General features: G+C 71.9%; 56 protein-coding genes and 2 rRNA genes (1 of these 58 only partly in view). 16 read left to right on the top strand and 42 right to left on the bottom strand.

From position 1 onward, the window contains the following. The 5 genes from folK to HS99_RS17630 form a co-directional block, all read right to left on the bottom strand. Window positions 1-34 carry the 5' portion of a 2-amino-4-hydroxy-6-hydroxymethyldihydropteridine diphosphokinase gene (folK, locus tag HS99_RS17650; protein ID WP_030555374.1) on the bottom strand. 566 nt of this gene lie to the left of the window's left edge, so only the first 34 of its 600 coding nucleotides appear in the window; it begins with the start codon at window positions 32-34; its stop codon lies off the left edge, out of view. Window positions 35-77: 43 nt separating this feature from the next. Next, on the bottom strand, window positions 78-437 hold the full coding sequence (gene folB, locus HS99_RS17645) for a dihydroneopterin aldolase (protein ID WP_030288941.1): 360 nt from the start codon (window positions 435-437) through the stop codon (window positions 78-80). Window positions 438-685: 248 nt separating this feature from the next. Next, window positions 686-1,183 (bottom strand): nuclear transport factor 2 family protein, encoded by a 498-nt coding sequence (locus HS99_RS17640; protein ID WP_223886001.1) that lies wholly within the window; start codon window positions 1,181-1,183, stop codon window positions 686-688. A gap of 10 nt (window positions 1,184-1,193) precedes the next feature. After that, window positions 1,194-2,066, bottom strand: coding sequence for a dihydropteroate synthase (folP, locus tag HS99_RS17635; RefSeq protein WP_030288945.1), 873 nt, complete (start codon window positions 2,064-2,066; stop codon window positions 1,194-1,196). Between the two features lie 68 nt (window positions 2,067-2,134). Further along, window positions 2,135-3,976 (bottom strand): phosphatidylglycerol lysyltransferase domain-containing protein, encoded by a 1,842-nt coding sequence (locus HS99_RS17630; RefSeq protein ID WP_078657066.1) that lies wholly within the window; start codon window positions 3,974-3,976, stop codon window positions 2,135-2,137. Between the two features lie 378 nt (window positions 3,977-4,354). Here HS99_RS17630 and HS99_RS17625 point away from each other — a divergent pair, with 378 nt between their 5' ends. Further along, complete coding sequence (locus tag HS99_RS17625) at window positions 4,355-5,509, top strand: alpha/beta hydrolase (RefSeq protein WP_030288948.1); 1,155 nt, start codon at window positions 4,355-4,357, stop codon at window positions 5,507-5,509. Window positions 5,510-5,641: 132 nt separating this feature from the next. Further along, on the top strand, window positions 5,642-6,430 hold the full coding sequence (locus HS99_RS17620) for a ferritin-like domain-containing protein (protein ID WP_030555375.1): 789 nt from the start codon (window positions 5,642-5,644) through the stop codon (window positions 6,428-6,430). Between the two features lie 25 nt (window positions 6,431-6,455). Here HS99_RS17620 and folE read toward each other — a convergent pair whose 3' ends face one another. The 6 genes from folE to dacB form a co-directional block, all read right to left on the bottom strand. Then, window positions 6,456-7,061, bottom strand: a complete 606-nt coding sequence (gene folE, locus HS99_RS17615; RefSeq protein ID WP_030288954.1) for a GTP cyclohydrolase I FolE — start codon at window positions 7,059-7,061, stop codon at window positions 6,456-6,458. Window positions 7,062-7,180: 119 nt separating this feature from the next. Next, window positions 7,181-9,232: an ATP-dependent zinc metalloprotease FtsH gene (gene ftsH, locus HS99_RS17610; RefSeq protein ID WP_030288956.1), complete on the bottom strand. Its 2,052-nt coding sequence runs from the start codon at window positions 9,230-9,232 to the stop codon at window positions 7,181-7,183. Between the two features lie 226 nt (window positions 9,233-9,458). Then, a complete protein-coding gene (gene hpt, locus HS99_RS17605) occupies window positions 9,459-10,013 on the bottom strand; it encodes a hypoxanthine phosphoribosyltransferase (protein WP_030059589.1) in 555 nt (184 codons plus the stop codon). 70 nt (window positions 10,014-10,083) lie between these two features. After that, entirely contained in the window at window positions 10,084-11,211 is a 1,128-nt protein-coding gene (gene tilS / locus HS99_RS17600; protein WP_030288958.1) for a tRNA lysidine(34) synthetase TilS, read from the bottom strand. Window positions 11,212-11,521: 310 nt separating this feature from the next. Then, complete coding sequence (locus HS99_RS17595) at window positions 11,522-12,706, bottom strand: Rv3626c family coenzyme F420 biosynthesis-associated protein (RefSeq protein WP_030288960.1); 1,185 nt, start codon at window positions 12,704-12,706, stop codon at window positions 11,522-11,524. 430 nt (window positions 12,707-13,136) lie between these two features. Next, the gene (gene dacB, locus HS99_RS17590) at window positions 13,137-14,567 is read right to left on the bottom strand and encodes a D-alanyl-D-alanine carboxypeptidase/D-alanyl-D-alanine endopeptidase (RefSeq protein ID WP_030598468.1); all 1,431 of its coding nucleotides are present in this window, start codon (window positions 14,565-14,567) and stop codon (window positions 13,137-13,139) included. 97 nt (window positions 14,568-14,664) lie between these two features. Between dacB and HS99_RS17585 the strand changes: the two genes are divergently transcribed. Next, the gene (locus tag HS99_RS17585; protein ID WP_030059594.1) at window positions 14,665-15,156 is read left to right on the top strand and encodes an inorganic diphosphatase; all 492 of its coding nucleotides are present in this window, start codon (window positions 14,665-14,667) and stop codon (window positions 15,154-15,156) included. 130 nt (window positions 15,157-15,286) lie between these two features. Here HS99_RS17585 and HS99_RS17580 read toward each other — a convergent pair whose 3' ends face one another. From HS99_RS17580 to HS99_RS17570, 3 genes are all read right to left on the bottom strand, one after another. After that, window positions 15,287-15,496, bottom strand: a complete 210-nt coding sequence (locus tag HS99_RS17580; RefSeq protein WP_030288965.1) for a dodecin — start codon at window positions 15,494-15,496, stop codon at window positions 15,287-15,289. Between the two features lie 107 nt (window positions 15,497-15,603). Further along, on the bottom strand, window positions 15,604-16,563 hold the full coding sequence (locus HS99_RS17575; protein ID WP_030555379.1) for an asparaginase: 960 nt from the start codon (window positions 16,561-16,563) through the stop codon (window positions 15,604-15,606). A gap of 71 nt (window positions 16,564-16,634) precedes the next feature. Next, on the bottom strand, window positions 16,635-17,279 hold the full coding sequence (locus tag HS99_RS17570; protein ID WP_232543139.1) for an RsiG family protein: 645 nt from the start codon (window positions 17,277-17,279) through the stop codon (window positions 16,635-16,637). A gap of 569 nt (window positions 17,280-17,848) precedes the next feature. Between HS99_RS17570 and dtd the strand changes: the two genes are divergently transcribed. Further along, window positions 17,849-18,289, top strand: a complete 441-nt coding sequence (gene dtd, locus HS99_RS17565) for a D-aminoacyl-tRNA deacylase (protein ID WP_030288976.1) — start codon at window positions 17,849-17,851, stop codon at window positions 18,287-18,289. Window positions 18,290-18,315: 26 nt separating this feature from the next. On the opposite strand, the gene ygfZ is transcribed toward dtd, so the two are convergent. From ygfZ to HS99_RS17550, 3 genes are all read right to left on the bottom strand, one after another. Next, entirely contained in the window at window positions 18,316-19,278 is a 963-nt protein-coding gene (ygfZ, locus tag HS99_RS17560) for a CAF17-like 4Fe-4S cluster assembly/insertion protein YgfZ (RefSeq protein ID WP_030288979.1), read from the bottom strand. Between the two features lie 19 nt (window positions 19,279-19,297). Next, window positions 19,298-19,762 carry a Fur family transcriptional regulator gene (locus HS99_RS17555; RefSeq protein WP_030288982.1) on the bottom strand — a complete coding sequence of 155 codons (465 nt, stop codon included), beginning with the start codon at window positions 19,760-19,762 and terminating at the stop codon, window positions 19,298-19,300. Window positions 19,763-19,876: 114 nt separating this feature from the next. Further along, entirely contained in the window at window positions 19,877-20,461 is a 585-nt protein-coding gene (locus tag HS99_RS17550; protein WP_030288985.1) for a heme-binding beta-barrel domain-containing protein, read from the bottom strand. A gap of 349 nt (window positions 20,462-20,810) precedes the next feature. On the opposite strand from HS99_RS17550, the gene HS99_RS17545 reads away from it, so the two are divergent. Continuing rightward, a complete protein-coding gene (locus tag HS99_RS17545; protein ID WP_030288986.1) occupies window positions 20,811-21,173 on the top strand; it encodes a DsrE family protein in 363 nt (120 codons plus the stop codon). Window positions 21,174-21,222: 49 nt separating this feature from the next. Here HS99_RS17545 and HS99_RS17540 read toward each other — a convergent pair whose 3' ends face one another. The 7 genes from HS99_RS17540 to HS99_RS17515 form a co-directional block, all read right to left on the bottom strand. Beyond that, complete coding sequence (locus HS99_RS17540; protein WP_072654816.1) at window positions 21,223-21,504, bottom strand: DUF3099 domain-containing protein; 282 nt, start codon at window positions 21,502-21,504, stop codon at window positions 21,223-21,225. A 65-nt stretch (window positions 21,505-21,569) separates the two neighbouring features. Beyond that, on the bottom strand, window positions 21,570-21,860 hold the full coding sequence (locus HS99_RS17535; protein WP_030288989.1) for a DUF1416 domain-containing protein: 291 nt from the start codon (window positions 21,858-21,860) through the stop codon (window positions 21,570-21,572). Between the two features lie 40 nt (window positions 21,861-21,900). After that, window positions 21,901-22,734, bottom strand: a complete 834-nt coding sequence (locus HS99_RS17530) for a sulfurtransferase (RefSeq protein WP_030288992.1) — start codon at window positions 22,732-22,734, stop codon at window positions 21,901-21,903. A gap of 242 nt (window positions 22,735-22,976) precedes the next feature. After that, entirely contained in the window at window positions 22,977-23,057 is an 81-nt protein-coding gene (locus HS99_RS48425; protein WP_350517234.1) for an Ms5788A family Cys-rich leader peptide, read from the bottom strand. Window positions 23,058-23,314: 257 nt separating this feature from the next. Further along, the gene (locus HS99_RS17525) at window positions 23,315-24,037 is read right to left on the bottom strand and encodes an LmeA family phospholipid-binding protein (protein ID WP_030555384.1); all 723 of its coding nucleotides are present in this window, start codon (window positions 24,035-24,037) and stop codon (window positions 23,315-23,317) included. A 136-nt stretch (window positions 24,038-24,173) separates the two neighbouring features. Beyond that, window positions 24,174-25,517 (bottom strand): hypothetical protein, encoded by a 1,344-nt coding sequence (locus tag HS99_RS17520; protein ID WP_052405416.1) that lies wholly within the window; start codon window positions 25,515-25,517, stop codon window positions 24,174-24,176. 14 nt (window positions 25,518-25,531) lie between these two features. Further along, the gene (locus HS99_RS17515; protein ID WP_046387136.1) at window positions 25,532-25,825 is read right to left on the bottom strand and encodes a MoaD/ThiS family protein; all 294 of its coding nucleotides are present in this window, start codon (window positions 25,823-25,825) and stop codon (window positions 25,532-25,534) included. Window positions 25,826-26,478: 653 nt separating this feature from the next. On the opposite strand from HS99_RS17515, the gene HS99_RS17510 reads away from it, so the two are divergent. From HS99_RS17510 to HS99_RS17490, 5 genes are all read left to right on the top strand, one after another. Next, on the top strand, window positions 26,479-27,210 hold the full coding sequence (locus HS99_RS17510; protein ID WP_030288998.1) for a response regulator transcription factor: 732 nt from the start codon (window positions 26,479-26,481) through the stop codon (window positions 27,208-27,210). A 120-nt stretch (window positions 27,211-27,330) separates the two neighbouring features. After that, a complete protein-coding gene (locus tag HS99_RS17505; protein ID WP_030289000.1) occupies window positions 27,331-28,389 on the top strand; it encodes a LacI family DNA-binding transcriptional regulator in 1,059 nt (352 codons plus the stop codon). A gap of 154 nt (window positions 28,390-28,543) precedes the next feature. After that, window positions 28,544-29,701, top strand: a complete 1,158-nt coding sequence (locus tag HS99_RS17500) for a S1C family serine protease (RefSeq protein WP_030555388.1) — start codon at window positions 28,544-28,546, stop codon at window positions 29,699-29,701. A gap of 88 nt (window positions 29,702-29,789) precedes the next feature. Next, on the top strand, window positions 29,790-30,560 hold the full coding sequence (locus HS99_RS17495; protein ID WP_030289005.1) for a response regulator transcription factor: 771 nt from the start codon (window positions 29,790-29,792) through the stop codon (window positions 30,558-30,560). Then, a complete protein-coding gene (locus HS99_RS17490) occupies window positions 30,557-32,044 on the top strand; it encodes a HAMP domain-containing sensor histidine kinase (RefSeq protein WP_223886003.1) in 1,488 nt (495 codons plus the stop codon). Before HS99_RS17495 ends, HS99_RS17490 begins: the two co-directional genes overlap by 4 nt. Window positions 32,045-32,125: 81 nt before the next feature. Here the strand turns inward: HS99_RS17490 and HS99_RS17485 are convergent, their stop codons facing one another. From HS99_RS17485 to HS99_RS17460, 6 genes are all read right to left on the bottom strand, one after another. Further along, complete coding sequence (locus tag HS99_RS17485) at window positions 32,126-33,925, bottom strand: bifunctional metallophosphatase/5'-nucleotidase (RefSeq protein WP_046386507.1); 1,800 nt, start codon at window positions 33,923-33,925, stop codon at window positions 32,126-32,128. Window positions 33,926-34,130: 205 nt separating this feature from the next. Further along, window positions 34,131-35,480, bottom strand: coding sequence for an ATP-binding protein (locus HS99_RS17480; RefSeq protein ID WP_030555394.1), 1,350 nt, complete (start codon window positions 35,478-35,480; stop codon window positions 34,131-34,133). Between the two features lie 63 nt (window positions 35,481-35,543). Next, entirely contained in the window at window positions 35,544-37,133 is a 1,590-nt protein-coding gene (locus tag HS99_RS17475) for an SCO6880 family protein (protein ID WP_046386508.1), read from the bottom strand. 7 nt (window positions 37,134-37,140) lie between these two features. Then, window positions 37,141-38,415 carry a hypothetical protein gene (locus HS99_RS17470; protein ID WP_030555396.1) on the bottom strand — a complete coding sequence of 425 codons (1,275 nt, stop codon included), beginning with the start codon at window positions 38,413-38,415 and terminating at the stop codon, window positions 37,141-37,143. Next, window positions 38,405-39,217, bottom strand: a complete 813-nt coding sequence (locus tag HS99_RS17465; protein WP_030555398.1) for a hypothetical protein — start codon at window positions 39,215-39,217, stop codon at window positions 38,405-38,407. Before HS99_RS17465 ends, HS99_RS17470 begins: the two co-directional genes overlap by 11 nt. Before the next feature lie 167 nt (window positions 39,218-39,384). Beyond that, window positions 39,385-39,735, bottom strand: coding sequence for a DUF8827 family protein (locus tag HS99_RS17460; RefSeq protein WP_046386924.1), 351 nt, complete (start codon window positions 39,733-39,735; stop codon window positions 39,385-39,387). A 248-nt stretch (window positions 39,736-39,983) separates the two neighbouring features. On the opposite strand from HS99_RS17460, the gene HS99_RS17455 reads away from it, so the two are divergent. Then, window positions 39,984-41,108 (top strand): C40 family peptidase, encoded by a 1,125-nt coding sequence (locus tag HS99_RS17455; protein WP_078657072.1) that lies wholly within the window; start codon window positions 39,984-39,986, stop codon window positions 41,106-41,108. A gap of 228 nt (window positions 41,109-41,336) precedes the next feature. Further along, window positions 41,337-42,056 carry a phosphatase PAP2 family protein gene (locus HS99_RS17450; RefSeq protein WP_030289022.1) on the top strand — a complete coding sequence of 240 codons (720 nt, stop codon included), beginning with the start codon at window positions 41,337-41,339 and terminating at the stop codon, window positions 42,054-42,056. A 30-nt stretch (window positions 42,057-42,086) separates the two neighbouring features. On the opposite strand, the gene HS99_RS17445 is transcribed toward HS99_RS17450, so the two are convergent. After that, complete coding sequence (locus HS99_RS17445) at window positions 42,087-42,281, bottom strand: hypothetical protein (RefSeq protein ID WP_051747187.1); 195 nt, start codon at window positions 42,279-42,281, stop codon at window positions 42,087-42,089. Between the two features lie 161 nt (window positions 42,282-42,442). On the opposite strand from HS99_RS17445, the gene HS99_RS17440 reads away from it, so the two are divergent. Then, a complete protein-coding gene (locus tag HS99_RS17440; protein WP_046386925.1) occupies window positions 42,443-43,342 on the top strand; it encodes an SCO4651 family lipoprotein in 900 nt (299 codons plus the stop codon). Window positions 43,343-43,498: 156 nt separating this feature from the next. Beyond that, on the top strand, window positions 43,499-43,687 hold the full coding sequence (locus HS99_RS17435; protein ID WP_107050795.1) for a hypothetical protein: 189 nt from the start codon (window positions 43,499-43,501) through the stop codon (window positions 43,685-43,687). A gap of 35 nt (window positions 43,688-43,722) precedes the next feature. On the opposite strand, the gene HS99_RS17430 is transcribed toward HS99_RS17435, so the two are convergent. Next, on the bottom strand, window positions 43,723-44,106 hold the full coding sequence (locus tag HS99_RS17430; protein ID WP_030289033.1) for a metal-sensitive transcriptional regulator: 384 nt from the start codon (window positions 44,104-44,106) through the stop codon (window positions 43,723-43,725). 360 nt (window positions 44,107-44,466) lie between these two features. Here HS99_RS17430 and HS99_RS17425 point away from each other — a divergent pair, with 360 nt between their 5' ends. Then, window positions 44,467-45,087, top strand: a complete 621-nt coding sequence (locus tag HS99_RS17425; RefSeq protein ID WP_030059626.1) for a DUF47 domain-containing protein — start codon at window positions 44,467-44,469, stop codon at window positions 45,085-45,087. Between the two features lie 5 nt (window positions 45,088-45,092). Beyond that, window positions 45,093-46,088 carry an inorganic phosphate transporter gene (locus HS99_RS17420; RefSeq protein WP_030289034.1) on the top strand — a complete coding sequence of 332 codons (996 nt, stop codon included), beginning with the start codon at window positions 45,093-45,095 and terminating at the stop codon, window positions 46,086-46,088. 183 nt (window positions 46,089-46,271) lie between these two features. Here the strand turns inward: HS99_RS17420 and pstB are convergent, their stop codons facing one another. From pstB to HS99_RS17370, 10 genes are all read right to left on the bottom strand, one after another. Continuing rightward, window positions 46,272-47,048: a phosphate ABC transporter ATP-binding protein PstB gene (gene pstB, locus HS99_RS17415; RefSeq protein ID WP_030289035.1), complete on the bottom strand. Its 777-nt coding sequence runs from the start codon at window positions 47,046-47,048 to the stop codon at window positions 46,272-46,274. Between the two features lie 43 nt (window positions 47,049-47,091). Further along, a complete protein-coding gene (gene pstA / locus HS99_RS17410) occupies window positions 47,092-48,159 on the bottom strand; it encodes a phosphate ABC transporter permease PstA (RefSeq protein WP_043389102.1) in 1,068 nt (355 codons plus the stop codon). Window positions 48,160-48,164: 5 nt separating this feature from the next. Continuing rightward, window positions 48,165-49,142, bottom strand: coding sequence for a phosphate ABC transporter permease subunit PstC (pstC, locus tag HS99_RS17405; protein WP_030555405.1), 978 nt, complete (start codon window positions 49,140-49,142; stop codon window positions 48,165-48,167). Between the two features lie 150 nt (window positions 49,143-49,292). Continuing rightward, window positions 49,293-50,426: a phosphate ABC transporter substrate-binding protein PstS gene (gene pstS, locus HS99_RS17400; protein WP_030289041.1), complete on the bottom strand. Its 1,134-nt coding sequence runs from the start codon at window positions 50,424-50,426 to the stop codon at window positions 49,293-49,295. Window positions 50,427-50,653: 227 nt separating this feature from the next. Continuing rightward, window positions 50,654-51,151 carry an NUDIX hydrolase gene (locus HS99_RS17395; RefSeq protein WP_046386929.1) on the bottom strand — a complete coding sequence of 166 codons (498 nt, stop codon included), beginning with the start codon at window positions 51,149-51,151 and terminating at the stop codon, window positions 50,654-50,656. Between the two features lie 73 nt (window positions 51,152-51,224). Further along, a complete protein-coding gene (locus tag HS99_RS17390; protein WP_050366643.1) occupies window positions 51,225-52,349 on the bottom strand; it encodes a CHAD domain-containing protein in 1,125 nt (374 codons plus the stop codon). Between the two features lie 121 nt (window positions 52,350-52,470). Next, window positions 52,471-54,648 (bottom strand): RNA degradosome polyphosphate kinase, encoded by a 2,178-nt coding sequence (locus HS99_RS17385; RefSeq protein WP_046386926.1) that lies wholly within the window; start codon window positions 54,646-54,648, stop codon window positions 52,471-52,473. A 387-nt stretch (window positions 54,649-55,035) separates the two neighbouring features. Then, window positions 55,036-56,010 carry a mycothiol synthase gene (mshD, locus tag HS99_RS17380; protein WP_046387133.1) on the bottom strand — a complete coding sequence of 325 codons (975 nt, stop codon included), beginning with the start codon at window positions 56,008-56,010 and terminating at the stop codon, window positions 55,036-55,038. A 71-nt stretch (window positions 56,011-56,081) separates the two neighbouring features. Further along, a 5S ribosomal RNA gene (rrf, locus tag HS99_RS17375) occupies window positions 56,082-56,198 on the bottom strand. 86 nt (window positions 56,199-56,284) lie between these two features. Beyond that, a 23S ribosomal RNA gene (locus HS99_RS17370) occupies window positions 56,285-56,409 on the bottom strand; the annotation flags it as partial.

Raw genomic sequence — 56,409 nt, 5'->3', positions numbered from 1 at the left:
CGTTCGGCTCGGCGATCGGGTCACTGCTGTTCATCGAAGAAGTCCCTCTGCATCGGAAACCAGGCGCGCGGTGGGGGTCATGCGCGGCCCCGGTGGATGGTCACGGTCACGTCATCGAACGGCACGGTGATCGGGGCGTCCGGCTTGTGCACGGTGACCTCGACCTCCTCGACCGCGTCGTGCTTGAGGCACTGGTCGGCGATCCGCTGCGCCAGGGTCTCGATCAGGTCGACCGGTTCCCCGGCGATGATCGCGGTGACCTCCTCGGCCACGATGCCGTAGTGCGCCGTGCGGGTGAGGTCGTCTCCGGACGCGGCGGGGCGGGTGTCCAGGTACAGCACGAGATCGACCACGAAGGTCTGGCCCTCGACGCGCTCGCGCTCGAAGACGCCGTGGTGACCCCGGGCTCGCAGCCCCCGCAGGGTGACGCGGTCCAGCAAACGAATCACTGCTCCCAGTCGGACGGGCCCCGCCCGGAGGAAGAACACGGACGGACAGGGCGAAGGCGGGCAGCACGCCCGCCACTCCGTTTCGAATCTACCTGTGAGCGCGGACAACGCCTGACCGTCCTACCCGGCACGAACCGTCGCCACGCGCGCCGGAATGGCGATTGACGTGAACGTTCGGTGACCACTCGGAAATTCCCCGGCGACCCTCCGGCAGACATTTCCCGCAGCCCCCGGAATCAGTCCTCGTCGTCCTCGTCGCCGCTGGTCAGAACAGGTGAACCGTGGTGCGACCAGAGCTTCCACCCGGCCGGGGTACGACGGAACAGATTGCTCGACACGACCTTTCCGCCGACCAGCGGTCCGAGTTCCCCCTCCTCCTCCGCCTCTCCGCCGGAGAGGATGTTCTCGGTGCACGTGACAAGGGCCACATCGCCGTGGACCTCGGCCTCGACATCGGTCAGGAAGAACTGGATGTACTCCGTGTTCATCATGATCAGCATGTACGAGCGGGTCACCTGTGCCCGCCCGCGCAGCACCGGCCAGCCGGGGTGCACACAGACCACGCCGCCCTTGTCGTCGGCGTGGTCGGGCCCCAGCCAGGCCTCCTCGACGGCCTCGACGTCCCCCCGCTCCAGCGCTTCGTAGAACGCCCGGTTCGCCGCGAGCACCGCCTCCAGGTCCGCCTCCCGGGCCCTTCCGGCCGTCCCGCCGCTCAACCTGCCGTCACCCGTCACAGACCCTCCCTCATCCCAGCCGCGCCGCGCGCTGCCAGGCCGCGACCACTCGGACGGCGTCCGCCGTACCGGACACGTCGTGCACCCGTACCGCCCAGGCTCCGGCCTGGGCCGAGAGCACCGAGACCGCGGCGGTCGCGTCGTCCCGCCGGCGGGCCGGGCGCAGTTCCCCGGTTTCCGGGTCGGCGAGCAGCGTACCCAGGAACCGCTTGCGCGAAGCCGCGACGAGGACGGGACGGCCGAGCGCGGTGAGCGCGTCCAGCCGGCCGAGCAGCGCCCAGTTGTGCTCGGCGGTCTTGGCGAAGCCGAGCCCCGGGTCGAGGACCAGCTGGTCCTCCTTGACCCCGGCGGCGAGCAGCGCCTCCATCCGCCCGGTCAGCTCGGCGACCACGTCCCGTACGACGTCCTGGTAGACGGCCAGCCTGTCCATGTCGGCGGACTGCCCGCGCCAGTGCATGACCACGAACGGCGCACCGGTCTCGGCGACCACCCGGGCCATCGCCGGGTCGGCGAGGCCGCCGGAGACGTCGTTGACGATCGCGGCGCCGGCCTCGACGGCCCGCTCGGCGACCGAGGCCCGCATGGTGTCGACGGACACCACCACCCCGGCGGCGGCCAGCTCGCGGACCACCGGCAGCACCCGGCGCAGCTCCTCCTCCTCGGGCACCCGCTGGGTCCCGGGCCGGGTGGACTCGCCGCCGACGTCCACCAGGTCCGCGCCGCGCGCCCGCAGGGCCAGCCCGTGGGCGATCGCCTTGGCGGGGTCGAACCACAGCCCGCCGTCCGAGAAGGAGTCGGGCGTGACGTTGACCACGCCCATCACGGCGCAGCGGTCGAGCCGCGGCAGTCCGGCCGGCGGATCGAAGGACGGCGAATCGCTCATGTGCCCATTATCGAACGGCGCCCCCGCCGAGGATTCTCGGCGGGGGCCCCGGACGGTGTCGAGGTGCCTCAGGCGGCCTCGCCGACCTCGCGGGTCGACGGGACGGGCATCAGCCCCTCGCGCTGGCGCTTGCGGCCGAAGCGCGGCATGCCGAGGGTGATGAAGGCCTCCGCCTGCATCGCGGCGAAGCCGATCCGGGGCAGGTCCCGGGTGCTCGGGAAGACCAGGAAGCGCGGCTCCCACTCCGGCTGGAACTTGGCGTTGAACTTGTACAGCGACTCGATCTGGAACCAGCGCGACAGGAACACCAGCAGTCCGCGCCAGGCGCGCAGCACCGGGCCGGCGCCGATCCGCTCGCCGCGGGCCAGCGCCGAGCGGAACATCGCGAAGTTGAGCGACACCCGGCGGATGCCCATGGCGCCCACCTCCTGCAGCGCGGCGACGATCAGCAGCTCGTTCAGGCCCGGGTCGGCGGCGCGGTCGCGGCGCATCAGCTCCAGCGAGATGCCGTCCGGCCCCCAGGGCACGAAGTGCAGCACGGCCTTCAGGTCGTCCCCGCTCTCGCCCTCCTCCGGGTCCTTGTGGGCGGTGACCACCACGCAGTCGTCGTCCAGCGGGTCGCCGAAGCGGCCCAGGGCCATCGAGAAGCCGCGCTCGGTGTCGGTGCCGCGCCAGCGGGCGGCGGCGTCGGCGATCCGGAGCTTCTCCTCGACGCTGAGCTCGGAGACCCGGCGCACCTTGCAGGAGTAGCCGTTGCGCTCGATCCGCTTGACCATCTGGCGGACGTTGCGCATGGCCCGGCCGGAGAGCGAGAAGGTGCCGGTGTCGACGATCGCCTCGTCGCCCAGCTCCAGCGCGTCCAGGCCCGCCTCACGGGTCCAGACCTCGCCGCCGACCTCACTGCAGCCCATCACGGCGGGCACCCAGGCGTGCTCGCGGGCCTCGGCCATGAACACCTTGATCGCGCCGGGCCAGGCCTCGACGTCGCCGACCGGGTCGCCGGAGGCGAGCATCACGCCGGAGACCACCCGGTAGGAGATCGCGGCCTTGCCGGTGGGCGAGAACAGCACGCTCTTGTCGCGGCGCAGCGCGAAGTAGCCGAGCGAGTCGCGCTCGCCGTGGCGCTTGAGCAGCTCGCGGACCTTCTCCTCGTCCTCGGCGGTGAGCTCCGGCTTGGGCTTGCCCGGGCGCAGCGCGAGGTAGGCGGTGGTGAAGGCGGTCAGCAGGCCGAGGCCGCCGAGCAGGTAGGCGACCAGGTCGGACATCCGCTCGTTGCTGTAGCGGACGGGCCCCTCGAAGCCGAACAGTCCGTACCCGACGTGCTGCAGCCGCTCCAGCAGGGCCGGGTGTCCGACCTCGTACCGGGTGCGGGTGCTCACGATCAGCAGGCCGAGGAGCACGCTGAGGGTGCCCATGACGACCAGGTTGACCACCGCGCCCCAGCGGGTGCGCGGATCGGCCTTGGCGTAGAACTCGCGCTGGTGCACCAGCATCACGCCGAGGACCAGCAGCGAGACGACCGTCGGGCCGATCTGGTGCCAGCGCACGAGGTGCAGCGCGGCGCTGACCGGCAGCAGCACGCAGACCGCCCGCCAGGCCCGCCGCTTGCGCCGGCGCAGCGCGTGCGCCAGCGGCACCAGCAGGATGCCGACCATCAGCGTGCCGACCGCGGCCAGGCTGGTGGTGCCGCCGGGCAGCTGCCCGGCGAAGGTGTGCATCTTGGTGTGCCGGAGCTTGGGGAACACCGCGCTCGCGATGTCCACCAGTCCGATCAGCAGACAGGCGTAGCCGACCGCGCCGGGGAGCCAGGCCCTCGGGACGGCGGCCGCCTGGTTGCGCAGCGTCTGCAGGCCGCGCCGACGGCGCGGCGGCTGCTCGGGGCTCGGCTCAACGGACACGGGAACGCTCATGGAAGCTCAGCGTAGAGGCTGCGGTGCGGTGTCCGTTCACTCCGGGGGAGCACGTGTGATGGACCTTCATGCCTATTCCTTCATCAGGCAATGCGCATACCAAGGACCCGGAAAAGGACGGTAATCCGGGGCCGTGGGCGCGCTGCGGGTTGAGCCGGGGGTGGGAGCCGTGAGCCGCCGCCGCGTGGCGGGACAGGACCCTCCGGTACGCGTTACGTACGGTGGACGCCGCATTCTAGGGCGCCGGTTGCCCCCGGCCTCCCCCCGCCCTCCCGTGCCGGCCCGGGCGCCCGGACAGCCTAGCTGCGGTGGCCCTACCTGACGGACCGCCAGACGATGAAACCTGCATCGACAGTGTCCCACCGGAAGGCCGACGGCATGGAACTGACCAGCGAAGCGCTGGTGAACTCGCTGCTCGCACTGGGTGTGGTGGCCCTGGTCTCCACTCTGTGGGTCTGGCCACGGCTGGCCAGCCAGCGCCCGCTCCCGGTGCTCGGCCGAATCGGCCTGCTGACAGTCGTTCAAGTCTCGATCCTCGCTGTGCTGGCGCTGTCGGTGAACAACTCCTTCGGGTTCTACACCTCCTGGGACGACCTGCTCAACCCCGGCGGCGCGAAACGTGTACTGACCAGCAACGAGAACCACAAGGGCGGCACACCGGTCTCCGACCAGTTGGTCCAGCCGACCGACGAGGGCGGTCTGGAGGGTGTCGGCAACCTGCCCAAGGGGGCGCCGGAGGAGGTCGGGAAGATCGAGTCGGTCCGGGTCAACGGCAAGGAGACGGGTTTCTCCGACCAGATGTTCGTCTACCTGCCGCCCGAGTACTTCGACCCGAAGTTCGCCCTGGTCCGCTTCCCCGTCGTGCTGGCCCTGGCCGGCTTCCCGGGCACCACGCTGAACCTGCTCAAGGAACTGCCCCTGCTGCAGACCGCGGTCGAGCTGCAGCACTCCGGCAAGATGCCGCCGACCGTCCTGGTCCTGGCCCGCCCGGCGGTGGTCCCCGCCCGGGACACCGAGTGCGTGGACGTCCCCGGGGGGCCGCGCACCGAGACCTGGTTCGTCAAGGACGTGCCCGCGGCGCTGCACAGCGCGTACCGGCTCGGCCGCTCGGCCGGCTCCTGGGGCCTGTTCGGCTACTCCACCGGCGGCAGCTGCGCGATGCGCCTGTCGATGCGCTTCCCGAACGTCTACGGGAACGCCGCGGGCCTGCACGGCGACTTCGCGGTGCGCCAGGACCAGTACACCGGCGGCGACCTCTTCAACGGCGACAAGACGCTGACGCAGCAGCACGACCTCGACTGGCGGCTGCAGAACCTCCCGGCGCCGCCGCTCAACCTGCTGGTGGTCTCCACCCGCAAGGAGGCGGACTACCCGCAGACCGTCCAGTTCGTCGAGCAGGCCGCCCAGGTCTCGGCGGCCAACCCCCAGTTCAAGGTGGAGTCGCTGTACCTGGACGACGGCGGGCACAACTTCGACAGCTGGACCAGGGAGCTGCCCGCCTCACTGGAGTGGCTGGGCTCCCACCTGGGGTGACGGACGACGAGCCGGCGCGTCCGAGTGATTACCCGCCGGTCGGTCCCGACCGGCCGGCGGTTCGGGGGGACGTATCGCGACCGCCCGTCCGCCCCCCGGCGGGCGCCGCCCCGGATCCGCGCAGGAGGCGCCGTGCTGAGCACCCGATCGCTCTTCGACGAGATCTACCGGAACGACCAGGCGTACCAGCTGTTCTGCAGCATCGCGGCCGGTGGTGAGGACCAGGGCGGCTGGGAGAACGAGCGGATCAGCGCCCTCACCCGGGACCCGGTGCTCGCGCCGAAGATCGCCCGGCACGGCGCGGACGAGCGCAAGCACGGCCGGATCTTCACCCAGCTGCTGAACAAGCGCGGCCTGCCCAAGGTGCCCGTCCCGGACGAGGCCGACTACTGCATGCTGCTGGAGCGCAAGGGCATCGGCCTCTCCCACGAGCGGCTGAACGGCGCCGCCCCGCTGAGCGTCCGGGAGATCATCACCTACCTCGCGCACAGCCGGGTCACCGAACAGCGCGCCGCCGAGCAGATGCGCCAGCTGGTCAAGGTGTACGGGGACACCCCGGAACTCGGCCGGGCGATGCGGATGATCTCCGCCGACGAGGACAACCACCTCGCGTACTGCCACGAGGAGCTGCTGCGGCTGACCGCCGAGGGCCACGGCCCGTACATCCGGCACGCCCTGGAGACCAGCGCCCGCGGCGAGATCCGCACCCACCGGGACGTCGGGCTCGCGGTCGCCGCCCGGATGGCGCGGATCCTGGGCTGGTCGCGCCGGCAGCTGGCCCTGGTCACCCTCGGGGTGCACGCCCTCTACCTGTACGACCGGGCCTTCGGCTGGCGCCGGATGGTCACGCTCCGGATGCCGGAGCGCCGCAACGCACTGGGCACCCCGGCTCCGCCGCACGCGGAGCACGAGGTGCCCTGAGTCCTGCCGTCCGGCCCCGCTCCGGCTAGCGGCCGATGATGAGGCTCATCGCCTCGGCCCGGGTGGCCGGGTCGCGCAGCTGGCCGCGCACGCAGGAGGTGATGGTCTTGGCGCCGGGCTTGCGGATGCCGCGCATCGACATGCACATGTGCTCGCACTCGACCACGACGATCGCCCCGCGCGGCTCCAGGATCCGCATCAGCGCGTCGGCCACCTGACTGGTCAGCCGCTCCTGGACCTGCGGGCGGCGGGCGTAGACGTCGACCAGCCGGGCGAGCTTGGACAGTCCGGTGATCTTGCCGCTGGTGGACGGGATGTACCCGACGTGCGCCACACCGCGGAACGGCACCAGGTGGTGCTCGCAGACCGAGGTCAGCTCGATGTCCTTGACCAGCACCATCTCGTCGTGGCCGAGGTCGAAGGTCGTGGTCAGGACGTCCTCGGGCACCTGCCACAGGCCCGCGAATATCTCCTTGTACGCCCGCGCGACCCGGGCCGGAGTCTCCAGCAGTCCCTCGCGGTCCGGGTCCTCCCCGACGGCGAGCAGCAGCTCGCGGATGGCGTTCTCGGCCCGCTTCTGGTCGAAGGTCCCGACGGCGGGCGGACCGTCGAGCGTCACCGGGTCGATCATGCGGGCCTCGCTTACTTGGGGGAAGACTCTGGCTGAACAGCACGGATGCCGCGCCTCCAGGGTACAAACCCTGGTGACGCGGCAACCATTCCCTCCTGGGTCCCCTGCGGGAGCCCGGATCAGCCCTCGGTCGGCGGCTCGGCGGCCGGCAGCGGCGGGAGCTTCACGATGTCCACCGGAGCGGTGTCGGAGGCGGCGGCGCCGTTGGTGAGCGCCAGCTCCTTCGGCGACTGCACCGGCGGCCGGGTGGACGGCGTGCGACGGGCGGAGCCCGTCCAGGCCGGCCGGGCCGGGCGCTTGACGACCGGGGCGAAGATCTCGGCGATCTGCTCCTTGTTCAGGGTCTCCTTCTCCAGGAGCTCCAGGACCAGGTTGTCGAGCACGTCGCGGTTCTCGACCAGGATCTCCCAGGCCTCGTTGTGCGCGCTCTCGATGAGCTTCTTGACCTCTTCGTCGACCAGCCCGGCGACCTCTTCCGAGTAGTCGCGCTGGTGGCCCATCTCACGGCCCAGGAACGGCTCGGAGTTGTCGGAGCCGAACTTGATCGCACCGAGGCGCTCGGTCATGCCGTACTGGGTGACCATGGCCCGCGCCGTGGCGGTGGCCTTCTCGATGTCGTTCGAGGCGCCGGTGGTCGGGTCGTGGAAGACCAGCTCCTCCGCCGCGCGGCCGCCCAGCATGTAGGCCAGCTGGTCGAGCATCTCGTTGCGGGTGGTGGAGTACTTGTCCTCGTCCGGCAGCACCATGGTGTAGCCGAGGGCCCGACCGCGGGACAGGATCGTGATCTTGTGCACCGGGTCGCTGTACTGGCAGGCCGCCGCGACCAGGGCGTGACCGCCCTCGTGGTACGCGGTGATCTTCTTCTCCTTGTCGGACATGATCCGCGTGCGCTTCTGCGGACCGGCCACGACGCGGTCGATCGCCTCGTCCAGGATGCCGTTGTCGATCAGCTTCTTGTCCGAGCGGGCGGTCAGCAGCGCGGCCTCGTTGAGCACGTTCGACAGGTCGGCGCCGGTGAAGCCGGGGGTGCGCTTGGCGACGGCCGACATGTCGACGTCGGGCGCGATCGGCTTGCCCTTCTGGTGCACCTTGAGGATGTCCAGACGGCCCTGGAGGTCGGGGCGCTCCACCGCGATCTGGCGGTCGAAGCGGCCCGGGCGCAGCAGCGCCGGGTCCAGGATGTCGGGGCGGTTGGTCGCGGCGATCAGGATCACGCCGCCCTTGACGTCGAAGCCGTCCATCTCGACCAGCAGCTGGTTGAGGGTCTGCTCGCGCTCGTCGTGGCCGCCGCCGAGGCCCGCACCGCGGTGCCGGCCGACGGCATCGATCTCGTCGACGAAGACGATCGCCGGGGCGTTGGCCTTGGCCTGCTCGAACAGGTCGCGGACGCGGCTGGCACCGACACCGACGAACATCTCGACGAAGTCGGACCCGGAGATGGAGTAGAACGGCACCCCGGCCTCGCCCGCGACGGCACGCGCCAGCAGGGTCTTGCCGGTACCGGGCGGGCCGTAGAGCAGCACGCCCTTGGGGATCTTGGCGCCGACGGCCTGGAACTTGGCCGGCTCCTGCAGGAACTCCTTGATCTCGTGGAGCTCCTCGACCGCCTCGTCGGCGCCCGCGACGTCGGCGAAGGTGGTCTTCGGGGTGTCCTTGGTGAGCAGCTTGGCCTTCGACTTGCCGAACTGCATGACCCGCGAGCCGCCGCCCTGCATCTGGTTCATCAGGAACAGGAAGACCAGCACGATGATGACGATCGGCAGCATCGACAGCAGCAGGCTGACGAAGGTGCTCTGCTTCTCGGGGCTGACGGTGTAGCCCTCGGTGAGGGCGCTGCTCCGGTCGTTCATCTGTGACTGCAGCTTGTCGGCGATCGCGACGCCCTGGTCACCGATGTACGAGGCCTGGAACTTGGTGCCGGACGGGGCCTTGCCCGTGCCGGCGGGGGACAGCGTGGCGCCGTCCTTCAGCTGGATCTTGATCGTGTTCGAGTCACCGGTGGTGATCTGCGCCGACTTGACGTTGTGCGCGTCGATCGCTGCGACGACCTGACCGGTGTCCACCGTCTTGTAGCCGTTCGAGTCCGAAACGACCTGCATCAGTACGATGACGGCGAGGACGGCCAGCACGATCCACATGATCGGCGCACGGAAGTATCGCTTGACGTCCATCCATGCGGGGCGTTGCCGCCCCGTCCCTCCTGCCACTCAACGGCGCCGGCTGGCTTGTGGGCCGCGGCGCATCCGATTGGTGCTCATGTGAAGAGCGGTTTATTGGACCGTACCGCAGTCGCACCCACCCACGGCGGGAGCGCGGCGACACGGCTGTGGTTCTTTGTCCCCCGGTGCAACGGGCGGGAACAACCTACTGTTCCCGCCCATCGCCCGAACGGGGCCCTCAGCCGCCGTAGACGTGCGGGGCGAGGGTGCCGATGAAGGGGAGGTTACGCAGCTTCTCCGCATAGTCCAGCCCGTAGCCCACCACGAACTCGTTCGGAATGTCGAAGCCGACGTACTTCACGTCGATCTCGACCTTGGCCGCGTCCGGCTTGCGGAGCAGGGTGCAGACCTCGAGCGAGGCCGGGCCGCGCGAGCCCAGGTTGCCCAGCAGCCAGGACAGCGTCAGACCCGAGTCGATGATGTCCTCGACGATCAGGACGTCCCGGCCGGCGATGTCGGTGTCCAGGTCCTTCAGGATCCGCACCACACCGGAGGACTTGGTGCCCATGCCGTACGAGGAGACGGCCATCCAGTCCATGGTGACCTGCGAGTGCAGGGCCCGGGCGAGGTCGGCCATGACCATCACGGCCCCTTTGAGGACGCCGACGATCAGCAGGTCCTTGCCTGCGTAGTCCCGGTCGATGCGCTCGGCCAGCTCCAGGAGCTTGGCGTCGATCTCGTCCTTGCTGATGAGCACCTTCGCGAGGTCAGCGCCCATGTCGTTCTGGTCCACCGGGGATACGTCCTCAAACGTTCGGGGTCTGTGTGGCCGGCGGCCGGCTCCCCCGGGACGTGCCTCGCCCTCAGTCGCCCTGCCGCCGAAAGACCAGCGTGCCACACCTACGGGTGGCCTCGACGCCCCCGGGTAGGTGCAGCGGCCCCTGGCCGCGCCATCCGGTGACCAGCAGGTCCACCGTCTCCAGGTGACGGGCGAACAGGTCGCCGGCCGGACAGCCCGCGCGCAGCGCGGCCCGGCGCAGCACCCGGCGCCGTACGGCGGGCGGCAGTTCGGCCAGCTTCACGGCGTCCAGGGTGCCCTCGCCGGTACGGAGGTCGCGTTCGGCCAGGGACGCCCACTGGTCCAGGGCGTCGGCGTCGTCGCGGAACAGCCGGGCGGTACGGGCCAGCGCCTCCACCACACCGCCGCCCAGGTGCTTCTCCAGCACCGGCAGCACCTCGTGGCGGACCCGGGAGCGGGTGTAGGCGGGATCACAGTTGTGGGGGTCGTCCCAGACCGGGATCGCCTGGGCGGAACAGGCCTGCCGGGTGGCCGCGCGGTCCAGCTCCAGCAGCGGGCGCCGGTAGCGCCCCTTCTGGGCCGGCATCCCGGCCAGCGAACGCGAGCCGGAGCCGCGGGCCAGGCCCAGCAGCACGGTCTCGGCCTGGTCGTCCCGGGTGTGACCGAGCAGGACCGCGATCGCGCCATGGCGCTCGGCGGCCTCGTCCAGCGCGGCGTAGCGGGCGTCCCGGGCGGCGGCCTCCGGGCCGCCGGCGCGGCCGACCAGCACCGGGACGGCCTCGACCGGGTCCAGGCCCAGCGAGCGCAGCCGCTCGGCCACCTGTGCCGCGCGGTCGGCGGAACCGGGCTGCAGGCCGTGGTCGACGGTGACGGCGCCGACCCGCAGGCCGATCTTGGGGGCCTCGAAGGCGGCGGCGACGGCCAGCGCCATCGAGTCCGCGCCGCCGCTGACGGCGACCAGGACGAGCGGCGAGCCGGGGGCGGCCGGGGTGCGGGGAAGCCCGGAGGGGTGGCGGGCGGCGTTGCCGATCAGGGTGGTGCCGACGGCGGCAGCCACCAGCGGCGCTTCGGCCGGGCGCTGGCGGGGCTCGCGCACGGGCGCGGTGAAGGTGGTACCGGCCTCGGCGGCGAGGTCGGTGAGCGTACGGCGAACGGCCAGGCGTATCGCGGCGACAGCGGGGTGAGGGCCCACGGCGGACGACTCCTCGACGGAGGGGACAGGACTGCGGCGGGCGGCCGGAACCGCGCACCTGCATGAGCGCCGCGTTACCGGGCGCTCACAGATGGTGGCAGAAAGTGGCGACCCGCTACGCCACCCGCGCCACCGGTACGACCACCGTCCCACGTTCGGGTGAATGGAGAAACGTATCTTCATCCACCAACTGCCTGATTGGACCACTCGTACGAGCGGGTTTGCCCGCCCCCGACCGGCGACGGCCCCGCTGTGCGCCGGGATCGCCCGGCCGCGGCCGCCCCGGAGCGGCCCGCGCCCCGGGGCTGCGTCAGCGCCCGACCCGGGCGACCCAGGCGGCCGGGTCGTGGATCTCGTCCTTGGTCGGCAGGGTGTTGGGGGACGTCCACACCCGGTTGAACCCCTCCATGCCGACCTGCTCCACCACGGCCCGCACGAACACCGCGCCGTCCTGGTACTGCCGCAGCTTGGCGTCCATGCCCAGCAGCCGGCGCAGCACCAGGTCAAGCCGGTTCGCCCCGCGGTCGCGGCGCTGCTGGAACTTCTCCCGGATCTCCGCGACCGTCGGCACCACGGCCGGGCCGACGCCGTCCATCACCACGTCCGCGTGACCCTCCAGCAGCGACATCACCGCCGTCAGCCGACCGAGGATCTCGCGCTGCGCGGGCGACTGGACGAGCTCCAGCAGGTTCCCCGGCGACGGGCTCTCCCGGCCCTCCCGGTTGCCCGCCCCCGGCAGCCCCGCCCCCAGCGAACCCGCCGCGTCGCGCAGCCGCTCCAGCAGCGCGCCCGGGTCGACGTCCGTCTCGGCCAGGAAGGACTGCACCTCGGACTGGATGTGGTCGCGCAGCCACGGCACCGCGGTGAACTGCGTCCGGTGGGTCTCCTCGTGCAGGCAGACCCAGAGCCGGAAGTCCGACGGGTCGACGTCCAGCTCGCGCTCGACGTGCACGATGTTCGGCGCCACCAGCAGCAGCCGGCCCGGCCCCGGGCCCTCCGGGCCCAGCCGCGGCTTGTCGAACAGCGCCGCCGGGCTGTCCGGCGCCTCCAGCGAGGGCTCGGCCGGGGCGAAGGTCTCGTACTGGCCCAGCACCTTGGTCGCCAGGAACGCCAGCAGCGCCCCGACCTCGATCCCGGTCGCCTTCTCCCCCACGGCGCCGAACACACCCGCGGCCGCGCTGTTCGCCCGTCGCGCCTGCAGCTTCTCCACCAGCGGCTGGACGACCGTACGGAAGCCGGCCACGTTCGCCCGCACCCACCCCGGACGGTCCACCACCAGTACCGGCGTCGCGGTGGCCGCGGCCAGACTGCTCGACCGCATCCCGGTGAACGCCCGCACGTGCTCCTCGGCCTCCAGCGCGTGCCGGCGCAGCTCGGCGACCACCGCCGCCGCCTCCGCCCGGCTCACCTCCGGCCCCGGCCGCACCAGCCTGGTCGCCGTTGCGACCGCGAGATTCCAGTCGACCATGTCAGCCCCGCCACTCGCGCTCGTCATGCCCTCACCGTACGTGCTCCCCACCGTCAACGGCAGCCACCCGCCACGAACACCCCTGCCCGCCCCGGGGCCCCTCGAACCCGCCGCCGACGGCGGCGTCGAAAGCGCGCCGGACACCGCCGGCGCGGGCCCGGAACACCCACCCCGCCCGGCAGAGGCCACCGGGTGCGCAACGGATCACGCGGGCCCCGCCGCCCCGGGGAGTCCATGCGGGTGGCGGCATCTCCCGGCCGAAGGCCGGGGAGCGTCTCGCGCCCGGCGGGAATGGTCGGACACGCCTTGGGGCGCCGGGGGTCACCGGTCCCGTGGCCGCCGGGCCTCCGGGAGGGCCCCGCAGCGCGCCGGGGACGAGGGCGCCTCAGTCGGCCCGCGCGCCCGGACCCGGGCCAACTGGCTTGCTGGGCAGGGCGGTTGGCGACGGTGCGGCGGCTCAGTGGCAGCCGCAGGAGGCGAGGTGGGCGGCGATGCGGTCCAGGGCGGCGCGGACGGTGTCGGCGGGGACGGTGTCGGCGGTGCGGGACATGACGGCGAAGGTGAGCAGCCGGCCGTCGGCGTCGACGACGGTGCCGGCGAGGGTGTTGACGCCGCTGAGGGTGCCGGTCTTGGCGCGGACCAGGCCGGCCGCGTCGGCGGCGCCGGATCCGGAGCCGTAGCGTTTGCCGAGGGTGCCGGTGAAGCCGGCCACCGGAAGGCCGGTGAGGACCGGACGCAGGGCGGGGTGCTGGTCGGAGGCGGCCAGGGCGAGGATCCGGACCAGGGCGGCGGGCGGGATCTGGTTGCCCTTGTGCAGGCCGCTGCCGTCGTTGAGGACCACCCCGGTCATCGGCACACCGAGCCGGGTCAGCTGCTGGGTGACGGCGGCCGCCGCGCCCTCGAAGCCGGCCGGCTGGTGGGCGGCGATGGCGACCTGACGGGCGATCGCCTCGGCGAGCTGGTTGTCGGAGTCGGTCAGCAGGCGCTCGACCAGTCGGGCGACCGTCGGCGAGTCGACCTTGCCGAGGACGGGGGCGTCGGCGGCGGCCGGGGCGGCGGCCGGTCCGGCCTTGCCGTCGACGGTGACGCCCTGGGCGGCGAGCATCGTGGCGAAGGTCGTGGCGGCCGCGTCGGCCGGGTCGGCGAACCGTTCCGGCGCCTCCTCACGGCTCTTGGGGTCGACCTTGGCCTCGTCCACCATCAGCGGGACGACCAGGGCGATGTTGTAGTTGTCGGGGTTCGTCCTGTGCTGCGGGCTGCCCGTGTACAGCGACAGGTCGTAGTCCAGCTTGACCCTGGTGGTGCCGGCCGCCTTGAGCGCGGCCGCGGTCTGCCGGGCGAGCGCCTCCAGCGAGGCCGGGGCGGTGTCGGCGTCGGCGGGCCGGCCGCCGATCTGCACCTGGTCGGCAGGCAGCGCGGTGAGCGTCGGGTCGCCGCCGCCGACCAGGGTGACGGTGCCCGGGTCCGCGCCGCGGACCACCCTGGTGGTGAGCCGGGTGTCGCCGGGGATCAGCGACAGGGCCGCGACCGAGGTGGCCAGCTTGGTGGTGGAGGCGGGGGTGCCGGGGACGTTCTCCCCCGAGCCGTAGAGGACCTGGCCGTCGGCGGCGTCCGCGACGGCGACGCTCACGGTGCCCAGGTTCCTGTCGGAGACGTAGGGGCCGAGTGCCTGCTGGAGGCCCTTCGCGGTCGGGACGGCGGCCTCCGGGCCCGTCCCGGCGGCCGCCAGCACGGCGCCCGTCGCGGGCCCCGAGGGCGCGGCGGGCGACCCGCTCCCGCCCGGGGTCGGGATCGGCTGCGCGTACGCGCCGCCCGCTCCCAGTGCCGTTCCGGCGGCCAGCAGGGCCGCCCCGATCAGTCCGGCGGCCGTCCCCCTGCGACGGCGCACCGCCCCTCCCCCTGCTCCCACCGACCGGCCCCTTTCCCGAGCACTCACTCCCGTAGGAGACACTTGGATTCTGTCAGTCCCTACCTTGGAGGAACCGTTGGAGTTCGACGTCCTTATCGAAATCCCGAAGGGCTCTCGTAACAAGTACGAGGTCGACCACGAGACCGGCCGTCTGCGGCTCGACCGGATGCTCTTCACCTCGACCCGCTACCCGGCCGACTACGGCTACGTCGAGGGCACGCTCGGCGAGGACGGCGACCCGCTGGACGCCCTGGTCATCCTGGACGAGCCGACCTTCCCGGGCTGCCTCATCAAGTGCCGCGCCATCGGCATGTTCCACATGACCGACGAGGCCGGCGGCGACGACAAGCTGCTGTGCGTCCCGGCGACCGACCCGCGCTGGGAGCACCTGCGCGACATCCACCACGTGTCGGAGTTCGACCGCCTGGAGATCCAGCACTTCTTCGAGGTCTACAAGGACCTGGAGCCGGGCAAGTCCGTCGAGGGCGCCAACTGGGTCGGCCGCGCCGAGGCCGAGGCCGAGGTCACCGCTTCGATCAAGCGCCTCGCGGAGCAGGGCGGCCACTGAGCCGTCGTTCCGATCTCGTTCGCTCCTGGTCCGTTCGGAGCAGTTCGAGGTAGGTCGGGACAGATTCTCCTGGGGCCGGGGTCCGCGGATTCGTCCGTGGACCCCGGCCTCTGCCGTCTCCGGGAGCCGGTCAGTCCTCCAGCCGGAAGCCGACCTTGATACACACCTGGTAGTGCTTGATCCGGCCGTCCTCCAGGTGGCCCCGGACCTGCGAGACCTCGAACCAGTCGAGGTTGCGCAGAGTCCGGGAGGCCCGTTCCACCCCGTTGCGGATCGCGGCGTCGACGCTCTCGGTCGAGGACCCGACGATCTCGGTCACCCGGTACACGTGGTCGGTCATGGCGGACTCCCTCAGCTGTGCGACGGCCCCCGGTCCACCGTGCACCGCCCCGGGGCCGCCCGCACCCCGGACGGGGTCCGCAGGGGCCCCGGCGCTGTCGGGGCGCGCTAGAAGGCCGCCCGGACCTCGCCGACCGGGGCGCCGCCGCCGAGCAGCGGGGCCGCGCCGATCCGCTCGACGGTGTCGTCCGCGCCGGTCACGCCGAGCCGGCGCAGCGCGGCCGCCAGCACCGGGCCGCGGGCCCGCTCCGCGCCGTCGTCGATCTTGAAGGCGAGCGCCCGCCCGTCCGGCAGCGCGACCACCTGGACGGCCTCGGCGCCCATCTTGGACAGCGCGCCCGGGACGGCCCGCATCAGCCAGGTGTCGGCCCGGCGGGTGCCGGCCACGTACTCGGGGTGGGCGCGCATGGCGTCGGCGATCCGGCGCTGCGCGGTGCCCTCGGCGGCCAGCACAAGGCTGCGGTAGCCGCGGGCCAGGCCGGTCAGGGTGACGGCCAGCAGCGGGGCGCCGCAGCCGTCCACACCGGTGTGCACGGGGGTCTCGCCGGTCCCCTCCGCGAGGGCCTCGCGGGCCAGCTCCTGGATCGGGTGAGCCGGGTCGAGGTAGCTGCCGGTGTCCCACCCGTTGGCGACGCAGGCAGCCAGCCAGCCGGCGTGCTTGCCGGAGCAGTCCATCAGGATCGGGGCGCGCCGTCCGCCGGCGGCGAGCAGGAGCTCCGCCTCGGTCTCGTCCAGCGGCAGGTCGGCCGGGGTGCGCAGGGCCGACTCGTCGAGGCCGGCGGAGCCGAGGATGGCCCGGACGCCGTCGAGGTGAAACGATTCGGCAGAGTGGCTGGAGGCCGCCAGCGCCAGCAGCTCGCCCTCGATGGCCAGCCCGGCCCGCAGCGTGGCCACCGCCTGGAACGGCTTGGCCGTCGAGCGGGGGAAGACCGGCGCGTCGGGGTCGCCGAGCACGAACTCCACCGAGCCGTCGGCGGCGAGCAGGACCAGGGAGCCGTGGTGACGGCCCTCGGTGAAGCCCGAGCGTATGACCTCGGCGAGCACGGGCGGGGTGGCGGGCTGGGACATCGGGGTGCCTTCCGGGGGCGGGGGTGGGCCGGGAGGAAGCCGGACCCGACCGCCCCCGACGACTCACCCGGTCAGAGCGGCCTCTCCGAGAGCAGGTCCTCGACCCGTGCTTCCCCATCACGGTACCTGCGGGTGATCTCGGCATTGCAACCGTCGGCCGTGCGCAGCAGCCGCTGGCGCCGTCCGGACACCTCCCGCTCATGGGCGCGCAGCCGCTCCAGGGCGGCCAGCAGCTCCTCGGCGGGGTGGGCGGCGAGGTCGGCGAGCTGGACGTCGCCCATCAGCGCGTCCGCCTCCAGCTGGGACTCCTGAGTGCGCGGCGGGCCGAGGGTGACGTGCCGGGCCGAGCGCCGCACGGTGGAGGGCGCGTCGGTCAGGATGGCCGGCAGCAGGTCCAGCAGGTCGGTGCCGGGCTCCCCGCCGACCGCCGGGGCGCCGCTGCCGTAGCCGCCCGACCGGGCGCGGTGGGCGGTGCCGCCGCCGGGACGCCGGTCGAGCTCGGCCCGCAGGATGTCCATCCGCCCGTGCAGCAGCCGCCGCAGGTAGGACAGGTCGGCCTCCTGCTCCATGGTCTCCCGGCGCAGGATCCGCAGCTGCTCCAGGTCCAGCCGCTCCAGGTCGGGCTCGCCGTCCGGGCCGGCCGCCCAGGCCGGGGCCCCGGGGGCCTGCGCCACCTGCCCGGATCGGTTCCACGCCGCGCCGCTCGCGTCCATCATCCAGCCCACCTGCCGTCGTCCGATCCCGCCCGCTCGCGGCAGCCCGTCCCTGCCGCCGGCCCGGCCCGTCCCCCGACGGGCTCGCGCGTCCCGTCCGTTGGCACGCCCGGGGCCCCCGAAGGGTTCCGCTCCCCGGCCGGGACCACCCACCAGGGCGACCCCCGACAGAACGCCTGACCTACCGGCTCGACCGCCCGGCCGAACCCCGGCCCGGTGCGGCGGACCTTCAGGCGCGCCGAGCCCTTCGTACGGTTCCCCAGCGTGCCACCCCACCCGGCGCGCGCGCACCGCCCGTGCACCCGAACGGCCCCCTGGCGAACGGGGGTGGCTGATATGACCGGGACTTTCCGCAGGAAGAGCAGCGCTCGAACCTGCGCAGGCGCGCGCCGCACGGCGTGCACCACCAGTTTGCGCGCCCATCGTGTGCGCCCCCGTACGCGTCCCTCGCCCGCGCTCCTCCTTACGCGCCCTCCTCACGCGTCCTCGTTGGGCGCCCCGAGCCCGGGCCGTCCCGTGCCGATCACCCGGAGCCCTCTCCGGGCCGTACGGCGCTCCGGCACAATGGCGGCATGCGAGCAGTGGTGCAGCGAGTGACCGAGGCCCGGGTGACCGTGGCCGGAGAGACCGTCGGCGCGATCGAGGGGCCCGGGCTGTGCGTCCTGGTCGGTGTGACCCATGAGGACACCCCGGCCAAGGCGGCCCAACTGGCCCGCAAGCTCTGGACGCTGCGGATCCTGCCGGTCAACGACGAGGGCGTGGAGCAGAGTTGCTCCGACATCGGCGGGCCGCTGCTGGTGATCAGCCAGTTCACCCTCTACGGCGACGCCCGCAAGGGCCGCCGCCCCACCTGGACCGCGGCCGCCCCCGGGCCGGTCGCCGAGCCGCTGGTGGACGAGGTGGTCGCCCAACTGCGGGCGCTCGGCGCCAAGGTGGAGACGGGCCGGTTCGGCGCCGACATGCAGGTGGCACTGGTGAACGACGGCCCGTTCACCGTCCTCGTCGAGGTCTGAGGCCCGGGGCCCGGGGCCCGCAGGCGCTACTGCGGGACGATCACGTCCTGGGTGCCCGGAACCGTGCCGGCCAGCAGCACCGCGTCGACCGGGACGTTCCGCTTGACGATCGCCAGCGCGATCGGCCCCAGCTCGTGGTGCCGGGCCGAGGAGGTCACGAAGCCCAGCGAGCGCCCGTCCGGGTCGGAGGCCAGCCGCACCTCGGTGCCGTGCGGGGGCAGCGTCTCCTCGGTGCCGTCCAGGTGGAGGAAGACCAGCCGGCGCGGTGGGCGGCCCAGGTTGTGCACCCGGGCGACGGTCTCCTGGCCCCGGTAGCAGCCCTTCTGCAGGTGGACGGCGGTGCTCAGCCAGTCCACCTCGTGTGGGATGGTCCGGTGGTCGGTCTCGAAGCCGAGCCGGGGGCGGTGGCCCTCGATCCGCAGCGCCTCGTACGCCCAGACCCCGGCCGCCGGGCCGAACCCGGCGGTGACCCCCTCCAGACCGGCGCGCGGCACGAACAGGTCGCGCCCGTAAGGGAGTTCGCGGACGGCGGCGGCACCGTCGACCGAGCCGGTGGAGCCGGCCGGCAGGTGGACCACGGCGTAGTCGGCGGTCGCGTCGGCGACCTCCACCCGGTAGAAGAACTTCATGCTCTCCAGGTAGGCCACCAGCGCGCCCTGGGTGCCCGGCTCGACGTGGGCCCAGGTGGTGGTCCCGTCGTCGACCAGGTAGAGGGCGTGCTCGACGTGCCCGTTCGGGGAGAGCACCAGCGCCTCGGTGGCGTGCTGCGGCTCCAGCTGGCTCACGTGCTGGGTGAGCAGCAGGTGCAGCCAGGAGAGGCGGTCCGCGCCGGTGACGGTGACCACGCCGCGGTGCGAGAGGTCGACGAAGCCGGTGCCCTGCGACAGGTTCCGTTGCTCGCGGAAGATGTCGCCGTAGTGGGCGGCGACGCCCTCGTCGGCCCCCTCGGCGGGGACGGCTCCGGGCAGGGCAAGCAGCGGACTCTTCACACCGGTCATACCGGCCAGCTTACGACCGGCCGTCCTCCTGCTTCGCCGTGCAGTCGGCGCAGCGGCCGAAGATGGCGAAGTGCTTGAGGTCGGTGTCGAAACCGTGCTCCTCGCGCAGCCGGTCGATCAGCGGCTGGGCGATCTCGGTGCCGGTCTCGGTGACCTTCTCGCAGTCCCGGCAGACCAGGTGCAGGTGGTGGTGCCGGCCGGCCAGGTGGTACGTCGGGGCGCCGTGGCCGAGGTGGGCGTGCGAAACCAGGCCCAGTTCCTCCAGCAGCTCCAGGGTCCGGTAGACCGTGGAGATGTTGATGCCGCTGGCGGTCTTGCGGACGTGGCAGAGGATGTCGTCGGGGGTGGCGTGGTCGAGCACGTCCACGGCCTCCAGCACGAGCTGCCGCTGCGGCGTGAGACGGTAGCCGCGCTCGCGCAGGTCGGCCTTCCAGTCGCCGGAGAGTTGCCAGTCGGTGGTGCCGGTGTCCGCCACGGGTTCTGTCCCTGCCAAGGTCGGGGGTCCTGAAGCAAGTGTAGGGACCGGCCGGGGGCCGGTCCCTACCTCGTGCACGGACCTTGCTCGAGCTGTGCCTGCTTGAGCCGAGCCCTACTTGAAGAAGGCGATGCCGTCGTCCGGCAGGTCGTTGATGTCCTTGATCAGCTGCGCCGGGCTGAGCACCTTCTTCAGCTGGGCGGACATGTACGGGCGCAGCGGCACGTTCGGGGCGGCCTTCTCGCCGACCCAGAGCAGTTCGCCGTTGACGAAGCCGTACAGCCGCTTGCCGCCGGAGTACTCCGGGGAGCCCTCGATCCGGGCCACCGCGTCGGTGGACACGTCGACCTGCGGCTTGCCGTCGGCCAGCTCGCCGTACCAGATCTCGACCGTGCCGTCGTCACGGACGGAGGAGATCTCGATCCCGCGCGCGCCCGTGGTGCCGTCGTGGTTGCTGGTGATGCGCCAGAACGCGTGCTCGTTCTCCAGCGGACGGACCTTCTCGCCCTCCTCGTTCAGCACCCAGGTGCGGGAGCGGAACTCGAGGAAGGGGCGGCCGTCGTGCCGGATCACGATCTCCTGGCCGAAGTTGCACTTCTCCGTGCCCGGGAAGTCGTAGACGCCCGCGCCCTCCCAGGTGCCGAGGAGGAAGGCGAGCGGGACGACGTCCTTGTGGAGGTCAGAAGGGATCTCGATCATGTTCCTGGTCGCTGTCGTGGTCGGTGCGGTCTGCCTCAACCGTACGGCAGGGTCAGCGCTGGCCCTGGTACAGCTTCATCACCGAGAAGATGGCGAACCAGGTGATCAGCACGGCCATGAGGGCCAGCAGACCGTCGAAGAACATTTCCAGACCGGACACGGGGGGCTCCCAGGCGGCGACAGTTGTGGTGGATTTTGCGGGCTCACTCTATCCGCCGTGGTCCGGCCGGTCGCGGTGAGCCCCACCACGTCGGCTCTCGTGCCCCCGCCCCCGGCTGCCGCCCAAGGTTTCCCCAAGGGATTCCGGGATGACCTCGGGCGGGGGTCGCGCGCCCTCTAAGGTGGCGCCATGTCGAAGAAGCTCGTCATCAAGGTCACCGCCGGGGCGGACGCGCCGGAGCGGTGCTCGCAGGCCTTCACGGTGGCGGCCGTGGCCGTCGCCAGCGGGATCGAGGTCTCGCTCTGGCTGACCGGGGAGTCCTCCTGGTTCGCCCTGCCGGGGAGGGCGGCGGAGTTCGAGCTGCCGCACGCCGCACCGCTGCCCGACCTGCTGGAGTCGATCCTGGCGGCCGGCTCGGTGACGCTGTGCACCCAGTGCGCGGCCCGGCGCGGGATCGAGCAGAAGGACACCGTCGAGGGCGTCCGGATCGCGGGCGCGCAGGTCTTCGTCAGCGAGATCACGGCGGACGGCGTCCAGGCGCTCGTCTACTAGGACCGGTCCCGGCTCCGTTCAGCCCCGGTCCCGAACCGGTCCGGCCCGGCTACCGGGGCTTGTCGCGCGGCTCGTGGTCGGGGCGGTCCCGGTCGTGACCGGGGTCGTCCCACTTCGGGTCGTCCCAGCGCGGATCGTTCCACCAGTCGTCCTCCGGGTCCCGCTTGTTGGCGAACACCGCCGCGGCGGGCGGGATCACCATCGCGACCACGCACATCCCGATCGCCGCGCCGACCGAGAAGAACCGCACCACGCCCCAGGCCAGGACGAACAGGCCCAGGCACACGCCCATCATGGCGTAGTAGTAGCGCCGCCGACGCCTCGTCTGCACGTCTTCCACGGTACGGCCGAGGGCCCCTGCGCGGCAGGGGCCCTCGGTGTGATCGTCCGTTCCGGTCAGACCGCGATCGCGACCTCGACGGCGGTGCCCTGGGAGGCCACCACCTGACGGTCCACGGTCTGGCCCGGCACGAGCGCCCGCAGGGTCCACTTGCCCGGGCGGGCGAAGAACCGGAACTGGCCGGTCGCCGAGGTGGGCACCTCGGCCGTGAACTCGTTGTTCTCGTCCAGCAGCCGGACGTAGCCGTTGACCGGCTCACCGTCGCGGGTCACCGAACCCTGGATGATCGTCTCGTTCGCCACGTCAACTCCTGCCAGGTCCGGGCCGCCGGCCTTCGCACCGCACATGTCTGGTATTCCCTTCTGACTTACGGGTCGAGCCGGGGGCTCAGTTGCCGAGCTCGATCGGCACGCCGACCAGGCTGCCGTACTCGGTCCACGAACCGTCGTAGTTCTTGACGTTCTGCTGGCCGAGCAGCTCGTGCAGCACGAACCAGGTGAGCGCGGAGCGCTCGCCGATGCGGCAGTAGGCGATGGTGTCCTTCGCCAGGTCGATGCCCTCGGCCTCGTACAGCGCCTTGAGCTCCTCGTCGCTCTTGAAGGTGCCGTCGTCGTTGGCGTTCTTGGCCCACGGGATGTTGCGGGCGCTCGGCACGTGGCCGGGGCGCTGCGACTGCTCCTGCGGGAGGTGCGCCGGGGCGAGCAGCTTGCCGGAGAACTCGTCGGGCGAGCGGACGTCGACCAGGTTGAGGTTGCCGATGGCGGCGACCACGTCGTCGCGGAAGGCGCGGATCGAGGAGTCGGCGGCCTGCGCCTTGTACTCGGTGGCCGGGCGGGCCGGGACCTCGGCGACCAGGTCGCGGGAGTCCAGCTCCCACTTCTTGCGGCCGCCGTCCAGCAGGCGGACGTCGCCGTGGCCGTACAGCTTGAAGTACCAGTAGGCGTAGGAGGCGAACCAGTTGTTGTTGCCGCCGTAGAGGACGACGGTGTCGTCGTTGGCGATGCCCTTGGCGCTGAGCAGCGCCTCGAAGCCGGCCTGGTCGATGAAGTCGCGGCGGACCGGGTCCTGGAGGTCCTGCTTCCAGTCGATCCGGACGGCGTTGCGGATGTGGTTCTTGTCGTACGCGGAGGTGTCCTCGTCGACCTCGACGATGACGACCTTCGGGTCGTCCAGGTGGGCCTGGACCCAGTCGGCGTCGACCAGGACGTCGCTGCGGCTCATGGTGGTTCTCCATCCGAGGGCGGTTGGCGGAAGGTGCTGCTCAGCAGGTGCTGCAGGGGTGCCCGAACGGGTGCGGCCCGAATTCCCGTCCGAAATCCTGTCCGAATGACGGGATGGAGGAGCGAGCCGGGGCGACCGGGCGGGGAAGTGCGGGGTACGGCGGCGGCCATCGGCCCGAAGGGCCGGGCGAGGTCACCGGAGAGATCGGCGGCGGGCATCAACTGCCCTGCCAGGATGCCGACTTAGCGCATTCGACACAGACAGGCGGCCACGCGGCACAGGTCGACCGCCCGCCGCTTCGTGAGATCCGTCTGTCGCTTCATGCCGACGATGCTAGGGACACCGAAGGCCTGCTGTCATCAGCGTATCGAATGCCGAGATCGAAACAGCCGAATGCTGGGATTCAGCCTTGGTGCGTTCCGGCGGGCGCGGGCCGGATGCCCGGCAGGGGGGCACAACGGGCCGAAACGACACCGCTCCGCGTGCCGCACTGGACAGCGCGTCTCGCGGAGCGGAACGGAGGAAGAGGAGCGGGGGGAGGGAAGGGGAGGAAGGCAGGCCGACGGCGGGCGGGCCCGGGTCAGCCCAGCAGCTTGACGTCCTTGCCCTCGAAGGACAGCTGCAGGCCCTCCGGCAGCGGCGTCACGCCGTCCTTCGCGGCCAGCTTCAGCCCGGCCGGCATCGAGTCCAGGGTGAAGGCGGCCGGCTCGACCTTCCGGTTGGCGAGCCCGGCGAACATCTCGGCCAGCGAACTCAGTTTGAGGCCGTCCACGGTGACGGTGTTGCCCTGGTTGTGCACGGTGGCCTCACCGACCGAGACCGGTCCCAGCGAGGCCTTGACCTTGCCCGGACCGCCGTACGACAGGCTCAGCCGGGAGTTGGCGCCGCCCGGCAGCGGGGCTCCGCCCAGCAGCTGGGAGGCCGGGGGCAGCAGCTGGGCGAGGTCCTGGTAGGTGATCACACCGCTGCCGGTGCTGCTGTCCACCGTGGCGCTGTTCAGGCTGTCGCTCACATCGACGCCCGAGAGCTTCGCCTTGAAGGAGTGCAGCGCCACCTGCTGGCCGTTGTTCCGGACGGTCAGGCCGTCCGAGGAGATCCGGACGTCGTCCAGCTTCTTCGAGACCGCCTGCGTCAGGAACGGGAAGCCCTCGATCGTGACGTCCGGCCGCTGGCTCATCTGGCCGCTCTTCACCAGCCGGTCCGCGGCCTCGTCCTCGGCCACGCCGACCGCGATCCGGTCCGCGCCCACCAGCAGGCCGGCGAGCACCGCCAGGCCGATCGTCGCCTTCAGCCATCCGCGCATCGTGTCCCCCGTCGTCGCCGGTCGCCGTCGTCGTCAACTCCCGGAGCCGTCCGGACGCGGCTCCTCCCGCACGACCGTACGACGTCCCGCCCCGGAAGGTGGTTCCGGGGCGGGACGCGGTCGTGACGAAACCGGCTCAGCCGGCCAGCAGGTCGGTGGCCATCCAGATCAGCGGCGCGGCCACCGCCAGCGGCAGCGCCACGCCCGCCGTCATGTGCACGAAGCGGGACGGGAAGTCGTACGCCGCGACCCGGCGGCCGATCAGCGCACCCAGCCCGGCGAGCGCCCCCAGAGCCACCGGCGCGCCCACCAGGAATCCCAGCAGCACCGCCGCCACCAGGCCCAGCACCGGGCCCAGCTGCTTCGGGCCGGGCAGCGGAGCCGCCGCCAGCAGGGTGGCCAGCGCCACCGCGCCGACCCCGGCCGGCACCCAGTCCGCCAACAGCAGCGCGGTGCACAGCGCCGTCACCACGGTGGCCGAGCCCAGCACGGTCAGCGCGTAGAACCGCTCCTTCGGGTCCGACGGGCGGAACGTCTGCAGCACCAGGACCAGCAGGAAGAACCCGCCCAGGGTGCCCACCACGGCCGCCGCGTCGCCGCTGGAGTCCGCCAGCAGCACGGCCACGTCCGCGGTGAGCCCGGCCAGCGCGGCGAGCAGGATGCCCTGGCGGGCCGGCCACATGCCGTTCAGCCGGAACCAGCCGGCCGCCGTCAGCAGCTGCAGCAGCGCGACCACCAGGGCCAGCGCCACCTGCCCCAGCGCGGCGCCGCCCGCCAGCAGCGCGGCCACCCCGGCGGTGATCAGGGCGGGCTGCAGGCCCGGGTCGATGATCGGGGAACCGGTCCGGCCGGGCGGCGTGCCGACCGGTGCGGAGGGTGGTGCGGCGAGCGGAGTCGGCTGCGCCGGGAGGGAGCCGTACGGCGGGGCAGCGGGGGCGCCCGGGCGCTTGAGCGTCATGGTCGGCGGGTCGAAGCCCGCTCCGGCGTCGGGCAACCCCGCCAGGGGCGTGCCGGGCATCCCGGCGACGGGCGGTGCGGCGGGGGCGGCCTGCTGCGCGGCGGGCTGCGGCGCCGGGGCCGCGTGCCGCGCCCTGGAGGGCTGCTGCGGCTGAACCGGACGCTGCTGCACCGGCGGCTGCCCGAGGTGCTGCGGCGGGGCGACCGGCATCGCGCCGGAGACCCGCACCGGCGGCAGCAGAGTGGTGGCCGCCGCGTCGTCCAGCGGCGGGACGGGCGGGAGCAGCGTGGTCGCGGCCGCGTCGTCGAACGCGGGCACCGGCGGCAGCAGGGTGGTCGCGGCCGCGTCGTCGAAGGCCGGGACCGGCGGCAGCAGCGTGGTCGCCGCCTCGTCGTCCACCGGATAGCCGTACGGGTGCTGCGGCGCGTGTTGCTGGGGCTGCTGCGAATGCGGATGCGGATAGGGCTGCTGGGGCTGCTGCGGCCAGTTGCCGTAGCCGCCGCCGTGATTCGGGTCGTTCATGTCCGTCACGCCGCTCAGCCTCCCGCGAACGGCGGGAGAACCTCGACCGTCCCGCCCTCGGTCAGGGCCACGGCCGCGTGGTCCCGGCCGCCCACCTGCGCGCCGTCGACCAGGTACGAGCAGTGCCCGAGCAGCTGGACGAGCTTCGGCCGGTCGGCGTGCCGCTCCTTGGCCGCGGCCAGCGCCTCCGCCAGGGTCGCCGCCTCGTACGGCTCCTCGGCCAGCCCGGCCTCGGACTTCGCCGCCGCCCAGTAGCGGATCGTCCCGCGCGCCCGGGCGCCGCTCGCGGGCTCGGTGGTCGCGCCCATCGGGCACCCCTTCCGTTCGTCCTCGCCCGGCCCCGGTGGCCCGGTCCGGCTCGCCACCGGAGTTTCCGCCCGACCACCCGAATGATGGACCCGGGCGGCGCCGCCGATGTGCGTCCATGATGGCGTGTCCGCCGGTCCGAGCGGCAATCGCCCTGGCCGGACGAGCCCGGGGCGGCGCCCGAAGCTGTGTCCAGGCTCACCCGGCGCACGCCCGGATTGGGCGAACCGCCGGATTCGCGCACTCCCGGCGCGGAGGACGGTCGGCTATTCTCGTGCACCAAGAGGGATCCGGGCAGAGTCGCCCCCGGGTCCTTTTGTGCTTTCAGGACGCCAGTACGGACGTTCGTGCGATTCGTCGGCCCACCCCCGGCGCACCGCAGGAACCGCCCCGCCTCTCGCGGCACAAGGACGTGCCGGCCCGGCGGGGTGTCGCCACCCGGCGCCGGGCCGCCACCCGGGACCGGACCAGACCGGAGGGTTCGCGGGATGAACAGGGCAGGAACGGTGCGCCAGGGGTTGCGGGACCCCCGGTGCGCCGCGCGCTCCCCCGAAGCCGCCCGGGCGTCCTCCCCCCTCCCCTCAGCACCTGCGTCCCCCGGCTGCGGCGGCAGCCGGAACGCGACCGCGACGACCCGGAAAGGGGACCACCGGGTATGAGTTCTCTACTCCTCCTCACCAACGCGCTCCAGCCGTCCGCCGAAGTACTGCCGGCCCTCGGCCTGCTGCTGCACAACGTCCGGGTCGCACCCGCCGAGGGATCGGCCCTGATGGACACCCCCAGTGCGGACGTCATCCTGGTCGACGGGCGGCGCGACCTGCCGCAGATCCGCAGCCTGTGCCAGCTGCTCCGCTCCACCGGCATCGGCTGCCCGCTGATCCTGGTGGTCACCGAGGGCGGCCTGGCCGCCGTGACCGCCGAGTGGGGCATCGACGACGTCCTGCTGGACACCGCCGGGCCGGCCGAGGTCGAGGCCCGGCTGCGGCTCGCACTCGGCCGCCTCCAGGTCGCCGTCGACGACAGCCCCATGGAGATCCGCAACGGCGACCTCTCGGTCGACGAGGCCACCTACTCCGCGAAGCTCAAGGGCCGGGCGCTCGACCTCACCTTCAAGGAGTTCGAGCTGCTCAAGTACCTCGCGCAGCACCCCGGCCGGGTCTTCACCCGGGCCCAGCTGCTGCAGGAGGTCTGGGGCTACGACTACTTCGGCGGCACCCGGACGGTGGACGTCCACGTCCGGCGGCTGCGCGCCAAGCTCGGTGTCGAGAACGAGCAGCTGATCGGCACCGTGCGCAACGTCGGCTACCGCTTCGTCGTCCCGGAGAAGGCCGAGAAGAGCGAGCGCCCGGACCTCTCCCAGCGCCCCTCCGCCCCGCTGGAGGCCTGAGACCGGGCGGGTCGGGAGGGCCGCCCTCCGCCCGACCCGTCCGGTTTCCTCCCGGTACGCCCCCCGAAGCGGCCCCAGGTCCCACTGCCGCCTCGGGGGCCACACGCGTAGACTCCCCCCGTGGCCAAGGTGACGCGCGACGATGTAGCCCGACTGGCTGGGACCTCCACCGCGGTCGTCAGCTACGTGATCAACAACGGGCCGCGCCCGGTCGCGCCCGCGACCCGGGAGAAGGTCCTCGCGGCGATCGAGCAGCTCGGCTACCGGCCGAACAGCGTCGCCCAGGCGATGGCCTCCCGGCGGACCAACCTGATCGGCATGGTCGTCCCGGACGCCCGCCAGCCCTTCTTCGCCGAGATGGCCCACGCCGTCGAACGGGCCGCCTCCGAGCGCGGCAAGCTCGTGCTGATCGGCAACTCCGACTACGTCGACGACCGCGAGGTCCACTACGTCCGCGCCTTCCTCGGCATGCGGGTCTCCGGCCTGATCCTGGTCAGCCAGGGCCCCTCGCAGCGCGCCGCCGAGGAGTTCGCCGCGATGGAGGGGGCGAAGGTGGTGCTGCTGCACCGCCGCCCCGAGGCGATCGACGACGTCGCGGTGGTCACCGACGACGTCGGCGGAGCCGAGGCCGTCGTCCGCCATCTGCTGGAGGTGCACGGGCACCCGTACGTGGCCTGCTTCGGCGGCCCGGTGGAGTCCCCCGCCCCCGGCGACCCCGTCATCGACCACGTCGAGGGCTGGCAGCGCGCCATGGACGCCCACGGCGTCCCCACCGCACCGCACCTGATCGACGCACCCTTCCACCGCTACGGCGCGTACGACGTCGCGCTCGACCTGCTGCGCAGGCCGGACCGGCCGCGGGCGGTCTTCTGCTCCACCGACGACCAGGCCATCGGCGTGCTGCGGGCCGCCCGTGAGGTCGGCCTGCGCGTACCCGAGGACCTCGCGGTGGCCGGCTTCGACGACGTGCCCGAGGCCGCGCTCGCCGACCCGCCGCTGACCACCGTCGCCTCCGACCGCGACGCGATGGCTAGGGCCGCCGTGGACCTGGTGCTGGACGACTCGCTGATGGTGCCCGGCTCGGACACCGAACGGGTCCGCAAGTTCCCGTCCCGCCTGGTCATCCGCCGTTCCTGCGGCTGCGACGGCGCCGCACCCGGGCGGACCCTGCCGGAGTAACCGAACGGAGCAGCGGACGGAGCGGCCGGACCGGAACCGCCGATTCCGCTCCGCAGGCGGTCTGACCAGGCTTTATGAGAAGCCAACGCGCTTCTCGGGGCGTTCTGAGCCGCTTCTCATCCGGTCCTCATCCACCGGGCGGAGCTTGGTCGGCATGAGCGAACACCAGCAGCACCCCGACGAGCAGTACGGCCCGTACGAGCAGCCCCGCGTCATCGAGGGCGCCGTGCTCGGCCACGGCGCCGGCAACCCCGACCCACGCACCGCCTACGGGTACCGCGAGGACCACTCCGGCGGCAGCTTCGACGGACCACCCCCTCCCCCGCCCATGCCGCCCGAGCCCCCCACCCTGCTCGGCCACCCTTCCGGGTCCGAGGGCCCCGGCGGCCACGGCAACCGCGCCCGGCGCGGCCTGCTGCGCGGACGGCTCGCCCTGGTCACCGCCGTCGCCGCGATCGCCGCCGTCATCGGCGGGGTCACCGGCGGGGTCGTCGCCGCCGACCGGCAGTCCTCCGACAGCCGCGTCGGCACCATCGCCAGCCCGGTCTCCGCCCGCACCGACGGCACCGCCAACGTGCCCGCCATCGCCTCCGCCGTCTCCCCCAGCGTCGTCCAGATCACCGTCAAGAGCGGCAACGGCACCGCCACCGGCACCGGCGTCGTCCTCAACCACAACGGCCAGATCCTCACCAACTTCCACGTGATCGACACCGCGGCCGACGGCAACGGCCGGATCACCGTCACCTTCAAGGACGGCTCCACCGCCCCCGCCACCGTCACCGGCACCGACAAGAAGCTCGACGTCGCCGTGATCACCGCGACCGGCGCCAAGAACCTCTCCCCCGCCGTCCTCGGCGACTCCTCCACCGTGGCCGTCGGCGACCCGGTCGTCGCCATCGGCAACCCCGACGGCCTCACCGGCACCGTCACCTCCGGCATCATCAGCGCCGAGAACCGCGACGTCACCGTCCAGCTCGACGAGGGCAGCACCAGCGGCAACGGCGGCTTCGGCTTCCCCAACCTGCCCGGTCTGCGCGGCAGCATCCCGCAGCAGCAGAGCGGTGCCGACACCACCACCTACAAGGCCTTCCAGACCGACGCCGCCCTCAACCCGGGCAACTCCGGCGGCCCGCTGATCAACGCCAACGGCCAGGTCATCGCCATCAACTCGGCCATGTACGCCCCGAACGGCGCCAGCTCCACCGCCGGCGGCGGCAGCAGCACGGCCGGCAGCGTCGGCCTCGGCTTCGCCATCCCGATCAACGACATCAAGCAGGCCCTGCCGAAACTCGAAGCCGGCCAGAGCCTGTGAGCCACAATCCCTGAGAGCCGGTAAGCGTCCGCGAGACGGACAATTGCTCCCAGCAGGTCCTCCACCCGACGAGAAAGGGCACCAGCCCATGACCCCGTCCGCCGACGACCGCACCACCGCCGAGGCCGGCCACCCCTCCGCCCGGCTCCTCGTGGTCGACGACGAACCCGCCCTCCGGGACGCCCTGGAGAGCAGCCTCGCCTTCGAGGGCTACGAGGTCGCCACCGCCACCGACGGCTACGAGGCCCTGGAGTCCGTCGAACGCGACAAGCCCGACCTCGTCCTGCTGGACATCATGATGCCCCGGATGGACGGCCTCACCGCCGTCCGCCGGATGCGCTCCCGCGGCGACACCGTCCCCGTCCTGATGCTCACCGCCCGCGACGCCGTCGGCGACCGCGTCACCGGCCTCGACGTCGGCGCCGACGACTACCTCGCCAAGCCCTTCGAACTCGACGAACTCCTCGCCCGCGTCCGCGCCCTGCTGCGCCGCAACGCCCTCGCCGCCGAGGCCGCCGCCCGCGCCGCCGCCGAGGACGACAGCGAGGTGCTCGCCTTCGGCGACCTGCGGATGAACACCGCCACCCGCGAGGTCACCCGCGGCGGCAAGCCGGTCGAACTCACCCGCACCGAGTTCATGCTGCTGGAGATGTTCCTCTCCCACCCCCGGCAGGTCCTCACCCGGGAGCAGATCCTCAAGGCGGTCTGGGGCTTCGACTTCGAGCCCTCCTCTAACTCCCTGGACGTGTACGTGATGTACCTGCGCCGTAAGACCGAGCAGGGCGGCATGCCGCGCCTCATCCAGACCGTACGCGGCGTCGGCTACGCCCTGCGCCCGGCCGCCGGCGCCGGCGCGTGAGTACTGTTCCGCCCCCGCCGCTGGCGCCGCCCCGCACCCCGGGCCGGCGCGAGCGAATCGTCCACTGGTACCGCTCCCGCTCGCTGCGCGGCCGCCTCACCTTCCTGAGCGCGGCGGCGGTGGCGGTGGCGATCGCGATGTCGGCGCTGGCGTGCTGGTTCATCGTGGAGAGGCAGCTGTACGGCCAGGTCCGAACGGATCTGCTCAACGCTCCCCCGCAGCCGCGGATCCCACCCACGTTGTACTGCGCCTCATCGCCTGCTGCAGCCCCGACGGCACAGGGGTCCTCCCCGACCGAGAGCAACGGCCCCGTGCTCAGGGACGTCCAGTTCGTCCTGGCGAACACCGGCCAGGTCTGCTTCGCGGAGCGCACGCCCCGAGCTATCACGCTCAAGCCGAGCGACACCGACGCGTACCGCCTCAAGCTCGGTCAGTCGATCATCCGTGATGGCACCTACACCAATGGTGATCCTGCTGTCGTCCGCGTCTCCGCGGCCCAGAGCCACTCTCTCGGGCCGGTGCTGGTCATGGTCGCGACCCCCACCCAGTCCGTCGAGGACTCGCTCCAGGGCCTCGCCATCCTCCTCGGCGCCGTCTCCCTCGGCGGCATCCTGCTCGCCGCCGTCGCCGGCCGCCTGGTCGCCCACTCCTCCCTCAAGCCCGTCGACCGGCTCACCGACGCCGTCGAGCACATCGCCCGGACCGAAGAGGTCGGCACCACCATCCCGGTGCGCGGCGACGACGAGATCGCCCGCCTGTCCACCTCCTTCAACTCGATGAGCACCGCCCTCGCCAACTCCCGCGAGCGCCAGACCCGGCTGATCGCGGACGCCGGCCACGAGCTGCGGACGCCCCTCACCTCCCTGCGCACCAACGTCGACCTGCTGATCCGCAGTGACGACACCGGCCGCCCGCTGCCCCCGGCGACCAAGACCAAGCTGCTCGGCAACATGAAGGCGCAGATGCAGGAACTCACCGTCCTGATCGGCGACCTGCTCCAGCTCTCCCGCCCCGACACCCCGAAGGCCGGTCCCAACCTCACCGTGGTCGCCCTGCACGAGATCGCCGGCCGGGCCGTCGAGCGCGCCAAGCTCCGTGGTCCCGGGCTGGTCTTCGAGGTGAGCACCGAGCCCTGGTACACCCACGGCGACGCGGCCGGCCTGGAGCGCGCCGTGATCAACCTGCTGGACAACGCGGTCAAGTACAGCCCGCCCGGCGGCACCATCGAGGTCCGGTTGCAGCAGGGCGTGTTGACCGTCCGCGACCACGGCCCCGGCATCCCGCCGGACGAGCTGCAGTACGTCTTCGACCGGTTCTGGCGCTCCCCCTCCTCGCGCCAACTGCCCGGCTCAGGCCTGGGGTTGTCGATCGTCGCACAGAGCGTGCGGGAGGCGGGCGGCGAGGTCACCCTCGGCCCGGCCGAGGACGGCGGCCCCGGCGCGCTGGCCACCGTACGACTGCCGGGCGGCCCCGGCCCCGAGTAGCCCCCGAGTGACGGTCGGGGGAGAACGGAACGGGCGGGGCGCCCCGACAGCGCCCCGCCCGTCCTCATCGTCGGCTCACGGTCAGTCGATGTCGCTGCCCGGGCCGAGGACCTTGATCCGGTCCTGCGCCGGCGGCTTCAGCGGCGAGGCCGCCGAGCTGTGGGCCGCCAGGTAGGCCGTGAAGACGTCCAGGTCGGAGGCGCCGACGAGCTTGTCGGTGCCCGCCGCGAAGGCCGGGAAGCCGTCGCCGCCGCCGGCCAGGAACTCGTTGGCCGCGACCCGGTACCTGGCGGCCGGGTCGACCGGCGCGCCGTTCAGCCGGATCGAGTCGAGCACCACCCGGTCCGCGCCGGTCTTGCGCATGTCCAGGGTGTAGTGGAGGTTCGAGGACACCTGGAGGACCTTCGGCGCCGCGTCGTTGAGCCCGCTCACCTGCTGCTGGAGCAGCTGGACCAGCTGTGCGCCGGTCAGCGTCTTGACCTGCATCATGTTGGTGAACGGCTGGGCGGTGAACGCCTCGCCGTAGGTCACCACGCCGTCGCCCTCACTGCCGGAGGCCTTGTACACCAGGTCGGAGCGCAGTCCCCCGGGGTTCATGAAGGCGACCTGCGCCCCGCCCTTGCCGGCCGGGGCGAGCCCCTCCAGCTGGGCGTCGGCGATCACGTCGCCGAGCGGCTTCTCCAGGTCGCTGCTGCCGCGGCCGTTGATGTCCGCGGAGATGTAGCCGATCGGGCGGTTGGCGATCGGGGCGGCCAGCTTGGAGTAGTGGTCGATCAGCGCCGTCATGTCCGGGGCCTTGGGGACCGTGCGGCGCACCACGTGGTTCTCGGCCTTGACCGACGGGCGGACGATCTCGCCGGTGGTCTTGTCCAGCTTCATGTCGATCTCGGTGAACAGCCGGCCGAAGGAGGCGGCACTGGTGACCGAGCGCGGCACGCCGTTGGGGTCGGGGATCTCGCAGGCGTACGCGTTGTGGGTGTGGCCGGTGACGATGGCGCCGACGGCCGGGTCGATGTTCCTGGCGATGTCGACGATCGGGCCGGAGATGCCCTGGCCCGCCGGGCCGCAGTCGTAGTTGTAGACGCTGCTGGCCGGGTAGCCGCCCTCGTGGACTAGCGCGACGATCGAGTTGACGCCCTTGGCCTTCAGCTCGGCGGCGTACTTGTTGATCGTGGTGACCTCGTTGGCGAACTTCAGGCCCTTGATGCCCTCGGCGGTCACGATGTTCGGCGTGCCCTCCAGGGTGACGCCGATGAAGCCGATCTTCACGCCCTGGGACTTGGTCACCCAGTACGGCGGCAGCAGGGTCCTGCCGGTCTTCTCGTCGGTGACGTTGGCCGACAGGTAGTTGAAGTTGGCGCCCTTGAAGGTGCGGCCCGGCTCGTAGCAGCCGTCGGTCGGGTGGCAGCCGCCCTCCTGCTTGCGCAGCAGCTCCGCAGCGCCCTGGTCGAACTCGTGGTTGCCGACCGAGGTGACGTCCAGGCCGAGCTTGTCCATCGCCTCGATGGTCGGTTCGTCGTGGAACAGCGCCGAGGTGAGGGGGCTGGCGCCGACGATGTCGCCGGCCGCGACCGTGATCGAGTCGTCGGCCGGGACCCGCGCCTTGCGCAGTTCGGTGGCCAGGTACTCGATGCCGCCGGCCGGGGTCGAGACCACCCGACCGGTGGCCGGGTCGACCTCCTTGATCGTGCCGGAGGAGCCGGCCGGGGGCTCCAGGTTGCCGTGGAAGTCGTTGATCGCCAGCAGCTGGAGGTTGACGGTCTTGTGACGCTTGGCGTTGGCGTCGGCGGCCTGAGCGGCCGTCGGCACGACCACCGTGCCGAACAGACCTGCGGCGGCGACGACGGCGAACGCCGCCCGTCGGGATCTGACGGTGAGCATGAGGGAACCCCTGCACCTTGGAGGACCACGCGGCGGCGGAGGAACCGGGCGTGGGCGATGAGTTGCGCGAGTGCAGCCTAGGGTCAACGCGCGTAGCTGTCAGGACGTCGAACGTAACGAGAGGATTACCTGCTGACGAACCATCGCGGCAGAGCCGGGACGGGCAGCCTGCGTACGACCGGCCGGCCAGGCTGACGACGGACGGTCAGACCCCCGGCTCCGCCGCCAAGTTCCGCTCCGCCCGCGTCCGTTCGGCCACCGCGTCCTCGGTCATCGCGCGGTCGGTGTAGACCAGCGGCCGTTCGGTGTCGGTGATGATGTGTTTCACCACCTGGACGTTGCCGTTGACGTCCCACACCGCGATGCCCGGCGACAGGGTCGGAATGATCTCCACCGCCCAGCGCGGCAGGCCCAGCACCCGGCCGGTGGCCCGCGCCTCCTCGGCCTTCTGCATGTAGATCGTCCGGGTGGAGGCCATCTTCAGGATCGCCGAGGCCTCCTTGGCGGCCGCACCGTCCACCACGTCCGACAGGTGGTGCACCACCGCCACGAACGAGAGCCCGAGCCGTCGGCCGAACTTCAGCAGCCGCTGGAACAGCTGTGCCACGAACGGGCTGTTGATGATGTGCCAGGCCTCCTCGACCAGGAAGATGCGCTTCTTCCGGTCCGGCCGGATCCAGGTGTGCTCCAGCCACACCCCGACGATCGCCATCAGGATCGGCATCGCGATCGAGTTGCGGTCGATGTGCGAGAGGTCGAAGACGATCAGCGGCGCGTCCAGGTCGATCCCGTCGGTGGTCGGGCCGTCGAACATGCCGCGCAGGTCACCGTCGACCAGTCGGTCCAGCACCAGCGCCACGTCCAGGCCCCAGGACTGCACCTCGTCCACCGCCACGCCCAGCGACTCCACCGAGGACAGCTCGGGATTGCGCAGGGTGTCGATGATGTCGTCCAGCACCGGCTGACGGTCTTTCACCGAGGCCACCACGTGGGCGTGCGCCGCCTTCAGCGCGAAGCCCGCCCGCTCCTCCAGGCCCCGGCCCATCGCCACCTCGATGATGGTGCGCAGCAGCGACAGCTGACCGGTCTGGGTGATCGCCGGGTCCAGCGGGTTGAGCTTCACCCCGCCGTCCCGGGCCGCCATCGGGTCCAGCCGGATCGGCTTTATGCCCAGCGCGTCGGCGATCAGGTTCCACTCGCCGACGCCGTCCTCGCCCTGCGCGTCGAGCACCACGACCTGCCGGTCGCGGAACCTCAACTGCCGCAGCACGTACGTCTTCTCCAGCGCCGACTTGCCGTTGCCGGACTCCCCCAGCACCAGCCAGTGCGGGGCGGGCAGCTGCTGCCCGTACAGCTGGAAGGGGTCGTAGACATAGCCCTTGCCGCTGTACACCTCCCGCCCGATGATCACGCCCGAGTCGCCCAGCCCCGGTGCGGCCGTCGGCAGGTAGACCGCCTGCGCCTGGCCGGTCGAGGTGCGCACCGGCAGCCGGGTGGTCTCCACCTTGCCGAACAACAGGCTGGTGAACGCGTCGGTGAGGTTGCCGAGCGCCATGGGCGGCCTCCTGGTGCCAGCGGTGGGGGGTGGACGGGTGCGGTGGGTGGACGGGCGCGGCGGTCAGCGGCGGATGCCGGTGGCGAACGGCAGGGTGTTGACGAAGGCCCGGTGGTGCTCGCGGTCGCACCACTCCAGCTTCAGGTAGCTCTTGCCGGCCGACGCCCGGATGGTCCGCTTGTCGCGGGCCAGCGCCTCGGGGTTGCGCGAGGAGACCGTGATGTAGCCGACCAGGTTCACCCCGGCCGCGCCGGAGGCCAGGTCGTCACCGCGCTGGTCCACCCGCCCGGTGTGGGCCAGGTCGCGCGGGTCGACCGTGCGGTTCATCTTGGCCGCGCGGCTGGCCTCCGCCTCGTCGTTGGTCTTCTCGGTCAGCATCCGCTCGATCGCGACGTCGGTGGGCTCCAGGTCCATCGTCACCGCGACCGTCCGGATCACGTCCGGGGTGTGCACCAGCAGCGGCGCCAGGAAGTTGACGCCCACCGGGGTCAGCGGCCACTCCTTGATCCACGCGGTCGCGTGGCACCACGGCTCCCGGGTCGCCGACTCGCGGGTCTTCGCCGTCAGGTACTGCGGGTGGGTCGCGTCCAGCTCGGCCGGCCAGGCGTTGCGCCGGGACATCGCCTGGATGTGGTCGATCGGGTGGTCCGGGTCGTACATCGAGTGCAGCAGCGAGGACAGCCGGGCCTGGCCCAGCGGCTGGCGCACCCGGATGTCCGCCTCGGCCAGCCGGGCGCAGATGTCGGTCAGCTCGCGTGCCATCACGGCCGCCAGCCCGTCGTCGTCCCGGGACGGACCGCCGGCGGCACGCTTCTCGTAGGCGCTGCGGCCCATCGCGTGCGCCTCGGCGGCCAGGTCGCGGGTGTAGTGCATGCAGGCCACCAGGTACGCCCGGTGCTGCTCCGAGGAGGTCGACACCATCGACTGCAGCTGGTCGTACGACTCCTGCAGCCAGCGCGGCGCGTCGCGGTCGCCGCGCCGCTCCACGTCCTTGGCGTGCGCGTCCGGGTCGGCCGGCAGCGTGCGGGCCAGGATCTGCAGCCGGGTCACGAACCCGTCCCCGTTGGCGACGTGCTTCAGCAGCGTGCCGAAGCGGTCGACCAGCGCCTCCTGGTCCTCCGAGTCGCGCAGCCCGACGCCCGGGCCCTCGATCTCGATCGCGGCCGTCACCGTCCGCCGCTCCAGGTGCATCAGCACCCCGACCTCGTCCGGCCCGAACGGCGCGGTCAGCCAGCGCAGCCGCCCCACCCCGGGCGGCGGGCCGATCTCCACCTCGCGGCCGTCCATCCGGGTGCCCGCGTCCATCGCGTCCGAGCGCCACACCCCGCGCCCGCTGCGGACCGTCCGGCGGTAGGTGCGGTTGATCTCCACCCACTTGTAGAACGTCCGCTTGCGGTACGGCACGTAGACCGCCGCGATGGCCAGCAGGGGCAGGCCGAGCAGACCGGCGATCCGCAGCGGCAGGACCGGCATCAGCAGGCCCCAGAGCATCCCGACGAACGCCCCGAAGATGATCAGCAGGATCTCGCCGGACTCCCGGTTCCGGCCGATCGGCGCGTTCGGGCGGGCCTTGCCGATCAGGTAGGTGCGGCGCTGGTGCACGTACGGCTGGGCGTACTGGGCACCGTACTGGCCGAGCGGTTCACTGCTCACTTACCCGTCACCCTCCCTTCGCTGGATTGCTGTCGCGGATCGGAACCGGGGCCTGCGGCGGTCCGGCCTGCGGCGGTGGAGCCGGCGTCCGGCCGGCGTGCGCGGCGATGCCGGGCGCGACCGAGCCCCCACCCGCCCCGCCACCCCCGCCGGCCGCCTGCGGACCGCGGTCGCCGTGGGTGCTGATGCCCTGCTTCATCAGGTTCGCGGTGCCGTTGATCATCGCCGAACCGGCCTGCACCGCGCTGGCCCGGGCCCGGCGCATGTTCAGCATCTCGTCACCGAAGGTCGGCACGAAGCGGTACACCGCGGCGCTCGCGAAGATCGACAGGAACAGGATCGCCAGCCCGGACAGCACCCGGGCGAAGTCGTCGTTGGCCCCGGCCCCGGTCGCCACCGCGCCCGCCAGACCCAGGATGATCACGATGATCGGCTTCGCCAGGTCCACCGCCAGCATCATCCCGGCCCACCGGCGCACGTGCTTCCACAACTGCCGGTCCACCAGCCCCGCGTACACCGCCGTCCCCAGCAGCGCCCCCACGTACAGCATCGCCGCCCGGATCACCAGCTCGATCCAGAGCACCGCCGCCGCCAGCACCGCCACCAGCGACACGATCACCAGTATCAGCGGGCCGCCGCCGACGTCCCCCTTCTCCAGGGTGTCCGCGAAGCCGCTCAGGTACGTCCCGGTGTCCGACTTCGTCCCGACCGCGATCGCCTTCGTCAGCCCGTCCGTCACGCTCACCACGGTGAACAGGATCAGCGGCGTGAACGCGGAGGCCACCACGGTCAGCCACAGGAAGCCCACCGCCTCCGAGATCGCCGTCGTCAACGGCGCCCCCCGCACCGCCCGCTTGGTCACCGCCAGCAGCCACAGCACCAGCGTGATCACCGTCGACACCGCGAACACGACGGCGTACTGCTGCAGGAACGACTGGTTGGTGAAGTCCACCGCCGTCGTCCCGTCGATCGCCCCGGACAGCTTCCGCACCACCCAGGCCGCCGCCTGGGCACAGCCCTTGGCGAGCGACCCGAGCGGGTCGGTCACGGTGCCGACGGTGCCGCTCCCGGGGATGACGACCGCTCCGTTGGGAGCACATCCGGCATCGCTGCCCGGGATCGGCAGATCGACCTTCTGACAGGTGGGTGTGGCAGTCGGCGACGGATCGGCGAAGACTCGCTGGGCCGCCAGCATCGTCGCCACCTGCAGGGCGGCCAGCGCACCGGCCACCGTGCCCGCACGGCGTGCGGTCGAACGGCGTGCGGTCTGGTCAACGGGCATAGCGGAACCCCCCGAACTGCTGCGCGGCGCCGGTGATCTCCTCGGCGGTGGCGGCCTGCTGGTCTCCGGGCATCGGCGCGGGGCCCTGCCTGCTGGTGAAGTCGGTGAGTTTCCAGTCGCTCCCCGTCCAGTGGAGCGAGAGCGCGAGGGTGAACCAGTTGGTGGTCACCGGCTGGACGGAGCGTTCGCCGGCGAGGCCGGTGAGGCCGGTGCACCACACCTCGACCTTGGCGTCCCCGTCGTTGTAGTTGGTCGACTTGGTGCCGACCGGGACGGTGCGGCTGACGAAGGTGAGGCCCTTGGGGGCACGGCCCTGGGCGTCGAGGCCGTAGCGGGCGGCGGTGTCGCCGCCGAAGCCCTGGTCCAGCCGGCTCTGCAGCGCCCCCGCCGCTCCCGGGTCGGCGATGGTGGCGATGATGGTGTGGCGGCTGTCGGTGCGGAACATGTCCGCGGAGCCGATGGCCACCGAGTAGTTGGCGGCGGCGGACTGGGCGCCCTGGTCGCTGTGCGGGAAGCCGGAGGCGATGCCGTTGACGGTGGTGCCGACGGGCTGGTCGCCGCTGGGGGCCGGGCCGGCGCCGGAGGCGGCGCCGGGGGCGGCGTGGTCGGAGGAGCTGCCGCCGCCGGCGGCGGGCTTGCCGCGGTTGGCGATGGAGATGGCGACGACGAGCAGGGTGACGACCACGAGGACGGTCAGCAGGGTTCGCAGCGGCCGGGACTGACGGAGGGTCGCCGACGTGGAGGGCTGTTCGTCGACCGGCAGCCGCGTACGGGTGTGCGGCTGGTCGTCGGACAACGGCACGGCGGCCCTCCTGGTGCGGGGAGCCGGGGCGGCTCCGGGGGCCCTCCGCCCCGGGGCGGGCGCGGACGGAGGGTGGGAACGGGGGTGGGGTCCTGGCTGGTCGGCCACTGGTGGGGTCCGGGCGGGGAACCTGCCCTCAGTCGGGCCGGATCACTGCTGTCCTATCGTCAGATCGCCATGCCGTAGACAATGGTGAACAGAGTGCCGAGTGATCCGATGATGAACACGCCGGTCAGCCCGGCGATGATCAGTCCCTTGCCCTGTTCGGCGCCGAAGCTGTCGCGCATCGCGGTCGCGCCGATCCGCTGTTTGGCCGCGCCCCAGGCCGCGATGCCGAGGCAGAGGATGATGGCGAGGGCCATGATGACCTCGACCATCACCCGGGCCTCCGACCCGAGGGTCGCGAACGGGCCCCAGTCGGGGGCGATCCCGCCGATGATCGTGTCGATGCTCGGCTTCTTGGGGGGGTCCTCGGCCAGGTGGCCGACCGCATAGGTGTGCACGCTGCTCAGGTTCATTTCCATCTCACCGCCCGATCAGGCAAATTCAAGGGCCCTGACCCCGCCCGCGCGAAGGGTCGGTGCCTATTCTTGGCCAGATCTGATGTCGACTTGGCTACTTCTCGCGGATTGGTCGTGAGGCATCGGACACGTACGCGAGGATGTCCACCGTACGAAGGATAGCGCTCACTCTTTGTATCTCTGATGATTGCGGTGAGCAACGCCTTCCGGGACACTTCGACTGACGATTCGTCGGGATGGTGCTGATGGTACTCCGGAAGGCCGGTACGGCCGCCGCTGCGGCGGGAGTTGTCGCGTTCGGATTCCTCGGCCTGGTGACGATGGGGACATATGCGGCAAGTGGGACGCCGCAGCAGTCGGCCAATCGCTCCGCGCTCTCTCCCGGAACGGTCCCGGCGGCCTATCAGGACACCTTCCAGAAGTGGGGATCGCTCTGCCCGGAGATCTCCCCGCCGATGCTCGCCGCGCAGCTGTACCAGGAAAGCGGTTTCGATCCGAGGGCCCAATCCCCGGTCGGAGCGCAGGGAATGGCGCAGTTCATGCCGGGGACCTGGCCGGTGTACGCCACGGACGGGGACGGGGACGGCAAGAAGGACGTCTGGAACCCGTACGACGCGATCGCCACGGCGGCGGTGTACGACTGCGCGCTGGCCAAGGACGTCTCGGGGGTGCCGGGCGACCCGCAGGCGAACCTGCTGGCCGCCTACAACGCCGGCCCGTACGCGGTGACGAAGAACGGGGGCATCCCGCCGTACAAGGAAACCCAGGGCTACGTGCGGAACATCCAGGCGATGGCCCGCAGTTTCACCGCGCCGACCGCGCCGGTGGAGGTGTCCGCGCAGTCGGCCGGCGCGATCTACTTCGCCCAGACCAAGCTCGGCACGCCGTACCTGTGGGGCGGTGAGGGCCTGTCCTCGCAGAACGGGCAGTTCGACTGCTCCGGGCTCACCAAGGCGGCGTTCGCCACCGTGGGCATCGAGCTGCCGCGGGTGGCCAACGACCAGTGGTACGCCGGGCCGCACCCGTCGCGCGATCAGCTGCGGCCGGGGGACCTGGTGTTCTTCGCGACGGACCTGAGCGATCCGCGGAGCATCCACCACGTGGGGATCTACGTCGGCGGCGGCTACATGATCAACGCACCCCACACCGGGGCGGTGATCCGCTACGACAAGATCGACACCAGGGAGTACATCGGGGCGACCCGGGTGACCTCGGACGGTGCCCAGGCGCTGCCCACCCGCGACAACAACGGCAACGGCGCGGTCCAGCCCCCGAGCCGCCCCGGCACCACGGCACCGACCACCCCGGCCGCCACCGGCCGCCCCGCGGCCGCCGCCCCGCCCGCGCCGACGGCGGTGGGCCGGCCGTGAAGGCCCTGCCGGCCGTCACCGCACGGATGGAACCGGTGGGACCGGCCGAGTCGTCCGTCGATCTGTGTGCGGGCTGTGGACGCTGAGTCAAGTTTCCATAACCCCGCGTTTCCGTGGAACGCTGTGTCCCGGCGATGACGTTGGGTCCGGTGGCCCCTCGTCAGCGTTCCGCGCGGGGCGGGCCCCGGCGGGAACGCACAGGTGCAGCGGACCAGAAGGAGGTACGGCGTGTCGACGCCGCTTGCCGACACGACCAACCCCGACCTCGGCCTGCTCTACGCCGTGAACGGCCTGGCCAAGAGCTCCCCGCAGTGGCTGGACCACCTGGTCTCGTGGATCGGCGAGTACGGCATCCTGATCGGCCTGGCGATGCTCGGGCTGGTGGGCTGGCTGCAGGCCAGGCGCCGCCCGGACGCTCCGGTGGCGATCGCCGGGCTGCTCTGGGTGCCGCTCTCGGTGGCCGTCGCCGAGCTGGCCAACCTGCCGATCGCCGCGATCGTGGACCGTCCCCGGCCCTTCGTCGACCACCCGGGACTGCTGGTGCTGGTGGACGGCAAGGCCGGCACCCACTCCTTCGTCAGCGACCACTCGACCATGACGATGGCCGTCGCGGTCTCACTGTTCCTGGTGAACCGGAAGTTGGGCTGGATCGCCGGCGGCCTGGCGCTGCTGCAGGGCTTCTGCCGGATGTTCATGGGCGTCCACTACCCGACCGACGTGATCGGCGGCTACGCCCTCGCCGTCGCCGTGGTGCTGCTGCTGGCGCCGATCGCGATGGCGGTGCTGGTCCCGTTCTGCCACGCGTTGGGCCGGACGGCGGTCGCGCCGCTGATCCGGGCGCCGGAGCGCGGCGGTACGGCCCGGGGCTCGGCCCAGCGCGGCCGTCGGCGCGGGCGCGGGGCGGTGCGTTCCGAGGAGCAGCCGCCGGAGTCCGACCTCGCGGCCTGACCCCGGCGTGATCCGGAAGGTACGGCCCGACTAGTCCGTGGGCTCGCTGCCGTACCCGGCGGCGTGGTCGGCCGCCTCTCGGCGGGCCAGGTCGCGGGAGCGGCGGGCGGCGGAGTACCAGCCGCAGCTGCAGGCCGCGAAGGCGAAGGAACCGCGTTCGCTGACCGCGACGCGGTGCTCGGGCATCGGGGTGGTGCCGGGGACGGCCGGCAGCTCACTGTGCACGTGGTTCACCGTAACGCGTCGGACGGCCGGGGCGCGACGCCCGGGTCCGCCCGCTTCCCGTAACCCTTCGCGGCCCAACTCGTTTGCCCGGAAAGAGCTCTGCCCACCCGGGGGTGTCCGGCGGGGCAGTCGGGCCCGAGGGGGTTGTCGCGAGGATGAAGATGACCGACCAGCAGCGAACCGGGCGGCCAGCGCGCCGTCCGCGGCCGCACCTGCGCTCGGCGGCCGGGGCCGCCCTGCTCGCCGCCGCCCTGGCCGCGGGAGCCGCCGGCTGCTCGGGCCGCTCCGGCGGCGGCTCGTCCGACCAGCAGTCGGCCGCCGCCGACCATCTGGCCGCGGACCCGGTGACGGCGGTGCGCAACGCCGCCGACATCACCGGCCGCACCGGCTCCGCGCACGCCGCCACCGAGCTGGTCACCGAGTCCGCCGACAAGAAGGCCTCGTTCAGCGGGAGCGGCGGCTACGACTACGTGAAGCGGATCGGCCGGCTGGAGGTCCAGGTGCCTCCGGGCGCGGCCACCACCGGGAAGATCGTCGAGGTGGTCCTGCCGGGCACGGTCTACCTGCAGAACAGCGGGGCCAAGGTGCCCGAGGGCAAGTGGGTCAAGCTGGACGTGCGCCAGCTGCCGGACGGCAACCTGGTCAGCAGCGGCGCCACCGACCCGGCCTCGGCGGCGGGTGCGCTGCGCGGGGTGCAGAAGGCCGACCTGGTGGGCACGGAGACCGTGGACGGCGTGCCGCTGCACCACTACCGGGGCACCCTGGACCTGGCCAAGGCCGCCGACGCCACCGGCGGCCGGGGCGGGGACGGCCTGCGGACGGGCGGGCAGACCTTCACCGTCAAGGAGGTCCCGTACGACGCCTGGCTGGACGACCATGGCCGGCTGCACAAGGTGGTCGAGGTGTTCACCTTCGCCGGGGTGGCCGGGTCGAAGGAGGCCAAGGACCAGGTGAAGGTCACCTCCACCACCTCGCTCTCGGACTTCGGCAAGCCGGTCGAGGCGGCCGAGCCGCCGGCCTCGGACATCTACCAGATGAAGCCCTCGGAGAGCCCGAAGTAGGCCGCCGGGGCGGGTGGCCGCGCGGGGAGCGACGGCCACCCGTTTCGGCGGCGCCGAGATGGCCCGTCCGTGCCATGTGGACGGGCCCCGGAGTGCCTAGGCTGGACGCCGGGTGGCTGCCGCCCGGGCTGGCGAGGCACTGAAGGGGTGGTGCAGGTGGTGTCGTCCACGGGCGGCCGCAGCGGCGGTCACGACGACGCGGCCCTCGACGAGATCGAGCTGACCGGCGAGCTGATGATCGCCGCGACGGCCAGCACCGGTGAGCGGCTGCCGACCGAGCGGATCGACGAGGTGCTGCTGGACCGGGTGGACCCGGCCCGGACCGAGCGGGAGGGCGACGGCTGACGGCCGCTGCCCGGGCCGGCCGTGCGGGGCCGGGCTCAGCTGCGCAGCAGCCGGCCGATCGCGGCCGAGGCCTCCGCCACCTTGGCGTCCAGTTCGACGCCGCCCTGTTCGGCGGCCGCGGCGACGCAGTGCCGCAGGTGCTCCTCCAACAGGGAGAGCGCGAAGGACTGCAGCGCCTTGGTGCTGGCCGAGACCTGGGTGAGCACGTCGATGCAGTAGACGTCCTCGTCGACCATCCGCTGGAGACCGCGGATCTGGCCCTCGATCCGGCGCAGCCGCTTGAGGTGGGCGTCCTTCTGCGCGCTGTAGCCGTGCGGGCCGTGCCCGTTCCCGTGCGCCGCGGCGGTGGTGGGGGTGCCGGCGTGCGGGTCGGTGCCGGACGCGTGGTCCGGCTCGGTGCGCGCTTGCGTCGTGGTCATCGGCCCGCCTTCGTCTGAGTGCCTGGTGGCTGCGTCGGCCACCAGTGTCCAACACCGGGGCCCTCCGTGGTGTTCCGACGGCCCACCCGGCATGTGCCGAACGGCCTGGTGGGGGGTCGGCGCGGGGTTCACCCGTCTGAGCGGCGCCCCGGTCCCGCACACGCAGGCCGGGGGCAATCGGGGCGGGGTTCCGTCAGACTGGGGAATCACGTCCGCACATGGCCGTGCGGTCCGGGTCGGCCGGTTCGGCAGCCGAACGGAAGGGGAGGTTCCGCCTCCCTGGTCACCACCCCGTTTGCGCGATCGCGCTCGGTTGCACCTAGCATCGTTCAGTCCCTACCCCGCACATCGGAGATTTCCGTGCGTTTTAGCCTGACCCCGAAGGAGACGAGTTTCTACGACATGTTCGCCGCCGCCGCGGAGAACCTCGTCGTCGGATCGAAGCTCCTGCTGGAACTGCTGGGATCAGACGTCTCGGCCCGCGCGGAGATCGTCGAGCGCATGCGCGCCGCCGAGCACGCCGGGGACGACACCACCCATGCCGTCTTCCACCAGCTGAACTCCTCCTTCATCACGCCCTTCGACCGCGAGGACATCTACAGCCTCGCCTCGTCGCTGGACGACATCATGGACTTCATGGAGGAGGCCGTCGACCTGGTCGTCCTCTACGACATCCAGACCCTGCCGAAGGGCATCGAGCAGCAGATCGAGGTGCTGGCGCGCGCCGCGGAGCTCACCGCCGAAGCGATGCCGAACCTGCGCAGCATGTCCAACCTCACCGAGTACTGGATCGAGGTCAACCGGCTGGAGAACCAGGCCGACCAGATCCACCGCAAGCTGCTCGCCCACCTGTTCTCCGGCCAGTACGACGCCATCGAGGTGCTCAAGCTCAAGCAGGTCGTGGACGTCCTTGAGGAGGCGGCGGACGCGTTCGAGCACGTCGCCAACACGGTGGAGACCATCGCCGTCAAGGAGTCCTGACCCTCGTGGACATGGCAGCACTCATCGCCGTCATCGGTGTTGCGTTCTTCTTCACGTACACCAACGGCTTCCACGACTCGGCGAACGCGATCGCCACGTCGGTCTCCACCCGGGCGCTGACGCCGAGGGCCGCGCTCGCGATGGCCGCCGTGATGAACCTGGCCGGCGCCTTCCTGGGCAGCGGGGTGGCGCACACCGTCTCCCAGGGGATCATCGAGACCCCCAAGGGCAACCAGGGGATGGCGATCCTGTTCGCCGCCCTGGTCGGAGCGATCGCCTGGAACCTGGTCACCTGGTACTTCGGCCTGCCGTCCTCCTCCTCGCACGCGCTGTTCGGCGGCATGGTGGGCGCGGCGCTGGCCGGCGGGATCGGGGTGATCTGGAACGGGGTCATCGACAAGATCGTCATCCCGATGATCCTCTCGCCGGTGGTCGGCCTGATCGGCGGCTTCATCGTGATGCTGGCGATCCTGTGGATCTTCCGCCGGGCCAACCCGCACCGCGCCAAGCGCAACTTCCGGGTGGCCCAGACCGCCTCCGCCGCCGCGATGGCGCTGGCGCACGGCCTCCAGGACGCCCAGAAGACCATGGGCATCGTGGTGATGGCGCTCACCATCTCCGGCCACCAGACCGCCGGGGACATCCCGGTCTGGGTGAAGATCTCCTGCGCGACGATGCTCTCGCTGGGCACCTACGCGGGCGGCTGGCGGATCATGCGGACGCTCGGCCGCAAGATCATCGAGCTGGACCCGCCGCAGGGCTTCGCGGCCGAGGCCACCTCCTCGGTCGTCATGTACATCACGTCGTTCGTCTTCAAGGCGCCGATCTCCACCACTCACGTGATCACCGCGGCGATCATGGGCGCGGGCGCCACCAAGCGGCTCCGCGCGGTGCGCTGGGGCGTCGCGAAGAACATCGTGCTCGGCTGGTTCATCACGATGCCGGCGGCCGCCGTCGTCGCCGCGCTGGTGTACTGGTTCGTCCACCTGTTCTGGGGCTGAGCCCCGCCGGAACGGTCGGACGCGATGGGCGGTCCGCCGCCCCGAGCCGCACCGGCTCCGAGCGCCCCGGAGCCGAGCGGGCGAGCAACTGACAGGGCCCGCCCCCACATCTCGGGGGCGGGCCCTTCCTCATGCCCCGCGGCGGCACCGCCATGCAGCACCGCGGGACAGCTGGGGTCCGGTCTAGCCGAAGCGGCCGGAGATGTAGTCCTCGGTCGCCTGCACCGACGGGTTGGAGAAGATCCGCTGGGTGTCGTCCAACTCGATCAGCTTGCCCGGCTGGCCGACGCCGGCCAGGTTGAAGAAGGCGGTGCGGTCGCTGACGCGGGCCGCCTGCTGCATGTTGTGGGTGACGATGACGATGGTGAACTGCGACTTCAGCTCGCCGATCAGGTCCTCGATGGCGAGGGTGGAGATCGGGTCGAGCGCGGAGCAGGGCTCGTCCATCAGCAGCACCTGGGGCTCGACCGCGATGGCGCGGGCGATGCACAGTCGCTGCTGCTGACCGCCGGAGAGGCCGGCCCCCGGCTTGTTCAGCCGGTTGTGGACCTCCTTCCAGAGGTTGGCGCCCTTCAGCGAGCGCTCCACCACGTCGTCCAGAACGGACTTCTTCTTCACACCGGCGAGCCTGAGCCCGGCGACCACGTTGTCGTAGATCGACATGGTCGGGAACGGGTTCGGGCGCTGGAAGACCATGCCGATGGAACGGCGCACGGCGACCGGGTCGACGTTGGAGGCGTACAGGTTCTCGTCGTCGAGGAGGACCTTGCCCTCGACCCGGGCGCCGGGGATCACCTCGTGCATCCGGTTGAGGGTGCGCAGGAAGGTGGACTTGCCGCAGCCGGAGGGGCCGATGAAGGCGGTCACCGAGCGGGGTTCGATGCTCATCGAGATGTCCTCGATGGCCTTGGTGGTGCCGTAGTAGGCCGACAGTCCGCTGACGTCGATGCGCTTGGCCATGATCGTTGCTTCTCTCGTCTGTCTTCGTGCGTCAGTCGGTCGCTCAGTGTCCGCCCTTGGGCGAGCGCCAGCGTGCGATGCCCCGGGCGATGAGGTTGAGCCCCATCACGAAGGCGATCAGCACCAGCGCGGCGCCCCAGGCGCGGGCGTAGCCGAAGTCGTTGTTGACCACCGAGTACTGCTGCCAGATGTACATCGGCAGGGACTGCTGCGGTCCGTCGAACGGGTTGCTGTTGATGTAGTCGGCGCCGAACACCAGCATCATCACCGGGGCGGTCTCGCCCGTGATGCGGGCGACCGCGAGCATCACGCCGGTGGTGATGCCGCCGATCGCGGTGGGGAGGACGATCCTCAGGATGGTCTTCCACTTCGGCACGCCGAGGGCGTACGAGGCCTCGCGCAGCTCGTTCGGGACGAGCTTGAGCATCTCCTCGGTGGACCGGACCACGACCGGGATCATCAGGATCGCCAGCGCGAGGCTGCCCGAGAAGCCGGAGTAGCTGAAGCCCAGGGCGAGGTTCCACAGCGAGAGGATGAACAGACCGGCGACGATGGACGGCACGCCCGTCATGACGTCGACGAAGAAGGTGACGGCCTTGGCGAGCCGGCCGCGGCCGTACTCGACCAGGTAGACGGCGGTCAGCAGGCCTAGCGGGGCGGCAATCAGGGTGGCCAGGCCGACCTGCTGGAGGGTGCCGAGCAGCGCGTGGTAGATGCCGCCGCCGGGGCCGGACTGGATCACGCCCTTCATCGAGTGGCTCAGGAAGTTCCCGTTCACCACCCCGATGCCCTGCTGGACCGTGTAGACGGTCAGCGAGACCAGCGGGACGACAGCCAGGATGAAGGCGACCCAGACCACCGAGGTGGCGAACCGGTCCTTGGCCTGGCGGCGGCCCTCGACCTGGGCCGAGATCAGGTAGCCGCCGACCAGGAACAGCAGGGCCGAGATCAGGCCCCACTGGAGGTGGCTCTGCAGCCCGGCGGCCGCGCCGATCCCGCAGCCGACCGCGATCGAGCCGGCCGCGACGGCGGGCGGGGTCCACCTGGGCAGCCGGTTGGCGGTCAGCCTGGGGCCGACCTGCGGCCGGGCGTCCTCGGGGACGGTCGTCATGGTGGTCATGCGTTGGCCCCCGAGTACTCCTTGCGGCGGGCGATGATCAGTCGCGCGGCGCCGTTCACCAGCAGGGTGATCACGAACAGGACGAGGCCGGAGGCCATCAGCGCGTCCCGGCCGTTGTTGCCGGCCTCGGCGAACTTCAGCGCGATGTTCTGCGCGAAGGTGCCGCCGCCCGCGTCGAGGATGTGCAGCGACAGGACGCTGTTGGCGGAGAGCACAACCGCGACCGCGATGGTCTCGCCGAGCGCCCGGCCGAGGCCGAGCATGGAGGCCGAGATGATGCCGGGGCGGCCGAACGGCAGCACCGCGGTGCGGATCATCTCCCAGCGGGTCGCGCCGAGGGCGAGCGCCGCCTCCTCGTGCATCCGCGGCACCTGGCGGAACACCTCGCGGGAGACCGCGGTGATGATCGGCAGGATCATGATCGCCAGCAGGATGCCGACGGTGAACAGGTTGCGCGGGGTGCCGGTCCTGGTCTGATCGAAGAGGTACGTCCAGCCCAGGTACTGGTTGAGCCAGCTGGTCAGCCCGTCCATGTGCGGGATCAGGAACAGCGCGCCCCAGAGGCCGTAGACGATGCTGGGGACGGCGGCGAGCAGGTCGACCAGGTAGGCGAACGGCTGGGCGATCCGGCGCGGGGCGTAGTGCGAGATGAACAGCGCGATCCCGATGGCCACCGGGACGGCGATCACCATCGCGATGAGGGCGCTGACGATGGTGCCGAAGGCCAGGACGGCGATGCCGAAGACCGGCTTCGGGGCGTCCGGCGTCCACTCGAAGGTGGTGAGGAAGTTGCCGTTGTTGTTGCTGAGGGCCATGCCCGAGCGCCAGGCCAGGAAGCCGGCGATCGCGGCCATGATGACCAGCAGCAGGATGCCCGCGCCGCGGGCGAGGTTCATGAAGATCTTGTCGCCGACGCGGCTGTCGCGCGGTCGGCGTTCCCTGCCTCGCGGGGCGGCAGGGGAGGATGAGGTCATTGGTCTACTCCGGTCTGGTGGTGCCGCCCCGGAAGGGGGTCGGCACCATGGCGGCGGTGCCCCGGACGTTGGTGCTGGATGGTGGCGCTCCGGTGGGACGGCCCCCGCCCCCCTCGCTCACGGGGCCGTCCCACCGGGGGTCCTGTCGGGTCAGGCCAGGGTGCCGACGGCGGCCTTGACCTTGTCGCCGATCGCGGCCGGCATCGGGACGTAGCCCTTGTCGCCGATCGACTTCTGGGCGCCGTCGCTGATGGTGTAGGTCAGGAAGGACTTCAGGGTGTCCAGGGTCTCGGCCTTGTTGCCCTTGTCGCAGGCGATCTCGTAGGTCACCAGGACGATCGGGTAGGCGTTGTCGGCCTTGGTGCCGTAGTCCAGGGAGAGGGCGAGGTCGCCGTCGGTGCCCGACACGGTGGAGGAGGCGATGGTGTTCGCCGCGTTGGCGGCGGTCGCCTCGACCGGCTGAGCGGCGCCGGTGGCGATCTTGGCGCTCTTCAGGTTGTTGGTCTGGGCGTAGGACAGCTCGGCGTAGCCGATCGAGTTCTTGACCTGCTTGATCTGGGCGGAGACGCCGGCGCTGCCGTTCGCGGACTGGCCGCCCTTGCCCTTCCACGCCTTGCTCGGCTCGGCGCTCCAGGCGCCGCCGGAGGTCTTGGCGAAGTAGGAGGTCAGGTTGAAGGTGGTGCCGGAGTCGTCCGACCGGTGGAAGGTCTGGATCTCGGCGTCCGGCAGCTTGGCACCCGGGTTCAGGGCGGCGATGGCCGGGTCGTTCCACTTGGTGATCTGCGAGTCGAAGACCTTGGCGGCGGTCGGGCCGTCCAGGACCAGGTTGTCGACGCCCTCGACGTTGTAGACCAGCGAGACCAGACCGGCCACCATCGGCAGGTCGATCGCCTTGCCGCCGGTGCAGACGGCCTTGGAGGCGTCGACGTCGGCGGGCTTGAGGGCGAAGTCGGAGCCGGCGAAGGCGACCTTGCCCTGGTTGAACTGCTGGACGCCGGCACCGGAGCCGCCGCCGCTGTAGTTGACGGTGGTGCCGGAGCAGGAGGAGCCGAAGTTGGTCTTCCACACGTCGATCGCGGGGGCCTGGGCGGTCGAACCCGCGCCGAGCAGCGTGCCGGCCTTGCCACAGTTGATCGCGGCCGCGGCAGCGGAGGAGCCGTTGGAGCCGCCGGACGCCGTGTTGGTGTTGTTGTCCGAGCCGCAGGCGGCGAGCGACAGCGAGCTGACGAGCGCCATGGCACCGATGGCGAGGGCCTTGGAGCGGCCGTTCCGCTGGAGCTTCACAGGGGTGTCCCTTTCTGTGGCATTGCCCGTCGCGCAGGCCGTGCGGACATGGCCGAGCGCGGGTTTTGCTGTGGTCCGGGGCCCGTTCGGCCCTCCGGTGGTCCCGAAGTTAGGCCGGGGAAGTGACACGTCAGCCGGTCACAAGTGAACGGGGAGTGAACCTCGAACGGATGACAGGAAACTACGTCACGTAGTAACGGTTGCGTCACGGGGAGGGCGCAGGGAGATCACTTCCACCGCTCCCGCACCCGCGGCTCCTCACCCGTCCGTACGGGCTTCGCTCCCAGGACCGCCAGCAGGGCGTCCACCAGCAACCGGTCCCGGTCGTGGGTCAGCCGGGCCCTGGCCTTGCCCGCCGGCAGCCACTCCAGGCGGTCGACCTCGCGGTTCGGCCGGAAGGCCCCGCCGGTCGGCACCGCCGCCCAGTACCGGACCTCCTTCGGACGGCCCTGCGCCAGGTAGTGCTGGGCGGGCAGCTCCGGGCCGAGCAGGCAGCGGAAACCGGTCTCCTCCGCCACCTCGCGCAGCGCCGCCTCGACCACGCCCTCGCCCGGGTCGAGCTTGCCCTTCGGCAGGCTCCAGTCGTCGTACTTCGGCCGGTGGATCACCGCGATCCGCGGCCGGCCCAGCCGTCCGCTGGGCTTGGGCTTCCCGGGCAGCCAGAGCACCGCGCCCGCCGCCAGGACCACCGGGGCACGGCCCGTACCGGTCGCGGGCGCGTCCACCCCCTGCTCGGGGTACGGGCGGCTCCGCCCGGTGCTCGGGCGCCTCTGCCCGACGTTCAGGCGATCGTGCAATTCAGGCCGTCCGTGATGCGGGGGAATCCCCCCGGCCCTCGGCAGGGGGGATCTCCAGCCAGCCGTCCAGGCCGGGCGGGAGGTCGGTCCACCGGCGGCCGAAGGCGTACCGCGCCGCCTCCACCTCCAGTCGCTGATCAGCATGCACCACGCCCAGCACGTAGGCGGTCGCGGGGGTAATCCTCGGCGTGCGTGCCGCGGTGGCGGCGGTGACCGCGGCGTCCGCCGCCTCCTGGTGCCGGTCCAGCACCGCGTCCAGCTCGTCCAGTTCGGAGGACGGGCGGCCGCAGACCTCCAGCGCGTACCGGGCCCGCTTCACCAGGATCCGCAGCCGGGACCAGGGCGCGTCGTCGGCCGCCAGCGCGGCGTCGGCGCCCGCCGGAGCGACCCGCGCCGAGGGCACCGCCTGCCCGAAGGCGGGCGAGGAGGGAGGCAACGGGCCCAGCCGGCGCAGCCCGTCCCCGCCGTACGGCGTCGCGGCCCGCTGCAGCGGCAGCTGCTGGGCGCTCGCCGACAGCGCGGTGAACGCGGCCGCCGCCTGCGGCAGCAGCACCGCCGAAGCCCGGCCGCCGGCCGTCTCCAGCAGCGGCGCCTCGCCGACCAGCAGGGTCATCCGGTCCGCCAGCGCGTGCAACCGGGCCGAACGCAGTTCCTGGAGCACGGTGGAGTGCGCCCTGGTCCGGGCCAGGGTCAGCTGCCGGTCCAGCAGCGCCCGCGCCTTGGGGGCGCCCGCGTGCCCGGCCAGCATGCCGGTGCCCTCCGGGTCCGTGCCGCTCAGCGAGTCCACCGCGCCCAGCAGCCGCACCGAGCGGCGGACGTAACCGGGCTCCAGCGCCAACAGGTTGAGCAGCCAGCGCAGTTCGGTGCGCGACTCCTGCGCCCAGCCCGGCTCGAAGACGGCCCCGAAGGTGTGCAGCAGTCCGCCGATCCGACGCACCGCCCGCAGCAGGTCCGCGGTGCCGCTCGACGGCACGGCCGCGGCCGAGCCCGGTCTGGCGCCGACCTCGCCCACCGCGAGCGGCAGGGCGCGCAGGAACGCGCCCGCCTGGGCGGTGAGTTGGCGGGAAAGGATGTCCCCGGCGGTCGCTGTGGAGGCCGCCTGGGCCGTCATCGGCGCATCGGTCATGGCGTGGTTGATCCCCGTTCCCCCGGGCCCTTCCCCGAGGCTGGTGGCCGACCGCCGGAGCAGGTCCCCTCGGGGCCTTCGGGGGCCCCGACCGCTCCGGCGGCTCGCATCAGTGGACGCGTCAGCGCGGGGTGGCGGCCCGGCGGCGCTGGCGTGAGTCGATGAGCAGGTCCTGGACGTGCCGCAGCGGCCGGCCCTCCGCGTCCTGCGAGTGGCGGGCCCAGGCGCCGTCCGGCCCGAGGTGCCAGGACTCGGTCTCGTCCGACACCCCGAGGTCGATCAGCCCGGACAGCTCGGCGCGGTGCGCGGGGTCGGTGATCCGCATCAGGGCCTCGATCCGGCGGTCCAGGTTGCGGTGCATCATGTCGGCGCTGCCGATCCACACTTCGGGATCGCCGTTGTTGCCGAAGACGAAGATCCGGGAGTGCTCCAGGAAGCGCCCGAGGATGCTGCGCACCCGGATGTTCTCGCTCAGCCCCGGCACCCCCGGGCGGATCGCGCAGATCCCGCGCACCCAGACGTCCACCGGCACCCCGGCCTGCGAGGCCCGGTAGAGCGCGTCGATCACGGCCTCGTCGACGATCGCGTTGACCTTGATCTTCACGTACGCGGGCCGGCCCGCCCGGTGGTGGGCGATCTCGTTGTGGATCCGCGAGACCAGGCCGTCGCGCAGGCCGCGCGGCGCGGTCAGCAGCCGGCGGTAGGACTCGCGGCGCGAGTAACCGGACAGCCGGTTGAACAGGTCCGAGAGGTCCGCCCCGACCTGCGGGTCGGAGGTGAGCAGGCCGAGGTCCTCGTACAGCCGGGCCGTCTTCGGGTGGTAGTTGCCGGTGCCGACGTGCGAGTAGCGCCGCAGGGTGTCGCCCTCCTGGCGGACCACCAGCGACAGCTTGCAGTGGGTCTTCAGCCCGACCAGGCCGTAGACCACGTGGCAGCCCGACTCCTCCAGCTTGCGGGCCCACTTGATGTTGGCCTGCTCGTCGAAGCGCGCCTTGATCTCGACCAGGACCAGCACCTGCTTGCCGGACTCGGCCGCGTCGATCAGCGCGTCCACGATCGGCGAGTCGCCAGAGGTGCGGTACAGGGTCTGCTTGATCGCCAGCACGTCCGGGTCGGCGGCGGCCTGCTCCAGGAAGGCCTGCACCGAGGTGGAGAAGCTGTCGTACGGGTGGTGCAGCAGGACGTCGCGCTCGCGCATCGCGGCGAAGATGTCCGGCTGGGAGGCGGACTCGACGTCGGTCAGCCCGCGGGCCGTGCCGGCCACGAACTTCGGGTACCTGAGCTCCGGGCGGTCCAGGTCGGCGATCCCGAACAGCCCGGTCAGGTCCAGCGGCCCGGGCAGCGGGAAGACCTCCGCCTCGGTGATGTTCAGCTCCCGCACCAGCAGGTCCAGGATGTAGGGGTCTATCGACTCCTCGACCTCCAGCCGGACCGGCGGGCCGAAGCGCCGCCGCATCAGCTCCTTCTCCAGGGCCTTGAGGATGTTCTCGGTGTCGTCCTCCTCCACCTCCAGGTCCTCGTTGCGGGTGACGCGGAAGGCGTGGTGGGCCAGCACCTCCATCCCCGGGAAGAGCTCCTCCAGGTGCGCGCCCATGACGTCCTCCAGCGGGACGTACCGCTGGGGCGAGGCCTCGAGGAAGCGGGCCAGCGACTGCGGCACCTTCACGCGCGCGAAGTGCTTGTGGCCGGACACCGGGTTGCGGACCACCACGGCCAGGTTGAGCGAGAGCCCCGATATGTACGGGAAGGGGTGCGCCGGGTCGACCGCCAGGGGGGTCAGCACCGGGAAGATCTGCTGCCGGAACAGTGTGTGCAGCCGGGCCTGCTCCTTCTCGGCCAGCTCCGGCCAGCGGACCACCTCGATGCCCTCGGCGGCGAGGTCCGGCAGCACCTCCTGCTGGAACGCGGCGGCATGGCGGGCCATCAGCTCGCGCGAGCGGGTCCAGATCAGGTCCAGCACCTCGCGCGGCTGAAGCCCCGACGCGCTGCGCTGGGCGACGCCGGTGGCGATCCGGCGCTTGAGGCCGGCCACCCGGACCATGAAGAACTCGTCCAGGTTGCTGGCGAAGATCGCCAGGAACTTCGCCCGCTCCAGCAGCGGGATCCCCGGGTCCTCGGCCAGCTCCAGGACGCGCTCGTTGAACGCGAGCCAGCTCCGCTCCCGGTCGAGGAAGCGGCCCTGCGGCAGTGCTTCGAACTCCTGCTCGTCCGTGGCCGGCAGCTCCGGCGGGATGCCCAGCGCACTGGACATCCTGGCCGTGGGCGCCGACGGGGCAGGGACGGGGCGGGGGATGCTCATGGGTTCCAGCTCCTCCAGCAGGACGGCGTCCGGACGCGAACGGCTCTGCGGGCCGTCGTCCTCGCCCCGGGTTGCCCCCGGGGACAGCGCCCACCCACCGGGCGCGGTCCGTACAGGACCGGCCGACGAATGGCGGTCGACTCTGCACGAGCGAGACACTACGGACTTCATCCTGTGATCTTCGCGGCAGCAATTGAATCCACGGTAAACACCGCATGGCCAAGAGGAAAGCTGAGTCGGTCGGGGCAAGGGGCGGCGCCGCTCTCCGCCCCTCGCCCGCGACCGTTCCGTTACGGCTCGGCCGTTCCCGGCGTGGGTGGGGGTCTGGGTGTAGGTGGCGTGGCGTGGGGGTTGGGGTTGGGGGTGGGGTGGGGGGTGGGTGCGGGTCTAGGCGGGGGTCCGGGTCCACCGGTCAGCCTGGTACCGGGCCCGGTACATGAGATCCACCTCGTGAATGGTGAATCCCAGTCGCTCGTATACCCGCACGGCGGCCGGATTGTCGGCGTCCACGTAGAGGAGGACGGTCGCCAGTCCGCGCTCGCCGCTGCCCGACCCGGTCAAGTGACGCAGACCCGCCGCGGTCAGCGCCCGGCCGAGGCCGCTGCCCTGCTCGGCCGGATCGACCCCGACCACGTACACCTCGCCGAGCTCCGGCTCGGCGGCGGTGGCCGGGTGCACCTTGGTCCAGTGGAAACCGACCACCTTGCCGTCCCGGGTGGCGAGGAAGAAGCCGGCCGGATCGAACCACGGTTCCGCGATCCGCTCGGCCAGGTCCTGCTCCGTCCAGGAGCCCTGCTCGGGATGGTGGGCGAAGGCCAGGGCGTTCAGCCGCAGCCACTCGGCGTCGTCCTCCCCCGGGCGGAAGGTCCGGAGCTCGATGCCCGCCGGGAGGGGAACGGCCTCGGTCTGCGCACCGGTGCGGCGCATCTGCCGCAGCTCGCGGACCAGCTCGGCCCCGTACGCGCCTGCCAGGTGCCGGGCCGCCGGGTGACCGCCGTGCACCCAGAAGTCCACCGCGTCCCGGCCGACCAGGTGGGCCTGCGCCAGTACGGCGTCGACCAGCGGACGGGCCAGACCGCGGCCACGGGCGGCCGGGTCGACCACCAGCTCGGCGGCGGGCTCGGCGGTCGGCGCCTCCGGAACCTCGAGCTGGCCGTAGCCCACGACGGAGCCGCTCTCGCTGCCGACCACGTGGGTGACGCCCGAGCGGGGCGTCCCGGCGCTCCGCAGCCGGAGCCGGCCCTGCTCGGAGACGGCGGCCCGGCCGTCGACCGCCTGGGCCTCCGCCAGAACACGCAGGGCGCCGTCGCGCTGCTCGGGGCTGAGCACGTTGCTCGCAATGACCGCTGTCTGATCGTCCATGCACCGACGATACGTCAACGGAAATGCGAAAAGCCCCTGATCCAAAGGATCAGGGGCTTTTCTGAATGATTGTTCGGCGGCGTCCTACTCTCCCACAGGGTCCCCCCTGCAGTACCATCGGCGCTGTGAGGCTTAGCTTCCGGGTTCGGAATGTAACCGGGCGTTTCCCTCACGCTATGACCACCGAAACACTATGAAACTGTCAACCGCACCAACCCACGTCTTACGGGGTCGGGGTCGTTGTTTCAGAACAACACAGTGGACGCGAGCAACTGAGGACAAGCCCTCGGCCTATTAGTACCGGTCAACTCCACCCCTCACAGGGCTTCCATATCCGGCCTATCAACCCAGTCGTCTACTGGGAGCCTTACCCTCTCAAGGAGGTGGGAGTGCTCATCT

Source organism: Kitasatospora aureofaciens, from assembly GCF_001188955.3.
In the GTDB taxonomy this organism is placed as follows: domain Bacteria; phylum Actinomycetota; class Actinomycetes; order Streptomycetales; family Streptomycetaceae; genus Kitasatospora; species Kitasatospora aureofaciens.
This window is presented reverse-complemented; position numbering and strand designations above follow the sequence as displayed.

Excerpts from the sequence above, each read along its gene's own strand:
- HS99_RS17575 (WP_030555379.1), bottom strand. The coding sequence starts at position 16,563 with ATGTCCCAGCCCGCCACCCCGCCCGTGCTCGCCGAGGTCATACGCTCG.
- HS99_RS17440 (WP_046386925.1), top strand. The coding sequence starts at position 42,443 with ATGACCGACCAGCAGCGAACCGGGCGGCCAGCGCGCCGTCCGCGGCCG.
- HS99_RS17550 (WP_030288985.1), bottom strand. The coding sequence starts at position 20,461 with ATGATCGAGATCCCTTCTGACCTCCACAAGGACGTCGTCCCGCTCGCC.
- HS99_RS17455 (WP_078657072.1), top strand. The coding sequence starts at position 39,984 with ATGGTACTCCGGAAGGCCGGTACGGCCGCCGCTGCGGCGGGAGTTGTC.
- HS99_RS17630 (WP_078657066.1), bottom strand. The coding sequence starts at position 3,976 with ATGAGCGTTCCCGTGTCCGTTGAGCCGAGCCCCGAGCAGCCGCCGCGC.
- HS99_RS17470 (WP_030555396.1), bottom strand. The coding sequence starts at position 38,415 with ATGCCCGTTGACCAGACCGCACGCCGTTCGACCGCACGCCGTGCGGGC.
- HS99_RS17485 (WP_046386507.1), bottom strand. The coding sequence starts at position 33,925 with ATGCTCACCGTCAGATCCCGACGGGCGGCGTTCGCCGTCGTCGCCGCC.
- HS99_RS17525 (WP_030555384.1), bottom strand. The coding sequence starts at position 24,037 with ATGCGCGGATGGCTGAAGGCGACGATCGGCCTGGCGGTGCTCGCCGGC.
- HS99_RS17390 (WP_050366643.1), bottom strand. The coding sequence starts at position 52,349 with ATGACCGATGCGCCGATGACGGCCCAGGCGGCCTCCACAGCGACCGCC.
- HS99_RS17625 (WP_030288948.1), top strand. The coding sequence starts at position 4,355 with ATGGAACTGACCAGCGAAGCGCTGGTGAACTCGCTGCTCGCACTGGGT.
- HS99_RS17480 (WP_030555394.1), bottom strand. The coding sequence starts at position 35,480 with ATGGCGCTCGGCAACCTCACCGACGCGTTCACCAGCCTGTTGTTCGGC.
- HS99_RS17385 (WP_046386926.1), bottom strand. The coding sequence starts at position 54,648 with ATGAGCATCCCCCGCCCCGTCCCTGCCCCGTCGGCGCCCACGGCCAGG.
- mshD (WP_046387133.1), bottom strand. The coding sequence starts at position 56,010 with ATGGACGATCAGACAGCGGTCATTGCGAGCAACGTGCTCAGCCCCGAG.
- pstC (WP_030555405.1), bottom strand. The coding sequence starts at position 49,142 with ATGACCTCATCCTCCCCTGCCGCCCCGCGAGGCAGGGAACGCCGACCG.
- HS99_RS48425 (WP_350517234.1), bottom strand. The coding sequence starts at position 23,057 with ATGAAGCGACAGACGGATCTCACGAAGCGGCGGGCGGTCGACCTGTGC.
- HS99_RS17530 (WP_030288992.1), bottom strand. The coding sequence starts at position 22,734 with ATGAGCCGCAGCGACGTCCTGGTCGACGCCGACTGGGTCCAGGCCCAC.
- folP (WP_030288945.1), bottom strand. The coding sequence starts at position 2,066 with ATGAGCGATTCGCCGTCCTTCGATCCGCCGGCCGGACTGCCGCGGCTC.
- pstB (WP_030289035.1), bottom strand. The coding sequence starts at position 47,048 with ATGGCCAAGCGCATCGACGTCAGCGGACTGTCGGCCTACTACGGCACC.
- HS99_RS17595 (WP_030288960.1), bottom strand. The coding sequence starts at position 12,706 with ATGACGAGCGCGAGTGGCGGGGCTGACATGGTCGACTGGAATCTCGCG.
- HS99_RS17580 (WP_030288965.1), bottom strand. The coding sequence starts at position 15,496 with ATGACCGACCACGTGTACCGGGTGACCGAGATCGTCGGGTCCTCGACC.
- HS99_RS17520 (WP_052405416.1), bottom strand. The coding sequence starts at position 25,517 with ATGAACGACCCGAATCACGGCGGCGGCTACGGCAACTGGCCGCAGCAG.
- HS99_RS17515 (WP_046387136.1), bottom strand. The coding sequence starts at position 25,825 with ATGGGCGCGACCACCGAGCCCGCGAGCGGCGCCCGGGCGCGCGGGACG.
- HS99_RS17500 (WP_030555388.1), top strand. The coding sequence starts at position 28,544 with ATGAGCGAACACCAGCAGCACCCCGACGAGCAGTACGGCCCGTACGAG.
- HS99_RS17430 (WP_030289033.1), bottom strand. The coding sequence starts at position 44,106 with ATGACCACGACGCAAGCGCGCACCGAGCCGGACCACGCGTCCGGCACC.
- folE (WP_030288954.1), bottom strand. The coding sequence starts at position 7,061 with ATGATCGACCCGGTGACGCTCGACGGTCCGCCCGCCGTCGGGACCTTC.
- pstA (WP_043389102.1), bottom strand. The coding sequence starts at position 48,159 with ATGACGACCGTCCCCGAGGACGCCCGGCCGCAGGTCGGCCCCAGGCTG.
- dtd (WP_030288976.1), top strand. The coding sequence starts at position 17,849 with ATGCGAGCAGTGGTGCAGCGAGTGACCGAGGCCCGGGTGACCGTGGCC.
- HS99_RS17545 (WP_030288986.1), top strand. The coding sequence starts at position 20,811 with ATGTCGAAGAAGCTCGTCATCAAGGTCACCGCCGGGGCGGACGCGCCG.
- HS99_RS17535 (WP_030288989.1), bottom strand. The coding sequence starts at position 21,860 with ATGTGCGGTGCGAAGGCCGGCGGCCCGGACCTGGCAGGAGTTGACGTG.
- HS99_RS17570 (WP_232543139.1), bottom strand. The coding sequence starts at position 17,279 with ATGATGGACGCGAGCGGCGCGGCGTGGAACCGATCCGGGCAGGTGGCG.
- HS99_RS17460 (WP_046386924.1), bottom strand. The coding sequence starts at position 39,735 with ATGAACCTGAGCAGCGTGCACACCTATGCGGTCGGCCACCTGGCCGAG.
- HS99_RS17510 (WP_030288998.1), top strand. The coding sequence starts at position 26,479 with ATGAGTTCTCTACTCCTCCTCACCAACGCGCTCCAGCCGTCCGCCGAA.
- HS99_RS17495 (WP_030289005.1), top strand. The coding sequence starts at position 29,790 with ATGACCCCGTCCGCCGACGACCGCACCACCGCCGAGGCCGGCCACCCC.
- ftsH (WP_030288956.1), bottom strand. The coding sequence starts at position 9,232 with ATGGACGTCAAGCGATACTTCCGTGCGCCGATCATGTGGATCGTGCTG.